General features: G+C 45.3%; 23 protein-coding genes, 1 pseudogene and 1 other annotated feature (1 of these 25 running past the window's edge). Of the genes and pseudogenes, 14 read left to right on the plus strand and 10 right to left on the minus strand.

The window, feature by feature from the left end; all coding sequences use genetic code 11:
• From LG003_RS23405 to LG003_RS08430, 5 genes and pseudogenes are all read right to left on the minus strand, one after another.
• Window positions 1-485 (minus strand): annotated as a pseudogene (locus LG003_RS23405) (cytidine deaminase-like fold-containing protein) (its annotated part extends 1,876 nt beyond the left edge of the window); the annotation flags it as partial.
• 154 nt (window positions 486-639) lie between these two features.
• Window positions 640-870 (minus strand): hypothetical protein, encoded by a 231-nt coding sequence (locus LG003_RS08410; protein WP_262980522.1) that lies wholly within the window; start codon window positions 868-870, stop codon window positions 640-642.
• Window positions 867-15,971 (minus strand): hemagglutinin repeat-containing protein, encoded by a 15,105-nt coding sequence (locus LG003_RS23245; protein WP_315903381.1) that lies wholly within the window; start codon window positions 15,969-15,971, stop codon window positions 867-869. The genes LG003_RS08410 and LG003_RS23245 overlap by 4 nt, the downstream gene beginning before the upstream one ends.
• Window positions 15,972-16,030: 59 nt before the next feature.
• The gene (locus LG003_RS08425) at window positions 16,031-17,695 is read right to left on the minus strand and encodes a ShlB/FhaC/HecB family hemolysin secretion/activation protein (protein ID WP_262980523.1); all 1,665 of its coding nucleotides are present in this window, start codon (window positions 17,693-17,695) and stop codon (window positions 16,031-16,033) included.
• Between the two features lie 549 nt (window positions 17,696-18,244).
• On the minus strand, window positions 18,245-18,889 hold the full coding sequence (locus LG003_RS08430; RefSeq protein WP_112876412.1) for a YtjB family periplasmic protein: 645 nt from the start codon (window positions 18,887-18,889) through the stop codon (window positions 18,245-18,247).
• Window positions 18,890-19,004: 115 nt separating this feature from the next.
• Here LG003_RS08430 and serB point away from each other — a divergent pair, with 115 nt between their 5' ends.
• The 4 genes from serB to LG003_RS08450 all read left to right on the plus strand — a co-directional run bounded on the left by serB (window position 19,005) and on the right by LG003_RS08450 (window position 24,306).
• Window positions 19,005-19,982: a phosphoserine phosphatase gene (serB, locus tag LG003_RS08435; RefSeq protein WP_112876413.1), complete on the plus strand. Its 978-nt coding sequence runs from the start codon at window positions 19,005-19,007 to the stop codon at window positions 19,980-19,982.
• Between the two features lie 146 nt (window positions 19,983-20,128).
• Entirely contained in the window at window positions 20,129-21,511 is a 1,383-nt protein-coding gene (radA, locus tag LG003_RS08440) for a DNA repair protein RadA (RefSeq protein ID WP_112876414.1), read from the plus strand.
• A 13-nt stretch (window positions 21,512-21,524) separates the two neighbouring features.
• Window positions 21,525-22,760: a multifunctional transcriptional regulator/nicotinamide-nucleotide adenylyltransferase/ribosylnicotinamide kinase NadR gene (nadR, locus tag LG003_RS08445; RefSeq protein WP_112876513.1), complete on the plus strand. Its 1,236-nt coding sequence runs from the start codon at window positions 21,525-21,527 to the stop codon at window positions 22,758-22,760.
• A 799-nt stretch (window positions 22,761-23,559) separates the two neighbouring features.
• Window positions 23,560-24,306, plus strand: a complete 747-nt coding sequence (locus LG003_RS08450; protein WP_262980524.1) for an ABC transporter ATP-binding protein — start codon at window positions 23,560-23,562, stop codon at window positions 24,304-24,306.
• A gap of 38 nt (window positions 24,307-24,344) precedes the next feature.
• Here LG003_RS08450 and ettA read toward each other — a convergent pair whose 3' ends face one another.
• Complete coding sequence (gene ettA / locus LG003_RS08455) at window positions 24,345-26,012, minus strand: energy-dependent translational throttle protein EttA (protein WP_262980525.1); 1,668 nt, start codon at window positions 26,010-26,012, stop codon at window positions 24,345-24,347.
• Window positions 26,013-26,383: 371 nt separating this feature from the next.
• On the opposite strand from ettA, the gene sltY reads away from it, so the two are divergent.
• Both sltY and trpR read left to right on the plus strand, forming a co-directional pair.
• A complete protein-coding gene (gene sltY / locus LG003_RS08460) occupies window positions 26,384-28,300 on the plus strand; it encodes a murein transglycosylase (protein ID WP_262980526.1) in 1,917 nt (638 codons plus the stop codon).
• A 59-nt stretch (window positions 28,301-28,359) separates the two neighbouring features.
• A complete protein-coding gene (trpR, locus tag LG003_RS08465) occupies window positions 28,360-28,680 on the plus strand; it encodes a trp operon repressor (protein ID WP_011144939.1) in 321 nt (106 codons plus the stop codon).
• A 35-nt stretch (window positions 28,681-28,715) separates the two neighbouring features.
• On the opposite strand, the gene yjjX is transcribed toward trpR, so the two are convergent.
• Window positions 28,716-29,246: an inosine/xanthosine triphosphatase gene (yjjX, locus tag LG003_RS08470; protein ID WP_112876418.1), complete on the minus strand. Its 531-nt coding sequence runs from the start codon at window positions 29,244-29,246 to the stop codon at window positions 28,716-28,718.
• A gap of 54 nt (window positions 29,247-29,300) precedes the next feature.
• Between yjjX and gpmB the strand changes: the two genes are divergently transcribed.
• Entirely contained in the window at window positions 29,301-29,948 is a 648-nt protein-coding gene (gene gpmB, locus LG003_RS08475; protein WP_112876419.1) for a 2,3-diphosphoglycerate-dependent phosphoglycerate mutase GpmB, read from the plus strand.
• Here the strand turns inward: gpmB and robA are convergent.
• The gene (gene robA, locus LG003_RS08480) at window positions 29,945-30,820 is read right to left on the minus strand and encodes an MDR efflux pump AcrAB transcriptional activator RobA (RefSeq protein ID WP_036777055.1); all 876 of its coding nucleotides are present in this window, start codon (window positions 30,818-30,820) and stop codon (window positions 29,945-29,947) included. The genes gpmB and robA overlap by 4 nt on opposite strands.
• A 507-nt stretch (window positions 30,821-31,327) precedes the next feature.
• On the opposite strand from robA, the gene creA reads away from it, so the two are divergent.
• Entirely contained in the window at window positions 31,328-31,813 is a 486-nt protein-coding gene (gene creA, locus LG003_RS08485) for a protein CreA (protein ID WP_112876420.1), read from the plus strand.
• A 192-nt stretch (window positions 31,814-32,005) separates the two neighbouring features.
• Here creA and arcA read toward each other — a convergent pair whose 3' ends face one another.
• On the minus strand, window positions 32,006-32,722 hold the full coding sequence (gene arcA / locus LG003_RS08490) for a two-component system response regulator ArcA (RefSeq protein WP_011144944.1): 717 nt from the start codon (window positions 32,720-32,722) through the stop codon (window positions 32,006-32,008).
• A 659-nt stretch (window positions 32,723-33,381) separates the two neighbouring features.
• On the opposite strand from arcA, the gene LG003_RS23410 reads away from it, so the two are divergent.
• The 4 genes from LG003_RS23410 (at window position 33,382) to thrC (ending at window position 38,227) form a co-directional block, all read left to right on the plus strand.
• Window positions 33,382-33,450 (plus strand): thr operon leader peptide, encoded by a 69-nt coding sequence (locus LG003_RS23410; protein ID WP_110882773.1) that lies wholly within the window; start codon window positions 33,382-33,384, stop codon window positions 33,448-33,450.
• Window positions 33,389-33,508, plus strand: a sequence feature (Thr leader region). Its footprint overlaps the gene before it by 62 nt.
• 25 nt (window positions 33,509-33,533) lie before the next feature.
• A complete protein-coding gene (thrA, locus tag LG003_RS08495) occupies window positions 33,534-35,993 on the plus strand; it encodes a bifunctional aspartate kinase/homoserine dehydrogenase I (protein ID WP_262980527.1) in 2,460 nt (819 codons plus the stop codon).
• Window positions 35,994-35,995: 2 nt separating this feature from the next.
• Window positions 35,996-36,925, plus strand: coding sequence for a homoserine kinase (thrB, locus tag LG003_RS08500; RefSeq protein WP_262980528.1), 930 nt, complete (start codon window positions 35,996-35,998; stop codon window positions 36,923-36,925).
• A 3-nt stretch (window positions 36,926-36,928) separates the two neighbouring features.
• Window positions 36,929-38,227, plus strand: coding sequence for a threonine synthase (gene thrC, locus LG003_RS08505; RefSeq protein ID WP_262980529.1), 1,299 nt, complete (start codon window positions 36,929-36,931; stop codon window positions 38,225-38,227).
• A 49-nt stretch (window positions 38,228-38,276) separates the two neighbouring features.
• Here the strand turns inward: thrC and yaaA are convergent, their stop codons facing one another.
• Entirely contained in the window at window positions 38,277-39,053 is a 777-nt protein-coding gene (yaaA, locus tag LG003_RS08510; RefSeq protein WP_262980530.1) for a peroxide stress protein YaaA, read from the minus strand.
• Window positions 39,054-39,406: 353 nt separating this feature from the next.
• Between yaaA and LG003_RS08515 the strand changes: the two genes are divergently transcribed.
• Window positions 39,407-39,589 (plus strand): hypothetical protein, encoded by a 183-nt coding sequence (locus tag LG003_RS08515; protein WP_088374870.1) that lies wholly within the window; start codon window positions 39,407-39,409, stop codon window positions 39,587-39,589.
• Between the two features lie 50 nt (window positions 39,590-39,639).
• Window positions 39,640-40,807: hypothetical protein (locus LG003_RS08520; protein ID WP_262980531.1), on the plus strand; the 1,168-nt coding region annotated here is incomplete at its 3' end.

Consider the following 40,807-nt stretch of genomic DNA (forward strand, 5'->3'; position numbering starts at 1 on the left):
AGTGCGCCGTCACTGACCGCGGCATGAGTGGTGCTTTGGGCATGGCCTTCCCGGTTAGCGCCGCCCAGGGTATTGGCCGCCATGTTACTGAGAAACATGCCGCCGGCTGAGCCGCCGGTGCTGACACTTACGCTGTGGTGCTCGGTTTTAAAATCCGCTTTGTTCTGAATGTCGCCAAAGCCCAGAGTGCCGGTATCGAGGGTGTTTTTATCTTTGTCTGCGGTACTGGCAATGACTGAGCTGTCAAGCTGAGTATGTTCCCCTGCTTTCACTTGCTTCATATCATAGCGGTTGCTGTCCTGCTCGCTACTGAGCGTCAGGTGGCGTTTGACGTCGGTGGTAATCTGTTCGCCGCTGACTTGAGTGCCCTTGAGCGTGGCATCCTGGCCAGCGTTGAGGGTGACAGTTTGCACCGCATCCAGCGTAGTTTCGTTATGGCTGACGCCGTTGCTGTGGTTGGTGTTGGCGGAGAGGTTAAGGCCAGTGGTAATGTGGAGTAACTTGACGCTTAAACTTAAACGAATTCTTTCTGTACTTCTTTATGGAGAACTTCCCCCTACTTGTTGGGTGTCCAACTTTCGGGGTGCATCTCATCTCAGGCCGGGAGCTTTTCAGTATTATGACAACATCAAGTTTTTCCTAAGACCTTTTATATTGAAGATAATTTACCAAACAGACAACAGCACCTAGGAATATCCCCATAACAACACCGATACCAGATGCTTCAACAATATCTTTGTAACCAATGGAAAACGCGCCAGTTTCAAAAAAAAGAACAAATTTAACTAATAGTTTTACCGCCATGACTGCGGTGAACACACCTATGCACAAAACTAAAGACCAAGATAAAAAGTAAATCATAAATTTCATTTTTTATCCTTAGAGTTTAATTCATCCATGACTACTTTATTTGCAGCTTCAGAACCAATAGCTCCCATTCCACTACCAACAATACCAGGAACAGGAGATACCAATGGCGGTGCTGATATATAAGGATTGATCACACTAAATCTTTCTTTAAATCCATTTGACCAAGAGTTAACTTTACCATCAAGGTAGTTAGTGGTTCCTGTTGCTAGCCCATACCCCACTGACGATCCCACAAACGCACCTCCCATCGATAACCACGGTGAATTTCCATCAATTGCACTAGAAACCCCCGCCCCCAATGTGTTAGTCGTAACTGTGCCCCAATATCCCATCCCAGCCGTTGCACCGCCAGTTACCAAAGCTGTCCCGAAGCTGGCATAGCTGAAACTTTCTTGGGGATTATTGTAGATATTATAACTTTGCATTCCTAAATTTGCTAAGCCTGTAGTACCAACACCTATCGCTCGATTCGCAATAGTTGTACTTCCGACCCAATTGGAAACGACAGGTGTTGCTGCCTTGCTTAACGCTGGTAAGGCAAGCGTAATCGTTGCGATTGCTGCCCGCGGAATATTGTTGGTTTTCTGCCATGTCTCGTAATTATCAATTACGGGCGTAAGCTGATTGATACTATATTCTGCCAGCTTTCTACAATCGTCGTCACAACCCGGTGATTGAACAAGATTAATGAGATCTTTCTGTTGTTTTTCCAAATAATCTTTTGTGATCCTTGTTTCCACCGCTTTCCGTTGCTGCTCTTGATCCGCTTTACTAGCAACCTCAACTAAGCGGTTCCTTTCTTCATCAGTCGACGCTGCCCTGTATTTTTCCAGCCATGAGGTGATTTGATCTGCCTTGAGATAGTTATTCTCAATCGCATTCTTCCCGGCCTGGGCACCGGTGACGGCGCTGCCGGTGGAGTCACCGGCAATGCCGCCTGCCAGACCTGCCGCCAGAGTGGAGAGGGTGCTGATGGTCTGTTTTTCTTCTTCACTTAAGTCACTGACTTTAGCATTTTCTCCATGAATATGCTTCATCAGTTCCCGGGCGGCCAGTTCACCGCCCGCCGCTCCTGCTGCACCGGCCAGCGCGTTGTTACCACTGATTTCCGCGGCCACTGCCCCCAGAATCGCATGGGCCAGAGTATTGCTCACGACATCCACTTGATGGGTTTTCGGGTCGGTAGTCAGGTCTTTAATCACGCCAGCCAGGTAAGGGGAAGCGCCGCCCGCCAGTGCCTGACCAATATTTCCGCCAGCGAGTCCCTGAATGGCCGCAGTAGCAGCTTGTAAAGCAGTGTGGTATTTGCCACCGGTGCCCAGGCCAGACTCATTCAATGCCTGGTTATAGGCGGTTTTGTAAATCTGGTCTTTAATTTGTTCCGGGGTGATGTCGGTTTTACCTTTATCCTTCAGTACTTTTATGGCCGCTTCTCTATCCGGGTCACTGATGTTTTCCAGTTTGGCGTGGGCCGCTTTGGTGGCGATAATGGCCCCTTCGGTACTGGCGATATCAATCACCTGCGCACTGATTTCGCCAATCAGTTGAGCCTGTTTCAGCCGTTGCTGTTCTTTCTCTTTGTCAAAGATAGGGCTGAGGGCATTGTTGGCATGGTCGGTATCCCGGCTCAGGGTGGTGATATCCTGTTGCTGGCTGTCTTTATCCCGGATAATCAGGGTACCGTCGCTGACCGCGGAGTGAGTGGTGCTTTGGGCATGACCTTCCCGGTTAGCGCCGCCCAGGGTATTGGCCGCCATGTTACTGAGGAACATGCCGCCTGCTGAACCGCCGGTGCTGACACTTACGCTGTGGTGTTCGGTTTTAAAATCCGCTTTGTTCTGAATGTTGTCAAAGCCGAGCGTACCGGTATCGAGGGTGTTTTTGTCTTTGTCTGCGGTACTGGCCATTACTGAGCCGTCAAGCTGGGTGTGTTCCCCCACTTTCACTTGATATCCGCCTTTACCAGCGAACAGTCCAGTTTGTTCCTGTACGGAGTCAAAGTTGCTGTGGATTTTGTCGCGGCTGGCGCTGAGGTTCAATGAACCACCTGAGCCGATAGTGGCACTAACGCCGGCACTGACATTCTGCTGCTTCATATCGTAGCGGTTGCTGTCCTGCTCGCTACTGAGTGTCAGGTGGCGTTTGACGTCGGCGGTAATTTGTTCGCCGCTGACCTGAGCGCCCTTAAGCGTGGCATCTCGGCCGGCATTGATGGTGACGGTTTGCCCTGCATCCAGCGTAGTTTCATTATGGCTGACGTCGTTACCGCTTTCACGGCCTTTGCCGTAGTTGGCGCTGGCGGAGAGGTTGATACCCGTGCCCCCCGGTCCGGCAGTGAAACCGACGCCCAGTGAGCCCCCGCGACTGCTGTTTTTGCCGGTAGTTTGTTCGGTGTTCTGGCTGGAGGCGAGCTGGATATCCCGGCTGGCATTAAGTTGCAGGTCTTTTCCTGCCTGCAACTGGCCGCCCTGAATGCGAATATCGCCGTTCTGATCTGGTGTCCCGGCAGCGGTGAGGGTGAGATTATCCCCGGTCATCAGGCTGCTGCCCTGTTGAGTGGTCTGGTGCTGTTTCAGTTCTGACCGGGAGGACTGGCTGCCGTAGGAGAGGTTAACCCCTATCAGATTGTTATTGGCTTTGTCGTCACCGCCTTTGGCGTTGGCCAGACGGGCTGCCTGAACAGCCTGTACCCCGCTAAGAGCGGCTTTGGTGCCTTGTAAGGCTTTGATACGGCTGTCACTTTCATTGTTGGCGGCTTGAACCGTTTGAACAGCGGAATTCAGGGCCCCGCCTGCGGTGCCGGACAATGCCACGGTCAGACCGCTTTGTTTCTGTTCGGTTTTGGTGATAGCAGTGTGACTGTTTTCCGCACTGGTGATGTTAATGTTTTGACCGGAAAGTTGCATATCGCGGCCAGCTACCACATCACTGCCGTGAAGGTTGAGCTGTTTTCCGGCGTTGAGCGTGACATCACCTTGGCTGCTACCTACGGTGCTGCCTTTGTTGAGGTTACTGTCGATGTCGGTGGTGGATTTTTGGCTGGCTTTGCCGACGGTGAAGCCGATACCCCCGGTGCCCATCAGGCCGGATTTTTTCTCTTGTTTGAAGTGAGTTTCATGACGGGCTTCATCCGCAGTAGTGATGGTGAGCTGATTGCCTGCGGCCAGATTAACATTCTGAGTGCCTGCCACGTTACTGCCGATGATATTCAGGTCATTCCCGGTTTGTACGGTCACGCTGTCGCCACTAAGCGTGGTGCTCTGCGCCCGACGTTCATGCACCTCATCATGGGTTTCGACGGAGGATTTGGAGAGTAAGCCTTTACTGGTCTGTTTGCTGTGTTCTATCAGGTCTGATGAAGCGGTGCCAGCATCTAGAGTGATGTTGTTCCCGGCTTGGGCGGTGAGTTGTTGACCGGCGTTCACATTAGCCGCGGTAGCGTTCAGGTTGTTACCTGCTCGCAGTGCTAGGTTGCCCGCGGTGGTTATCTGGCTGCCAATGTCACGCTCCTGAGTCAGATGGCGATAGTTGTCGCTCCCCCAGTCACTGTTTTCTGTGCGATGAGTGCGCAGGGTGTCCAGAGTCAGGTCGAGGCCTGCCGTTATCTCTGTCTTACCGTCTTTGCCAGCATTATCTACTTCACTGGCAGTGAGGCGGATGTTGTTCAGGGCTTTCAGCGACAAGGTGCCGTTGTCATTCTGGACATAAATGCCAGCCGGCCGATCCAGCCAGCGGTCAATATTATCTTCGCGCAGGGTAGAGGCACTGGTGATATCCCGGTTTGCCAGTGCAGAAACGCGGTCTCGGCCCTGAATTTGTCCGCCGAGGTTGGTGATATTCTGCCGGGCGGTTAAATCCACTCTGCCGCCTTGGATAAAGCCGCTATTGGTCAGATTGTTCGCCGTCAGTTGGGTGACTTCACGTCCGCGGATAGTGCCGCTGTTGGTGATGTCTTTTTGGCTATTTATTGTCACGTTTTTACCGGAGAGCAGGGCGCCGTCACCGGTCAGGTCGCCTTTATTCACGCGAGCGTAGACCTGCGGCACGGTGACCACCTGCGTTGTGCCGTTCGGCAGGGTCACGGTCCGGTTGGTCAGCCAGATAATGTCCGAGGTGAGCAGCGCCATTTGCGATGGGCTTAAGGCGATGCCGGGGGTAAGTTGTTGCTGTTTGCTGAAAGCAACGCCGGCTTCCATTAACGCTTTAAACTGGGTTTCATCGTTGTTGTGGCCGGCCAGATAACGCTGACCGGTCAATTGGGTAATTTGATCACGTACCAGACGCTGCTCGTAGAACCCATCTCCCAGGCGTTTGTGCGCCTGTGCTGGGTCACGGGTTAACTGTTGTTGCATGTAATCCGTGCCCAGCCACTTTTTGTATTGGGTGAATTTAGGGTCGGTCTCCACTAAATAATGGCTGTCACTGCCCGGCTGTACGACAAACAGGCTGTTGTCCGGCAGGCGGGTATCTGGAGCAACGATACGGATAAGGGGTTCGACGCTTTGACCTTTGACGGTATCAGACGGTAGCGTCAGTTCAAATTGTTGGCCTGTTGGTAACACCAGCGGGCGATCATCTAATGCACCCCTGTTTGGTAGGGTGACAGTGGCAGGAGGTAGTACCCGTTCAGTTTGTTGAATTGGTGGAAGTACTGGGTGTTCAGTCAGTGCATCTCTGTCTGGTAGTGCCACTGCGCCGGACGATAATATTTGCTCAGTCTGTTGGCCTGTAGGTGAAAGTGTTGGGTGTCCAGTGAGTGCGTCTCTGTTTGGTAATGCCACTGTGCTGGACGATAATACCTGCTCAGTTTGTTGGCCTGTAGGTGAAAGTAATGGGCGATCAATCGGTATATCCCTGCTAGGTAGTGTGATGGTCTCTGTAGGGATAGCCACAGTAGTTCCTAGGCCGTTAACCTGCAATGGTCGGTCGTCAGTTTGTGTCGGGGTACTGAGTGTGATGGTGTTAATAGTGGCGTTTGTCAGCGTGACATTACCCGCTTCTGCCATTCTTGAGAACAGGCTAATTCTGACAGGTGCACTCTGAACACTACTTTCTTGCCTGTCACCTATCGTTATGCCAGTGGCGTCAGGACGGGTATTGCCTTTCCAGGCCAAGGCTTTCAGGTCGATAGTTTCGGTTATCGGTGCCGGGTTATAATCGTCCCAGTCTTTTCCTTGGGAGGTTTTGGTTCCTCTGAATCGACGTTTTTTCTTTTTGGCATACCAGCGGATTTCGCTGCCTTCATCCGTGATAATACGTTCTCCTTTGGTGGAGTTATTGTGCAGTTCGTCAATATCACCGCCCAGTGTTGCGCCTGCCACGATTTGGCTGTCGTTGTTGGTTAGCATTGTGCTGTTCAGGGTCATATTACCCCCGGCCAGGATTTTACCCGGGTCACTCTCTTTTATCTGGGTTTCATTGACGGTACGGGTATATCGGTACTCGTAAAACTCATCATCGCTGCTACCATCCGGCATAACAGCGGTATGTACGCCGTATTTGTTGCTGTAGGAAGTGTCTACTTGTGACCAGTCATAGCGGGTGGTGTGGCCGCTCAATACTGCTTCATGACGCTGGGATTTTTCCGTTTCTACGATATGTGTCACTAGGCGATCGTTGGTATTGCGGATAATAGCGGCATCAATCCTTAGGTTACCGCCGGCTTCAATAGTTGCCGCATGGTTTTTGAGTTTACCTGCTTGACTGGTCGCCGTTAGGTTCTCATCCAGTTGTCCGCCAATGCGCATATCACCCACGCTGTAAATTTGGGCATGATTAAGGTTGTTGAGCGTCCCGGTGGCGATATCCATTCGGTCTCGGGCGGCAATGACGGAGGCTTTGCCATCTTGCGCCGTGTTGTTGAGAGTACCTGTTTCGAGGGCTATTTGATCACCGTAAATACGTCCGGTGCCGGTATTGTTCAGTGTCTTAGTGGTGAGATGGGTGAGCTCGCCGTCAATCAATCCAGTGTTGGTCAGCGTATCGCGGACGCTGACTTCGGTTTTCTTGGCACTGATTTCTGCTGTTTGGGTGTTAGTGAGGTTTTTGGCCTCCAGATGTAATGTTTGCCCAGTTTTTATTGTATTGTCGTTGGTGATATTGCCAGCGGTTTTTAGGGATAAATTACCGTTGGCAGTGATATTGCCGGTGTTGTGGAAATCCTGTTTTAATGCGATCTCCATATCGCCTTGCGATGATACCTGTCCGCTACCACCTAAGGTGCTTGCTTTGATGTTGGCATTTTCACCCGCAATCAGGGTGCCTTGTTGGTTGTCAATGGATAGTTGCTGTGTTTCGTCCTCGATAATGAGCTGTTTGCCACCAGAGATCAGCCCCTGTGTATTATTCAGCTTTTGGCTGATGTTAGTTCGCAGGTGGTTGGCTCCCCGTAATGCGCCTTGGGTGTTATCCACCTGTTGAGCTTTAATTATCAGGTTTTGGGCTTCAATCCCTTGCTCAGAGGAATTGGTTTCTCGGTTGATCAGTTGTGCGGTGGTCAGTGTCAGTTGCTGATTACTGTGGATAAAGCCGCTGGTGTTGTTGGTTTTTGTCTGGATATCGAGTTTAGCGTCTCCCACGGCTTTGATTTGTCCGCGGCGGTTGTCGAGTTGTTGGGTATTCAGGTTCATGGTGTCTGTTGACAACAGTTTACCATCTTGGTTATCTGTATCGGCTTGCCCGGTATTGATAGTGAGCTTCCCGCCTTGAATATGTCCGTGTTGATTATCCAGTTTGCTGCTGGTCACGTTAGTGTTGTCATCGCCAGTAATATGGCCATGCTGGTTGTCCAGTAGCTGCCCGTTTGTGTCAATATTGACGGTTTTCGCTGACTGTAATGTTCCATTGTGGTTGGTAAGCTTCTGGCTATGAATGTCCAGTCCACTGTTGCCGACAATTTTTCCCTTGTTATTGGTGAGGGTGGTGCTGGTAATGTTGGTTTTGCCGTCAGCGGCAATAAAACCGATATCGTTATTTAACTCACCGATACCTAGCGTCAAATCTCCCAGAGCAGAGAATTCACCTGATTTATCTTTGTCACCGTTGTTATCCAAGCGTTGGCCTTGGGTGTTGAGACTCAGGTTTCCATCAGAGTGGACGGTGCCTTGTTGGTTGTTGAATGCTTGGGTGATCAGTTTTATCTGTTGAGTGCCAACAATAGTGCCCTGGGTGTTATTCACGGCAGCAGTATTTAGGGTTGCGATTTTACGACTGGTAATTGTGCCGGCCTGATTATGTAAATCACTACTGGTAATCAGTATATCGTCTTGGCTGTGGATGCCGCCCTGATCACCACTATTGTTATTAGTCAGGGAATGGCCGTGTGTATTGAGAGTCAGCTTACCTTTGGATTGCAACAGACCGCCACTGTTGTCAGTTTGGTTCACCGATAGTGTCAGCTCACTGGTTTCGCTAGAGAGTATTCCGCCCTGGTTTTTCAGTTCACCGCCAGTAATCATCGTTGTTCCTGTACCTTTGATAAGACCATCCTGGTTGTCGATTTCTCCGGTAGTTAGGGTTAATGTACCTTTACTGATAACGCCACCAGTTTTACCGCTTTTGCTAGTGGTCAATTTTTCTCCGTGGGTGTCCAGCGTCATATCGCCGGTAGACTCTATTCGTCCGCTGGTACTGTTAAGTTCTCCACTATCGAGTTGCAGATTTTTCTTACTGAATATGGTACCGGCTAGATTGTTTAATGCCTGTTTATGAGTATCAATGTGAGTTTCATCACCACGGATATAGCCGAGATCATTGGTGAGTTCACCTATAATCAGTTTTAGGCTGTCCTGCGCGATGATTCCATCAAGTTCACCGCTATCGGTATTAGTCAGTTTTTGCTGTTGGGTATCCAGTTTCAGGCTAGCAGTGGATTGTATCAGCCCTCGTTGGTTGTTAACTGCTTTCGTCGTTAGATCTGCCTTGCCCTGCGAGAGGATTTTACCCCCGACGTTTTTGAGGTCCTGGCTAGTCAGTGTAGTTTCACCTTTTGAGCCTATCACACCAGCAGTGTTATCGATTTCACCGGCTGCTAGGGTCAAGTCACTGCCGCTGCGTATGCCAAAGTCATCTCCGCTTTGCGTATTAGTTAGCTTTTGGCCGTGGGTGTTAAGCGAAAGGATTGTTTGGGATTTCAGCAAGCCGCCAGTGTTATTCAGTTCACCGGTATTCATGGTGAGTTGCTGATGTTGGCTGACTATTTTACCGTCAGTGTTATTAACGGTTCCTGATGATGTCACTTCAAGTTGTTGGTTGGCAGCCACAATTCCCTTATGGTTATCGATGGCACCTGCGGTCATTGTCAGCGTTCCTTGGCTTGATATGCCTTGTTTAGGTTGGCTGTTGCGGTTGATTATTGTGCCTTGTAGTCCATCAAGGAGAAGATTTTTACCTGCATGGATAAAACCAGCTTCATTATTGATGCCTTGAGCGGTCAGGTTGACATTGCCTGTACTGGTTACGCCTCTGTTTTTGCCGCTGTTGATGTTGGTGAACAAGCCACCTTGCGTATTCAGTGTCAGGTCACCGGCAGATTTTAGTAAGCCGCCGCTGTTGTCAGTTTGTTTCACCGTTAATGTTAGCGCATCTTTTTCGCTGGCAAGTATCCCGCCTTGGTTTTTCAGTTCACCGCCGGTAACGATCGTTGTTCCTGTACCTTTGATAAAACCCTCTTGGTTGTCGATTTCTCCGGTGGTGAGGGTTAATGTCCCTTTACTGATAACGCCTTTGGTATCGCCGCTTTTGGCGGTGGTCAATTTTTCTCCGTGGGTGTCCAGTGTCATATCGCCGGTAGACTCTATTCGTCCGCCAGTACTGTTGAGTTCTCCACTGTCGAGTTGCAGGTTTTTCTTACTGAATATGATGCCAGCCAAGTTGTTTAGCACTTGCTGATGAGTGTTAATGTGGGTTTCGTTACCACGGATATCGCCGCGATCATTGATCAGTTTACCGGTAGTCAGTTCCAAAGTATCTTTTGCAACGATCCCGCCGTTTTTACCGCTATCGGTGTTGGTTAGTTCATGCTGTTGGGTATCTAATTTCAAGCTGGTTTCGGATTGTATCAATCCGCTTTGGTTGTTGACTGCTTGTGTTGTCAGATCGGCTTTTCCTTTCGAGAGGATTTTACCGTCGGTATTGTTGAGGTTTTGGCTAGTCAGCAAGGTTTTGCCTTGGGAATCTATCTTGCCAGCGGTGTTATCGATTTCACCAGCTTTCAAGGTCAGGTCACTGCCGCTGAGTATGCCGTGTTTCTTCCCGCTTTGCGTATTAGTCAGCTTTTGGCCGTGGGTATTGAGTGAAAGCGTTGTTTTGGATTGCAGCAAGCCACCGGCATTATTCAGTTCGCCGGTATTTAGTGCCAATTGTTGATGCTGGCTGACCATTTTACCGCCAGTGTTGTTAGTACTTCCTGTTGATGTCACGTTGAGCTGCTTATCGGCGATGATCCTTCCCTGTTGGTTATCGATGGTTCCCGCAGTTATTGTCAACTCTCCCAGGCTTGAGATCCCCTGTTTAGGCTGGCTGTTACGGTTGGTTATGGTTCCCTTCTGCCCGTCAAGGGTTAGGTTTTTATCCGCATGGATTCGGCCTGCTTCATTATTGATACCTTGAGCGGTCAGGCTGACATTGCCCTCACTGATTATGCCACTGGTTTTGCCGCTATTGATGTTGGTCAACAGACCACCTTGCGTATTCAGTATCAGGTCACCGGCGGATTGCAGTAAGCCGTCGCTGTTGTCAGTTTTGTTTACCGTTAATGTCAGTGCGTCTTTTTCGCTGGCAAGTGTTCCGCCTTGGTTTTTCAGTTCGCCACCGGTAACAGTCGTTGTTCCTGTAGCGATAATCACACCGCCTTGGTTGTCAATTTCACCGGTGGTCAGGGTCATTGTCCCTTTACTGATAACGCCGCCGGTTTTACCGCTTTTGGCGGTGGTCAGTTTTTCTCCGTGCGTGTCCAGTGTCATATCGCCGGTAGACTCTATTCTCCCACCAGTACTGTTGAGTTCTCCGCTATCGAGTTTTAGATTTTTCTTACTGAATATGGCGCCAGCCACATTGTTTAGCGCTTGCAGATGGGTGTTAATGTGGATTTCGTTACCACGAATATTGCCGCGGTCATTGATCAGTTTACCGGTAGTCAGTTCCAGGGCATCTTCCGCGATGATCCCACTGTTTTCATCGCTATCAGTGCTAGTTAGTTCATGCTGTTGTGTATCTAATTTCAGACTGGCTGCGGATTGTATCAGCCCACGTTGGTTGTTGACCGCTTGTGTTGTCAGATCGGCTTTTCCTTTCGAGAGGATTTTACCGTCGGTGTTGTTGAGGTTTTGGCTAGTTAACGTGGTTTCGCCTTGGGAATCTATCTTGCCAGCGGTGTTATCAATTTCACCAGCTTCCAGGGTCAGGTCACTGCCGCTGAGTATGCCAAGGTCATCCCCGCTTTGCGTATTAGTCAGCTTTTGGCCGTGGGTGTTAAGAGAAAGGGTTGTCTTGGATTGCAGCAAACCACTTGTGTTATTCAGTTCACCGGTATTCATGGTGAGTTGTTGATTCTGGCTGACCATTTTACCGCTGGTATTATCAACGGCTCCTGTTGATGTCACGTTGAGCTGCTTATCGGCGATAACTCTTCCCTGTTGGTTATCGAGGGTACCCGCAGTTATTGCCAATTCTCCCTGGCTTGAGATCCCCTGTTTAGGCTGGCTGTTGCGGTTGGTTATTGTGCCTTGTTGCCCATCTAGAGTCAGGTTTTTATCCGCATGGATCCAGCCCGCTTCATTATTGATGCCTTGAGCCGTCAGCTTGACATTGCCTGCACTAATTATGCCTCCGGTCTTGCCGCTGTTGAGGTTAGTCAGTAGCTCACCTTGTGTATCGAGTGTCAGATCACCCGCGGATTTCAACAGGCCGCCGCTGTTATCGGTTTTTTTCACGGTCAATGTGAGTGCGCTGGTTTCACTGGCAAGGGTTCCGCCTTGGTTTTTCAGCTCGCCACCGGTAACGGTGGTTGTTCCTCTACCTTTGATAAAACCCTCTTGGTTGTCAATTTCACCGGTGGTCAGGGTCATTGTCCCTTTACTGATAACGCCACCGGTTTTACCGCTTTTGGCGGTGGTCAATTTTTCTCCGTGCGTGTCCAGTGTCATATCGCCGGTAGACTCTATTCTCCCGCCAGTACTGTTGAGTTCTCCGCTATCGAGTTTTAGATTTTTACTACTGGTTATGGTGCCAGCCACATTGTTTAGCGCTTGCTGATGGGTGTTAATGTGGGTTTCATCACCACGGATAGATCCACGGTCATTGATCAGTTTACCGGTAGTCAGTTCCAGGGCATCTTCCGCGATAATCCCACCGTTTTTACCGTTATCAGTGTTAGTGAGTTCATGCTGTTGTGTATCTAATTTCAGACTGGTTGCGGATTGTATCCGTCCGCTTTGGTTGTTGACTGCTTGTGTTGTCAGATCGGCTTTTTTCCGCGAGAGGATTTTACCGCTGGTGTTGTTGAGGTTTTGGCTGGTCAGCGTGGTTTCGCCTTGTGAGTCTATCACGCCAGCGGTGTTGTCAATTTCACCGGCTTCTAGGATCAGATCACTGCCGCTGCGGATACCGCGTTTTTCTCCGCTCTGTGCGTTAATCAGTTTCTGGCCTTGGGTGTTGAGCGACAGAGTTGAGCCGGATTTCAGCAGACCTCCGGTATTGTCAACTGTCCCGGATGTCACGGTGAGTTGTTTATCCGCTTCTACAGATCCTTGATGGTTATCAATAGCATTTGCCGTCAGCGTTAAGTCTCCTGAGCTACGGATACCCTGATTAGGCTGGCTGTTGCGGTTGGTTATCGCTCCCTTCTGTCCGTCAAGGATCAGGTTCTTACCCGCATGGATTAGGCCCGCATCATTGTTAACCCCTTGGGTCGTCAGCTTCATGTTGCCTGTGCTGATTATGCCTCGGTCTTTGCCGCTGTTGGTGTTGGTTAGCAGCCCACCTTGCGTATCCAGTGTCAAATCACCCGCGGATTGCAGTAGTCCACCGCTGTTGTCAGTGTTGTTTACCGTTAATGTTAGTGAGCTGGTTTTGCTGACCAGTTTTCCTCGTTGGTTGTGGAGTTCTCTACCCGTTATCGTTGTCGTCCCTGTTCCAGTGATGGTGCCATCGTGGTTGTCTATCTCGCCTGTCTTTAAAGTGAGTGTTCCCTTACTGGTCACGCTACCAGTGTCGCTGCTTTTTGCGGTGGTGAGCTTTTTCCCGTGGGTGTCTAATGTCATGTTGCCATCAGATTTTATTTGTCCACTGGTACTGTCGAGTTCTCCACTGTCAAGTTGCAGATTTTTCTTGCTCTCTATGGTGCCTTTTTGGTTGCTTAGCCGTTGTTCATGGGTGTTGATGTGAATGCCATGACCAAGGATAACGCCCGAGTCATTAGTCAGTTTACCGCTGGAAATACGTAATGAGTCTTTGGCAATAATACCGCCAGTTTTGCCACTGTCGGTATTGGTCAGGGCTTGGTTTTGGGTATCCAGCAACAGGCTTGACTCTGATTGGATCTGTCCACGAGTGTTGTTTAATGCCTGTGTGGTCAGTTCCGCCATCTGTTGTGATAAGAGTTGGCCGTCGGTATTGTCAACGTTACCGGCGTTAAGGGTGGTTTTTCCTTTAGCAGAGATGATGCCGGCGGTGTTGTTGATATCCCCTGTACGGAGTTCCAGATTGCCAGTGCTTAATATGGTGCCTTTTTTGATCTCTTTTTCGTCACCATTTTTAGTGTCTTTAGTGTTAGTCAGTTTCTGTCCATGAGTATTGACTATCATGTCATTGCCAGATTGTAACAAACCAGACGTGTTATCCAGTTCACCGCTGTTTAGGGTGAGTTTTTCTTGGGCAATAACTTGTCCCGCGGTGTTGGTGAATTTATGCCCTTTGGTTTGGCTGTCTATCTGTTGAGCCAGTAATGATCCTTGATGGTTATTCAACGCCTGACTTTTTGTGGTGAGCGTCGTTTTGGCTTCGATTCGTCCGTCAACGTTTTCAATGTTTTTCGCAATGATCAGCTCTGTGCTGCCACCGGTTGCAACGATTTTGCCCCGGCTGTTATCAAGTTGTGTTGCTGTCAGTTGGATATCTTGACCGGCTTCAAAGTGTCCATCTTGGTTATTCAGAGCGTCATCAACAGTCAATTCCAAATTGCCTTGTTTGGCTGCTATGATTTTGCCTTTGCTGTTATCCAAGGTAGTGGCATTGATTTTCAGGTTGCCATTGCCTTTAATCTCGCCATTTTGGTTATCCAGCGTCTTGGCAGTCAGGGACATTTTGTCCTTGCCCTGTTGCTGCATTACTCCACTCTGATGGCTCAATGTGTCTGCTTTTATTGTAATTTTGTCGGCAGTAGTGACTGCTTCTTTATTCAGTTGTAGGTTGTGGGCTTGTATATCCAGTTCACCGTTGGAGAGCAGCTCGCCTCCGTCACCTATCCACTGATGGGTGTTGAGTGACAGTTTACCTTTACCGGCGAGTTGAATTGTCCCACCTTCCGTGTTGTTCGCCTCCTTGTGGACGGTTAGGTTCAGATCATCCCCATTATTGGCGATTTTTCCATGACGGTTGTCCAGATTGTTTGTGGTGATAGCCAGCCGTTTCCCCTCATTGAGAATGGTCCCGTTGTGGTTACTCAGTGTTTGGGTGTTCAGTACCAGCTCTCCTTTGCCGGTTTGATTAATTTTCCCCTGCTTGTTGGATAAGTCTGGAGTCGTTAAGTTGATTTCTCGTGCTACCAGTGTGCCGCCGTCATTGTTAAATTGGCCGGGTGTTTTAGCTGTAAAGCGGTCAGCGGTGACTGTAGCGTTGGCGGTGCTAATCTCTTGCTGATTGGCAGCGAGTTGAATGTTGTTGGCAGAAGTTTGGCTGCCGCTGAGATCAATTTTTTTACTCTGTACTTCCAGAGTATTGGTCGCCAGGTTTTGTCCATTGGCCTGAATTTGCTGTTTGGCGGTCAGTGTCAGCGATCCGGGCAGCGTGGCTTTCCCTTTATCATCAATTCCGGCGGCCAGAATACTGCCTTTGGCACTCTGTATCGACTCCGCTTTGATTGTGGTATGACTTCGTGCAGCAATTGTGCCACTATTCTCAATCCGTCCATCAACCGTGAGGCGGACTTCACCGGCGATTGCTCCGATGTGGCCGACGTTACGTACCCCTACACCAAATTCGGTACCCACCAGCACGATTTTATTGGAGTACATGCCACCGAGTGCGGCTACGTCCAGCGTAAATGATGGATTCTTGCTGCCGTCAGCAGATTTTTTCTTAATGTTCTGGTGAGCAGCATCAACGATATTACGTCCGGTTGTGATTTTTAGATCTTTCGCGTGCAGTTTGCCGTTGATTACCACCGAGCGGGCAATAATTTCGGTATAATTTTGTTGTGAACTGTCTATTCCCAGCTCTTCAATGCGCACTTCTCCCCGCTCAATATCAAAGCCTTTCAGTCGGCCTTGTTCCATCATGGCCTGTCCTGTGGTGAGTGTTGCGCGATGGGCGTTAATGAATCCACAACCGTTGCAGGTGATGCCCGCCGGGTTGGCAATAATCACGTCGGCTTTTTGTCCGGCGACTTCTATCCAGCCATTAAGTTTACTGGCGTTAATGCTGTTCACTTCATTGAGAATGATTTTGGCTTCCGCTTTGGCAAGCCACGGATTTCCTGCCACCATACCGCCTAGTTGAGTTTGGACAGCGTTGTGACTGTTGTTAAGGATGACGCCTCGTTTATCGATATCAAATTGGCTGTAGGTATTACGCGAGATACCCGCGGCGTTAGGGGTCTGAATATCGATTTGTGGCGTACCGTTTGCACTGTTCAGGATAGTCGGTTGCTGATTACCCGGTGCTTGTCCGTCGGCCACAATATTGGCCTGCGCTGTTAGGGAGATGCAGCCGGTTGCCAATAACAAACTCAGTCGTAACGCTGTTAACCGGCAAAGGCATTGTGGTAATTGCCGACGACTGCGGTGGCGTACCGTACTACCTTGCCCGGAAGTTGCAATATCGGCCACGACCATCAACATGTTCCGGGCTTTGTTAAAGATAATACGATACAGATGCTTGTTCATTGTTTTTCTCCACTAACACTTTTTATCTGCGATAATTTTGGCTGCGTTGTTATTTTGAGTTAGTACTGCCAGTACAAACTGAATCCAGTTGTGACTGATGAGGTTTGAAAGCCATCCGGTTTGGATAGCGGGATACCGGCAAACAGGTCATAGCTCACGCCTTTAAGACTGCCGCGACAGCCCAAAACGCCACCCGCCAGGTGTTTTCCCAGGCGCCGCTCATTTCCCGGCCCACCAATTTCGCCATAATCCATGCCCATATACAGGGAGTGACCATTCAGTGGCGTTTGCCATTCCAGTTCGTTACGGCTGTACCAACCATGATCTCCATTTAATGTGCGTTCACCATCAAACCCGCGTACTGTCCAGCGGTTGCCAATTGAAAATTGATCCTGTGTTGTCAACGTTCTGGCGCTTATTTGGCGCAGGTACTGGGTTTTGTAGATGAATGGCTGAGAAAATAGGGTAAATGGTGCCGAAAGTGCTGCAGAAAACTGGGTTGTTTTAAGTAAGGCAGTGGCTTCACCACGGGCCTCTTCTGGTGCGGGCTGAGCGCCAAACCAGCGGGTTCCCTGTTGGTAAGTTACTCCGGCATCCAGGGTCGCTCTACCAATGTAGTGACGATGAGATAATCCTAATTTCCAGCCAGCCGTTTCCCGGCTCTGTACGTCGATTTTCTGGTCATTAATAAAACTCTTGGATGTGCGGCGATAAATTTCACCGTTAATCGAGGTTCTCTGACTGGCGTTACGATGTAAGAGTCGGCTGAGTTGGATATTCAGGTTTTTGCTTTCGCCGCTGTATTTGTTGTCTTTATTTGGACTGGCTACCTTTTGGTAGTAATCATAATTACTGGCAGTGATGCCCGCCATCCAGTATCCCACCGGTAGGGAGTAGTGGAGGGTGTAGTTTTTGCTGCTGCGACCGGAAGGGGAGCGAATATCGCGTCCACCGGAGATATAAAATAGATCACTCAACGCAAGAGGATTATCCAGATATAAAGTTAATCCGCCTTGGTAACGCCCGGTAGTTTTAGAACCCGAATCGTCCAGGTAGCTAGCCAGTCGCCAATGTCTTGACTGACGCCAGTTCAGCACAATGTCGCTTTCTCCTAACTGTTCATTTGGTACAATTTCCATACTGGCTTGAACGGTAGGAAAACGTTGTAAATTTTCTAATCCCTGCTCAATATCCCGTAAGTCAAGCAGCTCTCCTTCGCGGGGAGGAAATGTGGTTATCCGTTGAATATAATTGCCACTTTCAGCGGTATAGCGAATATGCCCAATTTTGCCCGGTATGATCATGAGTTTTAATGTCTTGGAATTAAGCTCCTGACTGGGAGCTAATACTCTGCTAGTGACATAGCCATGATTAATTAACCGGTTTTGTATCCGAGTCATTAATATATTAATCCCCTGGGTGCCCAGACATTGGTTTTCTCCCTGTTGGGCTAAACGTTTTAAAGGTAACCAGTGAGGAAAATGTTCCGTGCCTTCAAGAACAACATGCGTAATGGGAAAGCAGGGCGTATCGTCAGGAAATTTAGAAGGTACTGCTGTTTCAGGAACAGACAGACGAATATCCGCCGGTGGTGGTGTTAATTGAGCTTCCAGTGCTTTCTGTCGTTCTTGTTGATGAATGAGTTGCTGATCTGAAATTTCGGCGGCTTTAACATCGGTAGTAACAATAAGAAAACTAGTAAAAATAATAATCTTTTTTTTCATTATTCTTTGGCATCCCGCACGCTTCATATAATTTTTGGGGCGCTATTAGTCATGAATTTGACTTAACAATCAATATGTAGATATTACTTAATGCTATAATTCATAAATATGGATTGTTATAAATTATCAATAAAAACAATTGGATATGATTTGTTATAAAATGAGCGATAATAAAAAATACTTTATTAATTAATTGGTTATGTGGGCGTTGCCAGATGCTCTAATTTAATTCTATATATTGGTAAATATGTGATATATGTCACTGATAATATTATTATGTAATTGAAGTTAAAGTAACATAATAAACTATTACTTTGGTTATTAAATAATGGGAGAGCTTGTTTCTTTCAGTTAAGATTGATGATTTTTTATTAGTTACAGCGTGTTTATTCGGCTATGAAATTTCTTGGCAAAGGAGGCTCTAGCAACAATTAAATGTTCCGAGCCATGCCCTAATTCCATCTACGAAGTGACTGAGATAATGGGATGGTAGAAATAACCGCCTCTATTAGTTTAAATATCAAAATGATTTAGTAAGAAATTTTCATCTTATTTCTCTTCTTCTTCATTTGCACTTGATTTACTGTTGGCTGTCAGTAAATAAGGCGATTGTTGCCATCGACTTGGCGTTAATTGCAATAGGTTATGTGCCAGAATAAAACCAATTGCTAAAGCGAGTAAGATCATGATCCGGAGTAAATTAGTCGTGTTATCCACCTGCTTGGACTCGGTTGCCAATTTGTGGGTATCTAATGTCAGGCGCAGAAAACCTTTGGGCTCATCTTTTCCTGGGATGGGGACGACTATCTGGTAGTTAAAGTAGCTGCCCGCTTTTTTACCATCCAAAGATAGACGATCCCGCACCGAGACGTTCTCTCCACTATGGGCAACCTGTGTTCCATTGTTAAGATAAACACTGGCATCAAGTATGCGGCTGTTTGTCGTTAGATGATGCAAATTAGCCAGTATCCGCTCATTATTAAGATCTTTGCTGCCACTCTCCATATAATCAGATAAGCTGAATGCGACTTGTTTTGCCAAGGTTTTTGCCAATTCCTCAAATTGATCCATCTGGGCTTGTTGGTGAGAACGGCTAAAATAAGAAACACCCTGCATTAGAAATACTAATAAAGCAATGCAAATCAAGATGATAGCTGTTTTATGCAGTCGGAATTTTAATTTAGCTTTGATCATAGTTATCTCTTCCAAGCTTTGGTCAACGCAATGTTGCCAGATGCAGTACAGAGAGGATAGTTTGAAGCACAATTTTTTGCTGTCAAATCATGTGGGATTACAGGAGTAGGGATTAATGTCTAATAACCTGGCTTATCACTATTTGCCGGAAGAGGTCCATAAGTGGCCGGGATTACCGCTTTCGTTAAGTGGTGAAGAAGTTATGCCGTTGGATTACCGAGCGGGTGACAGTGGTTGGTTGATATATGGCCGTGGCCTGGATAAACAACGTATTAGTAATTTTCAACATCGGCTTGGTGCTGCTATTGTCATCGTTTCTTCATGGCGTATTGATGATTATCAGGTAGTACGTATTGCCGGAAATTTGACGGCTCGTATTAAACGGCTAGCTGATGAGTGTCGGTTAGATGTGGTTCCTTTGGGGCAGATCCCACGGTTGCGGTCACCAGGTTTGCTAGTGATGGATATGGATTCAACAGCAATTCAAATTGAATGTATTGATGAAATTGCCCGTTTGGCTGGCGTAGGTGACAAAGTAGCCGAGATTACCGAGCGGGCAATGCAAGGAGAGCTGGATTTTTCTGATAGTCTGCGGGAGCGAGTTGCCCAGTTGGCAGGGGCTGATGCTGATATTCTGCGACAGGTTGTAGAAAATTTACCACTTATGCCGGGGCTGACCAGTCTGGTGCGTAAGTTACAATCCTTTGATTGGCATGTGGCAATCGCATCGGGTGGTTTTACCTATTTTGCTGACCATTTGCGCCAGAATTTACGTTTGGTGGCTGCGGTAGCCAATCAGTTAGAAATAAAAAATAGTAAGTTGACAGGTAAGGTTATAGGACCAGTTGTTGATGCTAAATATAAAGCTGCCACATTGGTGAAACTGGCAAAAAAACTGGATATCTCATTGGAGCAAACTGTCGCGATTGGTGACGGCGCTAATGACTTGAAGATGATCCGCAAAGCAGGGTTAGGTATTGCTTACCATGCTAAGCCGAAAGTTTATGCACAGTCGAAAGTGACCATCCGTCATGCTGATCTCATGGGAGTATTGTGTGTGTTAAGTGGCGGTCTTAAACACGAAGAGCGTTAATATACCCTATGGATTTCAAGATGCATCGCGACGGCAAGGGAGCGAATCCCCGGGAGCATAGAGAACTATGTGACCGGGGTGAGTGAGTGCAGCCAACAAAGAGGCAACTTGAAAGATGACGGGTATAGAATCTTTAGGAGTGCAGAGTGGCAAAAGCAGCAAAGCGGGCATTTGTCTGTAATGAGTGTGGGGCGGATTATCCGCGCTGGCAGGGGCAATGTAGTGCGTGTCATGCTTGGAATACCATTACGGAGGTGCGCTTAGCCGCAGCACCTTCCTCCCGTAATGAGCGGTTCAGTGGTTATGCGGGAGATGCTGGTGTCAGCAGGGTTCAGAAATTATCAGAGATCAGTCTGGAAGAACTTCCTCGTTTTTCTACGGGATTTAAAGAGTTCGATCGGGTGCTTGGCGGTGGTGTTGTTCCCGGTAGCGCGATTCTGATTGGCGGTAATCCGGGAGCAGGGAAAAGTACCTTATTGTTGCAGACGATGTGTCAGTTGTCTGCACAGATGAAAACTTTATATGTCACTGGGGAAGAGTCGTTACAACAGGTGGCAATGCGTGCGCACCGGTTGGGATTGCCGGCTGATAATCTGAATATGTTGTCAGAAACCAGTATTGAACAAATTTGTCTGATTGCGGAGCAGGAGCAGCCAAAGTTGATGGTGATTGACTCCATTCAAGTGATGCATATGGCGGATATTCAATCTTCGCCGGGGAGTGTCGCTCAGGTCAGAGAGACTGCCGCTTATCTTACTCGGTTTGCTAAGACTCGTGGTGTTGCCATTGTTATGGTTGGTCATGTGACCAAAGATGGCTCGTTGGCGGGTCCGAAGGTGTTGGAACACTGTATTGACTGTTCAGTGATGCTTGATGGTGAAGCAGATTCCCGCTTTCGCACTTTACGCAGTCATAAAAATCGGTTTGGGGCCGTTAATGAGCTTGGCGTATTCGCCATGACAGAACAAGGATTGCGTGAGGTTAGTAACCCATCAGCGATTTTCCTGAGCCGTGGTGATGAAGTTACCGCTGGCAGTTCTGTCATGGTGGTGTGGGAAGGGACTCGTCCTCTGTTGGTAGAGATTCAAGCGCTGGTGGATCATTCTATGATGACCAATCCACGGCGGGTGGCTGTGGGTTTGGAGCAAAACCGGTTGGCTATTCTGTTGGCTGTCCTTCATCGCCATGGTGGTTTGCAAATGTCCGATCAGGATGTGTTTGTGAATGTTGTGGGTGGCGTTAAAGTTGCGGAAACTAGCGCGGATCTCGCTTTACTGCTCTCTTTAGTCTCCAGTTTTCGGGATCGGCCGTTACCCCGTGATTTGGTTGTATTTGGAGAGGTGGGGCTAGCAGGGGAAATCCGTCCTGTGCCCAGTGGACAGGAGCGCATATCCGAAGCCGCTAAACATGGTTTTAAACGGGCGATAGTGCCTTATGCCAATATGCCGAAAAAAGCGCTGCCAGCGATGGAAGTTTTTGGTGTGAAAAAGTTGGCGGATGCGTTATCTGTTATGGAAGATTTTGGTTAAACAGGGAGGAGATATGGGGCAATTTGACTACCTTAAAGAAGCGATTAAACAGACAGGTTATACGTTGCAGCAGGTTGCTGATGCAAGTGGTATGACCAAAGGTTATCTCAGCCAGTTAATTAATGACAAAATTAAAAGTCCCAGTGCCCAAAAATTGGCTGCTCTCCATCACTATCTGAGGTTGCAATATCCTGTGCAAAATAAAACTGTTGGAGTGGTATTCGGCAAATTCTATCCATTGCATACTGGGCATATCTATCTGATTCAACGGGCCTGTAGTCAGGTGGATGAGTTGCATATTATCCTTTGCCATGATGAGCCGAGAGATCGGGAGCTGTTTATGAGCAGTTCCATGTCTCAGCAACCTACGGTGAGTGATCGTCTGCGCTGGTTGCTCCAAACGTTTAAGTATCAGAAAAATATTCATATTCATTCTTTTGATGAACAGGGAATTGAGTCCTATCCACATGGTTGGGATGTGTGGAGTGACGGCATGAAAGCCTTTATGTCAAAAAAAGGCATTAATCCAACTTATATATATTCCAGCGAAACTCAGGATTCTCCCCGATATAAAGAACATTTAGGAATTGAGACAATTCTTATCGATCCACAACGTTCGTTTATGAAAATCAGTGGTCGGCATATTCGCCAAGACCCATTCCGTCATTGGGAATATATTCCTACGGAAGTGAAACCTTTCTTTGTTCGTACCGTAGCGATTCTTGGTGGAGAGTCCAGTGGTAAATCTACGTTAGTTAATAAATTGGCAAATATTTTTAATACGACAAGTGCTTGGGAATATGGTCGTGATTATGTTTTTTCTCATCTGGGGGGAGATGAGATGGCGCTACAATATTCGGACTATGACAAGATTGCATTGGGACAAGCCCAATATATTGATTTTGCTGTAAAATATGCGAATAAGGTTACATTTATAGATACCGATTTTGTCACTACCCAAGCATTTTGTAAGCGATATGAAGGACGTGAACACCCGTTTGTTCAGGCATTAATTGATGAATATCGATTTGATTTGGTCATTCTACTGGAAAACAATACCCCTTGGGTTGCTGACGGTTTGCGTAGCCTTGGCAGCGAGCAGGATCGTAAAGAGTTCCAGCAACTGCTGGAGGATATGCTGAAAAGTAATAATATTGAATATGTCAATGTGGATTCACCCGATTATGATCAGCGTTTCCTACGTTGTATTGAACTCATTCAGCAACTTTTAGCGGCTAATCCTAAATGATACGTTAGTTGAATCGTTTATAATTAAATCTATACCCGTCATCTTTCAAGTTGCCTCTTTGTTGGCTGCGCTCACTCACCCCGGTCACATAGTTATCTATGCTCCCGGGGATTCGCTCCCTTGCCGTCGCGATGCATCTTGAAATCCATAGGGTATATATAATATTTTATATGATAAATTAGTAAATATATATCTAATCACAATATGCATTGTGGCTGGATATTTTTATTTCCTGTAAGTAATAAAATATATAACAGCTATTAATATTTTTGATACTTCTATTGATTATTTATTTCTTGAATAAAAACAAGATTAATAATTAAATACTTCCCTGTTGATTTTTAAATAAAATTTTTTGTGTTTTTGATTGGTTGGAGAATAAGGATAAGGTTGATTTTTCTATTAATAATTTAATGTTAGAAGTATCATTGTTATTATGGTAATTAAATATTAATTTTAACATGTTGTTATGATATTAAGGTGTTTTTATCTATAAAAAATTATTTGTCTGATGTTATTTTTTTATTTGTACAAACAAGATAATGGCCTGTTGCTAATGAATGGTTGATAGGAATGGGTTGATCTTGTTTAGTAAAATTTTGATTTTAGCATACAGATAGTCATTTGAAATAGTCACTGGTAGAAATATTGATATACTTTCAATTGAGATATTTCTTATATGATTTTCCCTCGTTTGTGTAATCTTATAATGATGAATATCTGTATTTTTACGGATTGCTCTGGCTGTAAGAGTTACTGATAATGCCAGATTTCTTACACTATTAATTATGCTGAGATAATGAATTTGAATCAAATTGCTACGATTGAAGCCATTGATATTTCATATGGTTTTTCGAAAAGTAAAGCTAACCAGAAAATGATTTCAGACATCACTCTTTCTATTTTCCCAGGTGAATTTACTTTGATTAATGGGGATCTTTGTTCAGGAAAAAGTACTTTGCTGGCAATGATTTCTGGGTTATTGCCTCTCGACGGAGGAAAAATATTAATTGCTGATAATGAATTGGGGAGGATGAATAACTTCGAGTTAGATAGATTCCATTTGATAAATTGTGGTTTTATCTTTCAAAGAATTAATTTATCTAATGAACTTACGGTCTTGGATAATTTGCTATTATCTCTCTCTTGTGGAATCACGACCTCTCATCAGGAAGCAATAGTCAGGGCAACTAAGGCACTCAATATTGTTGGCCTGAAACACAAGAAAGATATATATCCCAAGGAATTACGTGATAATGAAAAACAACGGGTGGCAATAGCTGGCGCCATTGTGAAAAGCCCTCGGTATTTGTTTGCTGACGAGCCAACCCGTCATCTTAATAATTATGACTGCCAAACAGCTATTGATATCTTAAGTTTTATTGCTTATAACCAAAGAGGTACAGTTGTTGTGGCTTCACAGGATAATAGGCTTATTAAACATGCAGATCGTATTATTACTTTGAAAGAAGGAAAGATTATCCATGATACTTATCTTACACATAGCATAATGAATAAGACTATGAGTTTATATCTAAATAATTGAGTGGAAAACGGCCTGTTACCAGGCCATTTTCAATATGATTATTTGCTGATTCTCTTATATTTAATGCGATGCGGTTCCAGTGCTTCTGCTCCGAGAGTCCGCTTCTTATAGTCTTCGTATTCACTAAAGTTACCTTCAAAGAAAGTGACTTTACCTTCATCTTGATAATCAATGATGTGGGTTGCGATACGATCAAGGAACCAACGATCATGGGAAATAACCATTGCACAACCTGGGAACTCCAGCAAGGCGTTTTCCAGTGCGCGCAAAGTTTCAATGTCCAGATCGTTGGTTGGTTCATCAAGCAACAGCATGTTACCGCCGACTTGCAGCAGTTTAGCCAAATGTAGCCGTCCTCTTTCACCACCAGACAATTCACCGACACGTTTGCCTTGATCAACACCTTTAAAGTTAAAACGGCCAACATAGGCGCGACTTGGTAGCTCAAAGTTACCGATACGCATGATATCCTGGCCGCCGGAGATCTCTTCCCAAACGGTTTTCTTATCATCCATGTTGTCACGGAACTGATCGACAGAAGCGAGTTTGACGGTTTCACCTAACGTGATGGTACCGGAATCGGGTTGTTCCTGGTTGGAGATCATACGGAACAGGGTAGATTTACCCGCACCATTAGGCCCGATAATCCCAACAATCGCCCCTTTGGGCAGAGAGAAATTCAGATTATCAATCAAAACCCGGTCGCCATAGGATTTGGTTAGATTTTCCACTTCCAGAACTTTGTCGCCCAGGCGTGGCCCAGGTGGAATGAACAGTTCGCTGGTTTCGTTACGTTTCTGGTATTCAACGCTATTTAATTCTTCAAAACGGGCCAGACGTGCTTTACCTTTTGCCTGACGGCCTTTCGGATTTTGACGAACCCATTCAAGCTCTTTCTCAATGGATTTACGGCGTGCGGCTTCTGTTGCGGCTTCTTGAGCCAGACGAGCATCTTTCTGTTCCAGCCATGAAGAGTAGTTACCTTCCCACGGAATGCCTTCACCACGATCAAGTTCCAGAATCCAGCCGGCAACGTTATCAAGGAAGTAACGGTCGTGGGTAATTGCAACAACGGTACCTTCGTAATCGTGCAGGAAGCGTTCCAGCCATGCGACAGATTCGGCGTCAAGGTGGTTAGTGGGTTCGTCCAGTAGCAGCATGTCGGGTTTTTCCAGCAGTAAGCGGCAAATTGCCACACGGCGGCGTTCCCCTCCAGATAGATGCTCGATTTTTGCATCCCACGGCGGTAGACGCAGGGCATCAGCGGCGCGTTCAAGCTGGTTATCAAGGTTATGGCCATCGTGGGACTGAATAATTGCTTCCAGCTCACCTTGTTCTTTAGCCAGTTTGTCAAAATCGGCGTCAGGATCAGCATAGGTTGCATAGACTTCATCCAAACGGGTCAGCGCATGTTTTACCTCGCTAACCGCTTCTTCCACTGCTTCGCGGACAGTGTACTCAAGGTTTAATTTAGGTTCCTGCGGTAGATAGCCAATTTTAATTCCTGATTGTGGGCGAGCTTCTCCTTCGATGTCTTTATCGATGCCAGCCATAATACGCAGTAAGGTCGATTTACCGGCGCCATTAAGGCCAAGAACACCAATTTTTGCTCCCGGAAAGAAACTTAAGGAGATATTTTTCAGGATATGACGTTTTGGGGGAACAATTTTACCGACCCGATGCATGGTGTAGACATATTGAGCCACGTTGCTATAAGCCTCGCTATCTCTGATTGTTATAGTGCCTGTTTTGCGAAGCAAGTCGCATGAACAGGGCGTGTTGGTATTTGATTATATCAAGTTAGGTTATTTATGCTCGTCTGAGCACGATTTATCACAGTTTACCCGATTTAAGTCAATAAACTCTATAACCCAATTGCTCGAATAAAATGATCCTAGGTTGAGTTTGTTAAAGCGAATCAATTTATTATATAAAAAACTAACCTATTATGAATATGTATTTATATATCTCATCATATGGAAAATTAATGTGGTAAGAGGTGGTAATTATATTATTATGGTGTTTATGCATTCGTAATATTAACCTGTTTGATTTTATCTCCCAGAGGAACGTGATAATGGCTAAGTGGCAATACCTTGCGATGGCTATAGGGTTGATTTTTATCTCTGTAGCAGCAAATGCTGATTCTCTGGAAAATCAGCGGCAGAGATATCAGCAGATTAAGCAAGCGTGGAATGTCAGTGATAGTGATGAAATCGCGAGGCTGATGCCGACATTGAAAGACTATCCTCTTTATCCTTATCTAGAATACCGGGAGCTGACTCAGGATTTGGCACTTGTCACACCAACGCAGATCCGTGATTTTATTGATCGTTACCCTAATCTGCCCCCTGCACGTTCTTTACCATCCCGTTTTATCAATGAGCTTGCACGCCGCGAAGAGTGGCGTGGGATACTGGCGTTCACTCCTACAGCACCGAAATCTATTACAGCTCGCTGTCATTACTATTTTGCTAAATGGTCTACAGGTGAGGAACAGGTTGCCTGGCAGGGAGCAAAAGAAATTTGGTTGAATGGGCGTTCTTTACCAGCCAGTTGCGATAAGTTATTTGATGTTTGGCAGCAAACTGGTCATTTATCAGTGAAACTGATATTACAGCGTATTAGTCTCGCGTTAAAAGCGGGGAATACGTCACTGGTCAGTTACCTCGCTAAACAATTGCCACTGGGATACAAAAGTATCAGTGAAGACCTGATTAAGTTGCAGAATGATCCGGCTACCGTGGCGGATTTTGCTAATCATACCGGGCCGACTGATTTTACCCGTGTAGCTACTTTAGCGGCTTTCTCGCGTTTCGCTCGTCAAGATCCGGAGCAGGCAAGAGCGATCATTCCATCAATTGTCAGAGTGCAAAAGATGAATGCAAGTGAACGTCAGCGGTTGAAAGATATTGTTGCCTGGCAGTTAATGGGGGATGTGAGCGATGAACAGGAAAAGTGGCGTGATGATGCGATCCGCGGTAGTCAATCTGTTGCATTGCTTGAGCGTCGTGTTCGGTTGGCATTGGGTCATGCAGATAAGCGTGGTTTGGCTCAATGGATAAAATTGCTGCCGTTAGAGGACCAGGGCAAAGGGGAATGGCGTTATTGGCGAGCCAACATTCTATTGGCACAGGGTAATAAAAGTGAAGGTGAAGCGATACTACGTAAGCTGATAGAAGGCCGTGGTTTTTATCCAATGGCTGCTGCGCAAAAACTGAATGTCAACTATCCGCTGACGATAAGTATCGCAAAAAAGCCAGATGCTGCCATTGCTTCAATACCTGAAGTGCAGAGAGTCAGGGAATTGATATATTGGCAAATGGATAATCTTGCTCGCATAGAGTGGAGCTATCTGGTCGCCAGCCAGGCTAAATTAAAACAACAGCAACTGGCGCGTTATGCTTTCAATCAAAAATGGGCAGCGCTTAGTGTACAGGCGACAATAACCGGAAAAATGTGGGACTACCTTGAAGAGCGTTTTCCATTAGCATGGCTGCGGGAATTTAGTCACTTCACTACAAATAAAGGAATTTCTCAAAGTTATGCAATGGCGATAGCCCGCCAGGAAAGTGCCTGGAATCCGCAAGCTAATTCGCCAGTTGGGGCAATTGGGTTGATGCAGGTAATGCCAGAAACGGCAGAGGATACGGTTAAGAAAAATGGAATCCAAGGATATATGAACAGTAGCCAACTTATAAACCCGCTGACGAATATCGAAATCGGTACTGCTTATCTCGAATCGGTTTATCAGCGTTTTGGAAATAATCGGATACTTGCCAGCGCTGGCTATAATGCCGGACCAACTCGGGTAGATCGCTGGTTATCTGACAGTGGTGGGCGACTCGATGCGATAGCCTTTATTGAAAGCATTCCATTTTCTGAGACCCGCAATTATGTCAAAAGTGTTTTGGTTTATGATGTTTTCTATAGTCATTTCATGGGCAAAGCATCAAATGTGTTGACTAACGCGGAATGGCAAAGGCGTTATTGATTTATGGCAAACTATGTTATGCTGCCGTACTAGTTAAATAGTATGATGACTGATTAATTATGACGACAAATCATCTGACAGATCCAGCACTTTCGCCGCAAGATCATGAAGATTGGCAATGTTTCGTGACATTACTCCAACAGGCTTTTGCTGAAAATCTACAGCATCCGATTTTGCAGTTATTATTGACACCAGATGAACGGACAGCACTGGCTACCAGGGTACGCATTATCAAGGAGTTGATGAGTGGAAAAATGAGCCAGCGTGAGCTGAAAAATGAACTTGGAGTGGGTATTGCGACGATTACGCGCGGCTCTAATAGCCTGAAATTTGCCTCAAACGATGTTAAGGCTTGGTTGGAACAGCAATTACTGAAATAGCAGGCCGCCAATTGCGGCCTAGGCGGAATGTTTGTTTAACGGGCGTTCATCTCTTTATACATTTCATGATGTACGGGCACTAAAGCCAATATCAGAGCTTGGTGGTACACGCTGGTACGAGTCAGGGTGCCATCAGTGAAAAAGCCAATTGCACCATCTTTCTGCTTGATGTTATCAATACCTGTAAGGTAAGCCATTTCATGGCCTAATTCCCGACCTTCGCGGATACCATCAAGAATTTTCTCTGGTAGCATCAGACTGGCTGAACGAGATTCTCCGCGAATTTGCTGATATTCCACAACCATCCAGGCAAATGTCATATCGTCTTCAATACCCGCTTCCACACCTACCCAAAAGTCTGCTTCAGGGCGAACTTGTCTGGCCGCCATGACACGCTGACGGGCGCCAGTACGGGTTTCTGTGTTACCAATAGGTTGTTGTGGGACGCTACTGTCTACATTGATATCTTCGATCCGATAAGTACCTGGCCCAAAAACATCATCAAAGGCGAGACTAATGGCTTTAATTTTTGCAGGGTTGGTGGTTGCAGCAATAACGTGATACATAATAGATGAGTTATCCTTTGAACGAGTATTTACGCAGTATAACGGAAAATGAAAATGTTACAGGTATATCTTGTTCGGCATGGGGAGTCTGAATGGAACGCAGCACGTCGTATTCAGGGACAATCTGACAGCCCTTTGACTGAAACAGGCGAACATCAAGCCAGATTAGTGGCGCAAAGAGTAAAATCTGAAAGTATTACCCATATTATTACCAGTGACCTTGGACGTACACGTCGAACGGCGGAAATCATTGCTGAGGTTTGTGGTTGTGAAATTATTCTGGAGCCACGTTTGCGTGAATTGCACATGGGGGTTCTTGAACGCAGAAATATTGATTCATTAACATCGGAAGAAGAGAACTGGCGTAAGAAAGTCCTTGATGGCACACCTGGTGGACGTATCCCCAAAGGCGAATCTATGGATGAACTGGCTGTGCGTATGAGGGCTGCTCTGGAGGGCTGTCGTAATCTGCCTGTTGGTAGCCGACCGTTGTTAGTCAGTCATGGCATCGCTTTGGGATGTTTGGTTGGCACAATACTGGGATTGCCCGCACATGCTGAACGTCGTCTTCGCTTGCGAAATTGCTCTCTGTCCAGAGTGGATTATCAGCACAGTCCGTGGCTAGCGTCGGGCTGGATTGTAGAAACGGCAGGCGATATCACACATCTGGATACGCCCGCACTGGATGAATTACAACGCTAATGCTGGATAGGAATGAGATACTGAAATTCGATGATATGATTCGCCGCTTCCTTGTCTCTATCATTGGTATTGGTAAGATAATATCGTTCGATGTCGTATCCTTTCCTACGTGTCAGGTTTAGCATTGGCAGGCAAATACCATAGACGGTAAACAGGAAATCCTGTAAGCCATCTTTGGTACCGTAGTAACTAAATGAGACGTATTCTCCAGCCGGTAATGTAACAGGCTGGCTGCCTGCCACATCAAACTGGGCATATTGGGGTTCTACCGCTGTTGTGTACAATACGGTTTGTTCATCTTCTTTTTCTGGATTGGGAGTTGCATGGTGAAGGCCATAAAGTACAGGAGGTAACACCTCTGCATTTTGCAGATAATATGTCCAGAAATTGTGGCGCATTTCAGTACAAAAACTGGACCATTGTTCCAGCGTATAGGAACAGGTCTGTTCTATACCCACCAGTGGTTGTTCCTCTAGTGTGAGATAGGTTGCTTCGGGAATATACCTTTTATCCAGCAATATGGGCGGGCAAATACCCGTGGCACACCACTCCTCACTGAGTCGATAAAGTGCTGGTGTTTTATTGAATTGTTTTTTAAATGCGCGAGTGAAAGTTTGTTGGGAGTCAAACTGGTACTGTAAAGCAATATCCAGAATAGGGCGGCTGGTTAAACGTAAAGCAACGGCTGCCCGTGATAACCTTCTGGCACGGATATAGGAGCCAATAGCCTGGCCGGTAATGTCTTTAAACATACGTTGCAGGTGCCATTTAGAATAACCTGCTTTAGCTGCAACATTATTGAGTGATAATGGTTGATCTAAATGGTTATCTAGCCAACGTAATAAATCACGAATGATGCCGGTTTGATCCATACATCTCCTTAGTCATTAAGACCAAAAGAACAATATACCCGTTATCTTTCAAGTTGCCTCTTTGTTGGCTGCACTCACTCACCCCAGTCACATAGTTCGCTATGCTCCCGGGGATTCGCTCCCTTGCCGTCGCGATGCATCTTGAAATCCATAGGGTATATAAGAACCTATACTACTAGGCTATTTTGTTTGCCACTTGAACAGTCCCACAGAGTGGTAAAACGAATCATTCCTTGTACATCGTATGTCTGTTCTGATTTCTGCGTGCTGTTCGTGTTCATAATTTATTGACAAGCGTGGCATTCAACAATAACTCTACTGGATATGAGCACTAAGTGTAAAACAAGTCTTATATTTACAATAGGATACTTATTCGTATTATTATTTCACTCATTACTTTATGAAATTATATTAATGATTAATTATTTCTATTGATGGTATTACCGTCCTATTTGGTATCTCAGCGGTGAAATTTTACGCTGAATTAATTAAGGAATGAGACTATATATGTTAAAAATCATAAAGATACTCGTAACAACGGCATTGTTGTGCATACCTGTGGTGGCTCTGTCTGAAGAGATTGGCTCGGTAGACACTGTTTTTAAATTTATCGGGCCTGATCACAAAATTGTCGTGGAAGCGTTTGATGATCCTGATGTTAAAAATGTGACTTGCTACCTGAGCAGGGCAAAAACAGGTGGAATAAAAGGGGGTTTAGGACTTGCGGAAGATACTTCTGATGCGGCTATTTCTTGTCAGCAGGTTGGAGAGATTGAACTCACAGACAAGATTAAAAAGAGCAGCAAAAAAGGTCAGGTGGTTTTCCAGAAACGAACCTCACTGGTGTTTAAAAAACTTCAAGTCGTTCGCTTCTATGATGCAAACCGTAATGCATTAGTCTATTTGACATATTCCGATAAGATGATCGATGGTTCACCGAAGAATGCGCTCAGTGCTGTACCCATTATGCCGTGGAAGACGGTGGAAAATTGAGGAGCAGGATGGGTTCTTACAGGGATATCCCATCCTGTCATTGTTAGAGACTTACTGATATACCCGTTATCTTTCAAGTTGCCTCTTTGTTGGCTGCACTCACTCACCCCGGTCACATAGTTCGCTATGCTCCCGGGGATTCGCTCCTTTGCCGTCGCGATGCATCTTGAAATCCATAGGGATATGTTCAAGTTATGCTTCCAAATCACCACAGAAACGATAGCCTTCACCGTGAATGGTGGCGATAATTTCCATCGTATCTGGCGTCGATTCAAAATGTTTACGGATACGACGAATCGTTACATCAACAGTACGGTCGTGAGGTTTCAATTCACGACCTGTCATTTTTTTCAGTAAATCTGCGCGTGTTTGGATTTTGCCTGGATTTTCACAGAAATGAAGCATGGCGCGGAACTCGCTGCGTGGCAATTTATACGGCTCACCAGCTGGGCTTATCAGAGAACGGCTATTGATATCTAATTCCCAACCGTTGAATTTATAACTCTCAACTTGGCGGCGTTCCTCGCTGACATTACTCAGATTCATGGTACGAGAAAGCAGGTTGCGGGCGCGAATAGTCAATTCACGCGGATTAAATGGTTTGGTGATGTAATCATCTGCGCCAATTTCCAAGCCAAGGATTTTGTCTACTTCGTTATCACGGCCGGTCAGGAACATCAAGGCAACATTTGCTTGCTCACGCAGTTCGCGGGCAAGTAACAAGCCATTTTTGCCTGGAAGATTAATATCCATAATCACCAGGTTAATGTCGTTGTTTGACAGAATATGGTGCATTTCTGAACCATCGGTGGCTTCATAAACTATGTACCCTTCAGCTTCGAAAATGCTTTTTAGGGTATTGCGAGTGACAATTTCGTCTTCAACAATCAAAATGTGCGGGGTTTGCATGGTTGCTACCTAGAATCGCTTAAAAATAAATCAGAATGATTCAAACTACTCTTATCTCAGGATATTTACTGGTTATTATTTGTCATCACTGAAATTATAGCCCAAATCAGTAATAACATTTTATTGATATGTTTTACACTGAAAGTAAAAGTTGCTTTTCCTTTGGTGGGTATATACCCAAAAAAACTGGTTAAACAGTGTTATGTTAGTCCATTAACAGCAATATAACAGCTTGCAATGCATTTACCATCTAAAAAAACTACCTTTTATTGACGTACATCAAAATTGATTGTAGCACGTTAATATTATTTATATTGGTTATTTTATACCTTGTATTCTGTCATGCAAATGACAAATTCTTGTTAACGCACAGAGTGGTTTTGTTCGAAAAATAATCCCCCATGAGCTTGGCGGTGAACAAAAATAACTGATTTTTACGAAAAGATAAAATATATTGTTAATTTTGTTAAAAATGGATTTAATAACTAAAAGATTGGGTTCAGTAAGAAATATTTGTTTGTCTTGATGACCATGAAATGAATTATTCCAATATTAAAAATATCAAAAGCGTAAGGTTATTTAGAGAAAATGTTTGACTTTGCGCACAAATTCATTTAACCAATATAGGGTCGAACCCATTAAATGACAGACAGGAACCTATGCAAACTATCAGCCTGAAAACCACAATTATTACCACCACCGGAACCACAGGTTGCGGAGCGGGCTGACGCATATATAAAACAGAGAAAAAAGCCCGCATCCAAATCAGATGCGGGCTTTTTTTTGGCGCGGAATCAGGAGAAAAATGTTAATGCGAGTGCTTAAATTTGGAGGAACTTCGATCGCTAATTACCAGCGAGTGTTGAGCGTTGCCGATATTGCAGAGAAAAAACTTTCTCAAGGCGGGGTTGCGTTGGTGCTTTCTGCTCCGGCAAAAATTACCAATCATTTAGTGGCTATGATTGAAAAAACGGTAGCTGGGCAAGAGATCATTACCCATATGCACGATGCTGAGCAGATCTTTGTTGATTTATTACAGGGGGTGGCACAGGCACAACCCGGTTTTGCTTATGAACGGTTAAAAATGATGGTTGAGCAAGAATTTGCTCAATTGAAACAGGTTCTGCATGGTATTTCGTTACTGGGCCAATGCCCGGACAGCATTAACGCTTCCCTGATTTGTCGTGGGGAAAAACTCTCTATCGCCATCATGGAGTCTGTATTGCAGGCACGTGGTCACAAGGTCACGGTGATTGATCCGGTAGAAAATTTGTTGGCACAAGGTCATTACCTTGAATCTACGGTAGATATCAACGAGTCTACGAAGCGCATTGCTTCTCTGAATATTCCTGATGACCATATTGTTCTGATGGCTGGATTTACGGCTGGAAATGATAAAGGGGAGCTAGTTGTCCTGGGGCGTAATGGTTCTGACTATTCTGCTGCGGTTTTAGCGGCTTGCTTGCGGGCGACATGTTGTGAAATCTGGACTGATGTGGATGGTGTTTATACCTGTGATCCCAGAGTTGTGCCGGATGCACGGTTATTAAAAGGCATGTCCTATCAGGAAGCGATGGAGCTCTCTTATTTCGGTGCCAAGGTATTGCATCCACGGACCATTGCTCCAATTGCTCAATTTCAGATCCCTTGTTTGATTAAAAATACCGCCAATCCAGATGCGCCTGGAACACTGATCGGTGACGGGCAGAAAGATGAAAGTACGCCGGTAAAAGGGATTACCAACCTGAGCAATATGGCAATGATTAACGTATCAGGCCCTGGTATGAAGGGGATGGTGGGTATGGCGGCAAGGGTATTTGCTGTCATGTCCCGCAAAGGGATCTCTGTTGTGCTGATTACTCAGTCATCTTCAGAATACAGTATCAGCTTCTGTGTCCCTCAACGTGAATTGGAACGTGCGCGTCAGGCACTGAGTGAAGAATTCTATCTTGAGCTGAAAGAGGGGGTTTTTGATCCTTTAGATGTGATGGAAAATCTTTCCATTATCTCTGTTGTTGGCGATGGTATGCGTACCCTGCGCGGCATCTCTGCCCGTTTCTTCTCTGCATTGGCGCGCGGTAATATCAATATTGTTGCAATCGCACAGGGATCTTCTGAACGTTCCATCTCTGCGGTTATCGATAATGAAGTGGCAACGACAGCTGTTCGTTTGTGCCATCAGATGTTATTCAATACCGATCAGGTGATCGAAGTTTTTGTTGTCGGTGTTGGTGGTGTAGGCAGTGTTTTGATTGAACAAATCCGTCGTCAACAAACATGGTTGAAGCAAAAGCACATTGATTTACGGGTATGTGGTATTGCTAATTCACGGGCCATGTTGACGGACATGAGAGGTATTTGCCTTGATAATTGGCAGCAATGTTTATCAGAGGCCAAAGAACCTTTTAGTTTGAGCCGCCTGATCCGTTTAGAGAAAGAGTACCATTTACTGAACCCGATGATAGTGGATTGTACCTCTAATCAGCAAATTGCTGATCAATACGTCAGTTTCCTGAGTGATGGCTTCAATGTGGTCACGCCGAATAAAAAAGCCAATACTTCGTCAATGGCTTATTATCATCAGATTCGTAAGGCGGCAGAGAAATCTAAACGCAAATTTCTGTATGACACTAACGTAGGGGCTGGCCTGCCTGTTATTGAAAACTTACAAAACCTGCTTAATGCGGGTGATGAACTCATTCAGTTCAATGGCATTCTTTCTGGTTCTCTCTCTTTTATTTTCGGTATGCTGGATGAAGGAATGTCACTATCTCAGGCAACGTTACTGGCAAAAGAGAAAGGCTATACCGAACCCGATCCGCGTGATGATCTGTCCGGTATGGATGTTGCCCGTAAACTGTTGATCCTCGCTCGTGAATCAGGTTATGAACTTGAATTGGATGGTATTGATGTGGAGCCTGTACTGCCAGCCTCCTTTGATAGCCGAGGGGACGTGGATGCTTTCCTTGAACGTTTACCTTCTCTTGATCAGGTTTTCAACCAGCGGGTGGCAGAAGCCAAAGGGCAGGGAAAAGTATTGCGCTATGTTGGCATAATTGAAGAGGGCCGTTGTAAGGTGAAAATCTCCGCAGTGGATGGTAATGATCCGCTTTATAAAGTCAAAAATGGCGAAAATGCGTTGGCATTCTACACGCGTTACTATCAGCCAATACCGCTGGTACTGCGGGGATACGGGGCGGGTAATGATGTTACTGCCGCAGGTGTTTTCGCAGATATGCTGCGTACCTTGTCCTGGAAACAGGGAGTTTAATTGTGATTAAAGTCTATGCGCCTGCATCTATTGGCAATGTCAGTGTTGGGTTTGATGTACTGGGAGCGGCGGTCTCTCCAGTTAATGGTGCTTTATTAGGTGACTGCGTTACTGTCCGGGCAGCGAAGAGTTTCAGTTTGCGTAATGAAGGGCAGTTTGTAGGGAAGTTACCTGAGAAACTGGAGCACAACATTGTTTATCAATGCTGGCAATTATTCTGCCAGCGTTTGGGCAAACAATTACCAGTGGAAATGACGCTGGAAAAAAATATGCCAATTGGTTCTGGCCTTGGCTCCAGTGCTTGTTCTGTTGTTGCAGGTTTGATGGCACTGAACGAGTTTGCAGGTCTCCCATTTTATGAAAGCCAATTACTGGCAATGATGGGGCAACTGGAAGGACGTATTTCCGGCAGTATTCACTATGATAATGTCGCTCCATGTTATCTCGGCGGTTTGCAACTGATTATGGAACAAGGAGATGTTATCTGTCAGCCAGTACCTACGTTTGATGAGTGGTTATGGGTGATGGCCTATCCGGGCATTAAAGTTTCTACCGCAGAAGCCAGAGCAATTTTACCTGTGAACTATTCGAAGCAGGATGTTATCGATCATGGACGTTTCCTTGCCGGGTTTATTCATGCTTGTCATACACGGCAACCAGCGCTGGCAGCCAGATTGATGAAAGATGTGGTTGCTGAACCGTATCGTACTCAACTGTTACCGGGTTTTGCTAATGCGCGTGAAACAGCAAAACGGGTAGGGGCATTGGCGAGTGGTATTTCTGGTTCTGGCCCGACATTGTTCTCCATTTGTAATGATATGGCGACCGCAGAGGAAATAGCTGAGTGGCTGCAACAGCATTATGTTCAGAATGATGAAGGTTTTGTACACATTTGCCGTCTGGATCTCGCAGGCGCACGACAAATAGGGTAACTAATGAAACTGTATAACTTGAAAGACAACCGCGAGCAGGTGAGTTTTGCACAAGCAGTCAAACAGGGGTTAGGCGAACAGCAAGGGCTTTTCTTCCCGCAAGATTTACCCGAATTTAGTCGTGAAGAAATTGACCAACTGTTGAAACTGGATTTTGTCACCCGCAGCGGTCGCATTCTCTCCGCGTTTATTGGCGAGGAAATTCCGCCAGAACAACTGGCGACACGAGTTAAGCATGCTTTTACTTTTCCGGTTCCTGTGACCGATGTGGAAAATGATGTTGCAACGCTGGAATTATTTCACGGCCCGACGCTGGCATTTAAGGATTTTGGCGGCCGTTTTATGGCGCAAATGTTGGCACAAGTTGCCGGTGAGCAGCCAGTAACTATCCTGACTGCGACTTCCGGCGATACGGGGGCAGCAGTAGCGCACGCCTTTTATGGGCTGAATAATGTACAGGTGGTAATCCTCTATCCGCGAGGCAAGATCAGTCCGTTACAAGAGAAACTATTCTGTACATTGGACGGTAATATTCACACGGTGGCGATTGATGGCGATTTCGATGATTGTCAGGCGTTGGTTAAACAGGCGTTTGATGATCAGGAGTTGAAACAGGCTTTGTATCTCAATTCAGCCAACTCAATTAACATCAGCCGCTTGTTGGCGCAAATTTGCTACTACTTTGAAGCAATTGCTCAGCTACCAGAAGATAAGCGTGAACAACTGGTTATCTCTGTACCGAGTGGGAATTTTGGTGATTTGACCGCGGGTTTATTGGCAAAATCGATGGGATTGCCGGTAAAACGCTTTATCGCTGCCACTAATGTTAACGATACAGTTCCACGTTATCTAGAGGATGGAAAATGGTTGCCTCATCAGACCGTTGCCACGCTTTCCAACGCAATGGATGTGAGCCAGCCAAACAATTGGCCCCGGATTGAAGAACTGTTCTATCGTAAATCCTGGCCGTTGAACGAATTGGGATATGGTGTAGTCAGTGATGAGGTAACTGAAGAGACAATTAAAGAACTGGCTAAACTGGGTTATATCTCTGAACCTCATGCAGCGGTTGCTTATCGTGTTCTGCGTGATCAATTACAAGAAGGTGAATACGGGTTATTTCTTGGTACAGCTCATCCAGCGAAATTTAAAGAGAGTGTGGAGCAGATTCTGGGTGAGGAATTACCATTGCCCAAAGCGTTGGCTGAACGGGCTGATCTGGAGTTGCTGTCCCATTACTTACCGGCAGATTTTGCTGAGTTGCGATCTTTCTTGATGGAAAGGGCACCGAAATCATCATGAAAATAGGCGCCGCACAGATCATGCGGCGTTTATTATTGATAATAAGCTCTTAATGTTGTTCTGGACGTTTAAATACCAGTTCATTCCCTTTGGATAACGATTCATCAAAGGCATAGCCATCCAGATTAAACTCCACCAGACGGTCAGTTTGCGTTAATTGGTTCTGAATAATAAACCGGCTCATCAGCCCGCGGGCTTTTTTCGCATAAAAACTAATGATTTTATACTTACCGTTTTTCTCATCGAGAAATACAGGTTTAATAATTTTACCGGCTAACTTTTTCGTATTCACGGATTTGAAATATTCATCGGAAGCCAAATTAACCAACACATTATCACCTTGTTGTTCCAGCGCCTCATTGAGCTTTTCCGTGATCAAATCCCCCCAGAAAGCATAGAGATCTTTACCGCGTTTATTTTCCAGTTTGATCCCCATTTCCAACCGGTAAGGTTGCATCAGATCTAACGGACGAAGTACACCGTAAAGGCCAGATAAAATCCTCAGATGATTCTGAGCAAAATCAAAATCCTTATCGGAGAAAGATTCAGCTTGCATACCGGTATAAACATCACCTTTAAATGCCAGGATAGCTTGACGGGCATTTTCTGGTGTGAAATCAGCATGCCATTCGCCAAAACGGGCTGCATTCAGGCCGGCAAGTTTATCGCTGATACCCATCAAACTCGCAATTTGGGCGGGTGCCAGTTCGCGACAAATACTGATTAACTGCTCTGATTGGTTGAGTAATACTGGCTGACTATATTTTTCCGTGGCAAGAGGGCTTTCATAATCAAGGGTTTTTGCAGGTGAAATAGTAATAAGCATAATATCGTTCCGGTTGTTCAGATGAAGTTACTTTAACAAAAGATAGGATAATAAAGAATTAATAACGACGATAGCGGAAACTGTGTACGTGATATCTGTCGGGTAACAAGCTGATAATTTTGTACTTCATTTTATTGATCGATATTGAACTTAATGTTAAAAATATTTAAATAATTTATAATGGTATATTTTAATTTAAATTTATATATAAATTTAAATTAAGTTTTTATTAATTATTTAAATGTCAGCTTTTGTGCGTTTGATCGATTTTTTTTGAATTGTAATATAGTAATTATTCTAAAAGTAAGAGCACTTCTTGCAAATTTGTTTGTTATAAAACTAGAGGAATAGGTATGCAATCAACAGCTCAAAAACTATTTCAGCCCATATTTACTCGCAAAGCTGAACCTATAAAGTTATTTAGTGTTTCTCAAGACGATATTGGTTTCGAAGAAATTAATCAAATGATTATTGGGCGTATTAAACGTGATGCTGACCTGCTCATGAGTGTCAGTGAGAGTATCGCTCACATTTAAAATGAAAGCCTGCTGTATTCTAGCAGCGGGCTCTTTTTTGCGAGGTTGCTATGAAAAAACACACCGTGTTGCTTAAAGATAGATTAGATAAAATTCACGTGCTTTCTACAAAGTCCGGGATCCCATTGAGAAAATTCTTGAAGGAGAATTACATACCCCAAGATTCTATACTTTGCTATGTGAATGATAAAATAACAGATGATCAAAGTTATATAGTAAAAGAAGATGATAAAATCGTTTTGGATATGGTAAGGGCATATCAGCTCCCTGAATATTGCAGAACTTTACGTTTATGGGAAGATGATGGAGTCGAGGTGACTCAGGAAAATACAGATTCAATTTACACTAAGAGAATACTTTGGTTTAAAGAGAATGGCATTTGCGATCTAAAGCAAACACAATTTAATGAGGATAATTTCGTAAAATACATTGATGACATGTTTGTTCAGGGGATTCTTGCTAAGTCTTTGATTAAGGAAAACGATAAAATTATACTTGCCTTATCTGGAGGCAGAGATAGTCTGGCATTATTATATCTTTTAAGAAGAAATGTGGATAAATTGCCAAAGCATGAGTTAATTGGAGTTACTGTTGCTGATACGGCAGCGTCAGGTGCAGATGTTAAAGTGGCTGCTGAGGCTATCGCAAATTTGGGTGTAAGAGACTATACGATATTACCGCTTTCTTATGTTAATGAAACGATGCATTTTATAAATGGTTTTGAAAACGTTATTGAAAAAGTGCTTGTAACAAATGGACGTGGGCGTTCAATTGCTTTGTGGCATACTATTATGAGAGCTTGTGTTGAAAGATTTGCAAAAGAAAAGGGAGTTTTCAATTTATCGTTTGGCTACCATTTTGAAGATTTATTTACCAGTATATTTAGAACATATACTTTGGGAATATTATTAGGTGAGTCGGCTCCATTGAAAACATGGGGGGAGTTTACGCATGTATCACCATTATGGACAATAACTAAAAAAGAATTGACATTATATCTTAAGATTGTGGCTCCTGAACACCATTCGAAACAGGGATCGCCTACAGACTATGATAGAGGAGATCATAATAGGGATATAAATTACTTTATAGCTGATTTATTATCGGGTGTTTGGCCAGGGTTGGGATTCAACTTTTTTGAGTCACTTGAGAGATTATATAAAAATTATAATATAGAAAATCCTAAATATGATATATGTGATAATTGTGGAATTACAT

This window comes from Photorhabdus kleinii (genome assembly GCF_025384885.1).
Taxonomy (GTDB): Bacteria; Pseudomonadota; Gammaproteobacteria; order Enterobacterales; family Enterobacteriaceae; genus Photorhabdus; species Photorhabdus kayaii.

Coding starts and splice junctions, on each gene's coding strand:
- LG003_RS08410 (WP_262980522.1), bottom strand. CDS start 870: ATGAAATTTATGATTTACTTTTTATCTTGGTCTTTAGTTTTGTGCATA.
- LG003_RS23245 (WP_315903381.1), bottom strand. CDS start 15,971: ATGAACAAGCATCTGTATCGTATTATCTTTAACAAAGCCCGGAACATG.
- LG003_RS08425 (WP_262980523.1), bottom strand. CDS start 17,695: ATGAAAAAAAAGATTATTATTTTTACTAGTTTTCTTATTGTTACTACC.
- LG003_RS08430 (WP_112876412.1), bottom strand. CDS start 18,889: ATGATCAAAGCTAAATTAAAATTCCGACTGCATAAAACAGCTATCATC.
- serB (WP_112876413.1), top strand. CDS start 19,005: ATGTCTAATAACCTGGCTTATCACTATTTGCCGGAAGAGGTCCATAAG.
- nadR (WP_112876513.1), top strand. CDS start 21,525: ATGGGGCAATTTGACTACCTTAAAGAAGCGATTAAACAGACAGGTTAT.
- LG003_RS08450 (WP_262980524.1), top strand. CDS start 23,560: ATGAATTTGAATCAAATTGCTACGATTGAAGCCATTGATATTTCATAT.
- sltY (WP_262980526.1), top strand. CDS start 26,384: ATGGCTAAGTGGCAATACCTTGCGATGGCTATAGGGTTGATTTTTATC.
- trpR (WP_011144939.1), top strand. CDS start 28,360: ATGACGACAAATCATCTGACAGATCCAGCACTTTCGCCGCAAGATCAT.
- yjjX (WP_112876418.1), bottom strand. CDS start 29,246: ATGTATCACGTTATTGCTGCAACCACCAACCCTGCAAAAATTAAAGCC.
- gpmB (WP_112876419.1), top strand. CDS start 29,301: ATGTTACAGGTATATCTTGTTCGGCATGGGGAGTCTGAATGGAACGCA.
- robA (WP_036777055.1), bottom strand. CDS start 30,820: ATGGATCAAACCGGCATCATTCGTGATTTATTACGTTGGCTAGATAAC.
- creA (WP_112876420.1), top strand. CDS start 31,328: ATGTTAAAAATCATAAAGATACTCGTAACAACGGCATTGTTGTGCATA.
- arcA (WP_011144944.1), bottom strand. CDS start 32,722: ATGCAAACCCCGCACATTTTGATTGTTGAAGACGAAATTGTCACTCGC.
- thrA (WP_262980527.1), top strand. CDS start 33,534: ATGCGAGTGCTTAAATTTGGAGGAACTTCGATCGCTAATTACCAGCGA.
- thrC (WP_262980529.1), top strand. CDS start 36,929: ATGAAACTGTATAACTTGAAAGACAACCGCGAGCAGGTGAGTTTTGCA.
- yaaA (WP_262980530.1), bottom strand. CDS start 39,053: ATGCTTATTACTATTTCACCTGCAAAAACCCTTGATTATGAAAGCCCT.
- LG003_RS08515 (WP_088374870.1), top strand. CDS start 39,407: ATGCAATCAACAGCTCAAAAACTATTTCAGCCCATATTTACTCGCAAA.